Here is a 57,671-nt window from a genome sequence, read left to right on the forward strand (position 1 = left end):
ACAGAAGTTAAGCTCTTCAGCGCCGATGGTAGTCGGGGTTTCACCCCCGCAAGAGTAGGACGCCGCCATGCTTTGTTTATATTATTTATCGTCGCGGGGTGGAGCAGTCTGGTAGCTCGTCGGGCTCATAACCCGAAGGTCGCAGGTTCAAATCCTGTCCCCGCAACCAATTTATATTTGTTGCTTTTTTGATTAATCAAAAATTGGTCCGGTAGTTCAGTTGGTTAGAATGCCTGCCTGTCACGCAGGAGGTCGCGGGTTCGAGTCCCGTCCGGACCGCCATTTTATTTTTGATTACATATGATTGTTTATCCAAGCCTTAGGAAAACCTCCTAAGGCTTTTCTAATGCACTTTTTTAACGTAACTAAAGTGCTACCGCCTCGTAATCTCTTACGGTAATTACGTTTTTTTCTTTTTGCCTTTGTTTTTGCTATGATGGTGGTTAGATACAATTCGATTCGCTAGACTGGAATAGGAAGAAGGTGTTTCGTATGAGTGAAAGCTATACGATCGATACACACTCAGCTGAAGAAACAAAAAAGGTTGCTGAACGCCTGGGTGCCCTTTTGGAACCAAATGACCTTCTCACGCTTGAAGGAGACCTTGGTGCCGGAAAGACCACTTTCACAAAAGGACTTGGTACTGGTCTTGGGGTGACTCGTACGATTAGTAGTCCAACCTTTACGATTGTTAAAGAATACGAAGGCCGGATGCCTCTTTATCACTTAGATGTATACAGACTAGAGGATAGTGATGAAGACATCGGTTTTGATGAATATTTCGATGGAGGAGGCGTTTGTGTTGTAGAGTGGGCTCAGTTTATTGAAGACTATCTACCTGACAATAGGTTAGATATAGAACTCTTTTATAACAATGAAGACGAACGCTCTATCCATTTAAAGCCTCGTGGAGAACGATATGAACGAATATGTAAGGAGTTAGTCAAATGAATGTGTTAGCTATCGATACATCGAATCAACCCATGACGATCGCCGTCATGCAAGATGAACAGCTTATAGCCGAGTACACAACAGATATAAAGAAAAATCATTCAGTGCAGCTCATGCCAGCTATCAACCAAATGTTAGTGGACTGTAAGATGACCCCGCAAGATCTGAATCTGATTGCCGTGGGGCATGGGCCAGGATCCTTCACGGGAGTTCGTATTGGACTTACAACAGCTAAAACGTTAGCCTGGTCGTTATCTATTCCGATTGTAGCTGTCTCTAGCCTAGAGGTCTTAGCTTACAATGGAATCTTATTTAATGGTCTTGTGTGTCCTTTCTTTGATGCTAGAAGGGGACAAGTTTATACGGGGCTGTATCAAGCTGAGGGGTTCGAGGAAATGGCTCCTGTGAAAGATGAAGTCAACATTCTTCTCACAGATTGGCTGGAAGAGCTTCGTGCGTCAGGGGAACCTATTTTATTTATTAGTTCACAGCTTTCGATCCATCAAGAGAAGATTCGAGAAGTATTAGGAGAACAGGCTGTTTTCTCTTCCTTGCCTGTTCATTTACCAAGTGCAGGAATGTTGGCTCATATCGCTCTGAAGAAGGAGACGACGCCTATTCATGCCTTAACCCCAAATTATCTTCGTTTAGCAGAAGCTGAGTCCAAATGGCTTGAGAGCCAAAAGGGGCATCAGCCAAGTGACTAAAGTGATTGTTCGTCAAATGACTGAAGAAGATATCGATACGGTTCTTGAATTAGAGAAAGCGTGCTTTGCCACTCCTTGGACTCGTGATGCGTTTGAGCATGAGCTTCAGGATAATCCATACGCTACGTATTTCGTGCTAGAATTCGATGGCGAACTCGTTGGCTATTGTGGCTTGTGGGTTATTATAGATGAAGCTCATATTACGAATATTGCGATCTTGCCTGAATACAGAGGGAAAAAGTTAGGGGAATCCTTGTTTCAGGTTGTCATGGAAAAGGCGCGTTTAGTTGGAGCCATGCAGCTTTCTCTCGAGGTAAGAGTTTCGAATATCGTGGCTCAACGATTGTACCGTAAGTTTGGTCTTGTCCCTGGAGGGATTCGGAAAAATTATTATACAGATAATCAAGAGGATGCTGTAGTTATGTGGGTGAAATTATAATGGATCAATACATTTTAGGAATTGAGACAAGCTGTGATGAGACAGCTGTGGCGATTGTGAAGAATGGGACTGAGCTGATTGCTAATGTCGTTGCTTCCCAAATTGAGAGTCATAAGCGCTTTGGTGGTGTTGTGCCTGAAATTGCATCTCGTCACCACGTAGAACAAGTGACCCTTGTATTAGAAGAGGCTCTGGAGAAAGCCGATATGCGTATGGAAGACATCGACGCGATTGCCGTTACAGAAGGACCTGGCTTAGTCGGTGCTTTATTAGTGGGTGTAAACGCAGCTAAGGCGTTAGCCTTTGCGTATCAAAAGCCTCTTGTTGGGGTTCAGCATATCGCAGGTCATATCTATGCGAATCGTCTTATGAAAGAGTTTCAGTTTCCGCTCCTTTCTTTAGTTGTTTCAGGCGGACATACTGAACTTATTCTAATGAAAGAACATGGGTCGTTTGAAGTCATTGGAGAAACACGGGATGATGCTGCAGGGGAGGCCTATGATAAAGTAGCCCGAACGCTAAAGCTACCTTATCCAGGAGGACCTCATATTGACCGACTCGCACACGAGGGAGAAGTGACGATCGACTTCCCACGTGCTTGGCTTGAGAACGATTCTTTTGACTTTAGCTTCAGTGGACTCAAGTCATCGGTTATTAACACGTTGCACAATGCGAAACAAAAGGGAATAGAACTAAAGCAAGAAGATATTGCTGCAAGCTTTCAGGAAAGCGTCGTTGATGTGTTATCCACAAAAGCCTATAAAGCAGCTAAGCAATATGGTGTGAAGCAAGTTATTGTGGCTGGCGGAGTTGCTGCCAATAAAGGACTGCGTGCTCGCCTTGAAGAGAAGTTTGGCGAGGAGGAAGAACTGGAATTGTTAATTCCGCCTCTTCACTTATGTACCGATAATGCAGCTATGATCGCCGCTGCCGGAACGGTTGCTTTTAATCAAGGTCACCGCGCCGGATGGGATTTAAACGGCAATCCATCTTTATCGTTAGAGCGATATGCGAAACGTTCTATTACAAAGTAATACACAAGGTAAAAGCGAAACCAAGTATCGGTTTCGCTTTTGTTGTGGAGAAAAGGTCTGAAAGTTTAAATAAATGTGCATAAGTAAACGTTTTCCACAGGTTAAAAACAAGCTGTGCATAAAATTTGTAGAACGCTGTCATAGTAAATATTGGTATGTGCATAACAACTGTGGATAACTCGTTGTAATTCTGTGGATTATGTGTATAAATCTGTGAAAAACTGTATTTGTAAGGAAAAAGGCTGTGGATATAAATGGGGATAGTCGCGTGATTCGACAAATGGTATGAAAGCGCTCCAAAAAGAGAGGATATCCTGTGGATATCCTCTCTTAGTTATTCTTCATCATGGAGTTGTTCCCATTCTTCCATTAACGATTCAATCTTTGATTTTGAGTTCGAATTGGATTCAGTTAGTTCGAGTGATTTCTCATGATCCTGATAGATCTCTGGTTCGCAGAGTAAGGCATCATTTTGTTCAATCACTTCTTCTAATTCTACGATTTCTTGTTCAATTTCCTCAATTCGGCGTTTGCGCTTTCTGGCTTCTCGCTGTTCAGCCTTATTCTGTTGGAATTGATTCTTAGAGTCTTTAGCTTCTTTCTCTTGTGTAGGGTTTTGCTGTGCTTCATATTCAGCGATGTCCCTGGCTTCTTGCTTTTTATCTAAATAGTAATCGTAGTCTCCAAGGTAAAGCTTTGTATCTGTTCCGTTTAGCTCTAACACTTGTGTAGCGATACGGTTAATAAAGTAACGGTCGTGGGAGACAAATAGAATCGTTCCTGGGTAATCCATTAGAGCCGCTTCAAGCACTTCTTTACTATCTAAATCTAAGTGGTTCGTTGGCTCATCCAATACAAGGAAGTTTGATTTCTCAAGCATCAACTTCGCCAGTGCGATTCTCGCTTTTTCTCCGCCACTTAATGAGTTAACGGTCTTTAAAACGTCGTCTCCTGTGAAGAGGAAGTTTCCAAGCACGGTACGGATATCCTTCTCATCCATTAACGGGTATTCATCCCATAGTTCATGAAGGACAGTCTTGGTAGAATTGAGCTGCGCCTGTTCCTGGTCATAATAGCCAATCTGCAAGTTCGTTCCGTATTGAATCGTACCACCTGTAGGGGAGAACTTCTCAATAATGTTCTTTAGAAGCGTTGTTTTACCAACACCGTTTGGTCCGACAAGGGCAAGACGCTCTGTCCGGTTTACGTCAAAGGATACATGTTCAAAGACAGGCTTTTGACTTTCCTCGTATTGGAAAGAAAGGTCACGGACTTTCAATACATCATTACCGCTTCTTCTGTTGATGTCGAAGGAGAACTTAGCTGACTTTTGATCGCCTTTAGGCTTATCCACCTTTTCCATCTTCTCGAGTTGTTTCTGTTTGCTTTGGGCTCGTTTGCTTGTGGAAGCTCGGGCCATATTTTTTTGGATGAAATCTTCCATCCGTTTCATTTCCGTTTGTTGTTTCTCAAACTGTTTCAGATCGCGTTCATAATTGGCAGCTTTCGCATCAAGGTACTTGCTGTAGTTGCCGTGGAATTTCTCAGAAGATTGATAGGAGATCTCATACACGACATTGACCACTTTATCAAGGAAGTAGCGGTCGTGGGAGACGATGACAACGGCACCTGGATAGCCCTGCAAATACTGCTCTAACCAATTCAACGTATCGATGTCTAAGTGGTTCGTTGGCTCGTCCAGCACGAGGATATCAGGTTTTGATAGTAAGAGTTTACCTAACGCAAGCCTTGTCTTCTGACCACCACTAAGCGTTGCGATTGGTGTGGATAAATCGAAATCTCCAAAGTTCAGCCCATTCAGGACAGCTTTTACGTCAGCCTCATATCGGTAGCCTCCGTCCGTTTTAAATCGGAGCTGGAGTTCGTCATAGTCTTTTAAAAGCTTCTGGTATTGTTCATGATCATTGATCAAATCTGGATTCGCCATTTGTTCTTCCATTTGGCGGAGCTGTTTCTCCATGGCTTTCAGATGATCGAACACGGCGATCATTTCATCCCATATGCTTTTGTCGGATTCGAGTCCGGTGTGCTGCTCTAAATACCCCAGTGTTGCTTCTTTCGGTTTATGGAGCTCACCTTCTTCATATGAAAGCTCTCCTGCCATAATTTTGAGCAAGGTCGATTTTCCTGCTCCATTACGGCCAACAATGGCAATTCTGTCATTGGTGTGTACTTCTAATTTAATATTCGATAGAATAAGATCAGCGCCGAAGCGTTTTGTAATATTATTCATTTGCATAAGAATCATGATCGTTCACCTCAATGAGTTAAGTGTATCTTACGGAACGCGTGTGAAGCAAGGTTCGTACGTTGAGGGGATAAGGGTTATTGGTTGTGGTCGGGATGTTTGTGAAATTAGAAACATTTCTTTACAATTAATAAGGACAATCCATCAGAGAAACAAGAAATAAAATACGCGAGATTTTTATAACAAGGATGATTCCACATGATCCTGCAGTAGTGGTTATAGAAAATGGAAGCGTTAACGGTGTGGCCTATATGGAATAGCTACACTTGTTACGGTATGAAATGAGGGGGATAAGAGATGGAGCTAGACCAGGCAAAAATACCACAAGCGACAGCTAAGCGACTGCCCTTATATTATCGCTTTATTAATAACCTTCACAGTCAAGGTAAACAAAGAGTATCATCTAAAGAGTTGAGTGAAGCCGTTAAGGTTGATTCGGCTACTATTCGCCGTGACTTTTCGTACTTCGGGGCATTAGGGAAGAAAGGATACGGCTATAATGTGAACTACTTACTTACATTCTTCCGTAAGACCCTGGACCAAGACGAGGTGACACGAGTCGCCTTAATTGGTGTTGGGAATTTAGGGACCGCCTTTTTACATTATAATTTCACTAAGAACAACAATACAAAGATTGAGATGGCTTTTGATGCGCAGGAAGAGAAAGTCGGGAACGATATAGGTGGTGTACCGGTCTACCATATTGATCAACTAGAAGAGCACCTCTCAGATGGGATCTCTGTTGCGATCTTAACTGTTCCGGCCAACGAAGCCCAAAGAATTGCTGATCGCCTTGTTGAGGCGGGGATCATTGGTGTCTTAAACTTCACACCAGCGCGTATATCCGTTCCAGAGGGAATACGTGTCCACCACATAGATCTGGCTGTAGAGTTGCAGGCACTAGCATACTTTCTAAAACATTATCCTCTCGATCATGAAGAGGCATCAGAAGAGGAACCAAAAGGGGCTGAATAAGCCTCTTTTTTTGTGCTTGTTTTCCTATTTAATTGTAGTCTGCTTTCAATAAGGTCGAATTGGTTTTGAGGATCGGGATATGTGATATAGTAGAAAATAGTTCGAACATCGAAAGAATCTGAAATGAAAGAAGGGACGCAGCATGAGCAAATTATCAAGTAAATGGCTCGTCGTTGTATCCGTCTTATTTGGAACATTTACAGTCATTTTAAACAACAGCATGCTGAATCCGACGCTTCCGCGCTTTATGGAGATATTCGATGCTGATGCTGTAAGTGTAGGGTGGATGCTCACGATCTTTATGGTAGCCATGGGGATGACGATGCCGTTAACCGGTTTTCTTGGGGACCGTTTCGGAAAGAAGAAAGTGTATGTAACAGGTCTTGTGATCTTCTTAATCGGTTCTGTATCGGGGTCTTTATCGCCTACCCTGAGCCTCGTTATTCTATCACGGGCTGTACAAGGGGTTGCCGGTGGTTTAATGATGCCTATTGCCATGGCGCTGATCTTTAATGCCTTTCCAAAGCACGAGCGAGGACTGGCTGTTGGTGTATATGGGGTTGCTGCGATGGTTGCACCTGCCATAGGTCCAACGGTAGGTGGCGTCATTATTCAGTTTTTTGATTGGCCTTTTTTATTCTTATTTAATATTCCTTTTGGACTGATTGGTATTATTTTATCTTCTAAATATTTAGTCGAAACGGAAAAAAATCCTTCTCTTAAATTCGACACCATTGGCTTTATTTTGGTGACGATTGGTGTCGGAGGAATTCTCTTTGCACTTGGAAGAGGGAAGGAATTAGAGACGTTACTAACGGCTAGTAACATAAGCCTGATCGTTGTTGGGATTCTTTCTGTTGTGGCGTTTGTTCTGGTGGAGAACCGAAAGAAACAACCGCTGCTCAACTTATCTGTCTTTAAAGTTCCGACCTATGCCGTGTCTGTTGTCGTGACAGGAGCGGCTTCGATTGGGCTATTCTCAGGAATCTTCTTATTGCCGCTTCTCATTCAGAACGTATACGGCTTAAGTGAGATTATGACCGGACTTCTCTTTCTCCCGGCTGCAGCGCTAAGCGGTGTATCCATGTCCATTGGTGGACGGATCCTTGATAAGAGAGGACCGAAATCGGTTATTCCGATTGGGTTATTCGTAATGGCTTCGGCTACAACAGCGCTCGGATTCCTGGAGCTGTCGACGCCTTACTGGCTCATTCTTCTATTAAACGCGGTTCGCGGAGCCGGTATGGGACTCAGCAATATGCCGGCCACAACGGCTGGTATGAATGCTATACCAGATGAGCTTGTCGCACAGGGGTCCGCGATGAACAACGTACTAAGACAGATGACGTCTTCTTTCGGTATCGTATTCTTCTCGATCTACTACGAAACAAGACGTGCGGTCATTGCAGCGGGTGAAGCTAATATGACAGAAGCCACGCTACAGACGCTGAATGAAGCCTTTCTAGTATCAGCTGTCGTGATTGCGTTAGCTATCCCATTCTCCTTTATTATGAAAGGAGCAGACAGTTCTTCTGAAGAGGAAGGCGAATCCTGATTGGATTAAGAAAGGGCCATCACTGGATGGCCCTTTCTTTTTGTGAGGCGATCGATTTTCTCCAATTGGCGATAAACAGATAAATGCCTGCTGCTGAAAGGAAACAAGCATGTAGGACAGGGGCTAGTTGTAAAAGAGCGACGCCTACTTTGTCTCCTGGTAGGTTTGTTGGTAAAAGGAGAAGATTTAACGGAATGGTTAGGATGAGTGAACCTGTTATCATTCCCCTTCCTGCGTTGCTGGGTAAGGTGGAGAGAGAAATGCATATAAGGGCTGTTGCGATTAAGAACAATACATGAGCGAAAAGAGCTTCAGAGACTGTAAAGGATATGGGGATGTCTGACATGATTAATGTCTTGTAAGCAAACGCAATGAACCCCATACAGAAGCCAGTTGCTAAAAGAAACATACTGAGGATGCCTTGTAATAAAGTATTGATGAAACCACCACCTATTAACAAAATATTCCTTTTACCTATAGTAGCAAATGATGGGTGAGATGAACATGGCTCCATTAAAATAAGCGGCTTCCCCGCATGGGGAGACCGCTTATTTTTTGTTGCTTTTATTCATCTTTAAATAGAGCATAAAAAGTCGAATTGCGACGGCGAAATTTACTGTCGCAACGAAAGAGCAAATGAGCGTAATTAAGTTCCAAATTGTCTCTTCTACACTAAGTATGGCGATATACGTAAACAAAATCCCCATAATAAAATAGAGGAATGCCATAAAGAATGGCGAAGTTTTCATAATAGGATTAACCTCCAAACAGGATTGTTTGCACGTTTTGCTCTAGTTGTTCCATGTCTACTGTCATCTGCGCAATAATGACGAGGGAGTTCATGGTAGCGTGCGTAATAATCGGCACGATAATACGCTGTGTCTTTTCATAAAGAAAGGCAAAGACCAGTCCCATGGCTGCATATTTCAGCAGGTGTTCTGGCTCACCGTGTACAATTCCGAAGATCCCGCCTGATACAAGAGCTGAAATAAGGAAGTTCGCATATTTACGTAATGTGCCAAATAGAATCTTTCGGAAGATGATTTCTTCAAGAATCGGAGCCACAATCGCAATAATGAGAATAAAGATCGGTGCTGCTTTGGCGATCGCCGATAGGTTTTGCGTGTTCTCTGAAATAGGATCTACACCAAACACAAGCGATTCAATCACAGTAGCCAGGTATTGACTAAAGAAAGCAAGCAGAATCCCGATGAGTCCCCATTTAATATAAGAACCAATTCCCATCTCATAATCCTGGCGTAAATCATTTTTAATATCTGGTTTTAGGATCAATGTAATGATGAGAAGCCCGATTACAAAGGAAAAGATCGTCCAACCGATCAGCCAGTTTTGAGGATTGGCCAGGTCGAGAGAAATGATGAAGTCCCCGACAGGTTTCCCGGATAACTGGACAAGGATATATGTTAAGATGACATACCAATAGCGCCTTGGCATTCGGCAACGACTCCTTTATGAATTTTATACCTTTATCTTACGTATTGTAACACATTTAAAGAAGTGGAAAGAAACGTTTAAATCGCAAAAGATGAGTCATAATGGGTTGGGGGAGTAGGAATGGGACACGAGGAAATTTTTATGAAGAAAATGAATGTTTTCGCTTGCAAAATAGTTAGAGATTCATTATTATAATAATTGTGTTAGCACTCATCTAATGAGAGTGCTAATAAAATCAAAACAAGCATAGGTTCAAACCATTTGAGGAGGGTGTCTGATTTGTTAAAGCCATTAGGTGATCGTATTGTAATTGAGGTAGTACAACAAGAAGAAAAGACCGCGAGCGGTATTGTTCTTCCTGACTCTGCGAAGGAGAAGCCTCAAGAAGGTAAAGTTGTTGCGGTAGGTTCTGGTCGTTTGGCGGATAATGGTGAAAAGGTTGCACTAGAGGTAGCCACTGGCGACCACATCATCTTCTCAAAATTTGCAGGTACTGAAGTGAGTTACGAAGGTACTGAATACTTAATTTTACGTGAAAATGACATTTTAGCAGTCATTAACTAATACAATCAATGTTGGACAATCATAAACGTTTACAAGAATCTTTTAGGAGGGTATTTAATCATGGCTAAAGATATTAAGTTTAGTGAAGACGCACGTCGTTCCATGCTTCGCGGTGTAGACCGCCTTGCTGATGCAGTTAAAGTAACACTTGGACCAAAAGGACGTAACGTGGTTCTTGAGAAGAAATTCGGTTCTCCATTAATTACTAATGACGGTGTAACAATCGCGAAAGAAATTGAATTAGAAGATCACTTCGAGAATATGGGCGCGCAACTCGTATCTGAAGTAGCTTCTAAGACAAACGAAATCGCTGGTGACGGTACAACAACGGCAACGGTTCTAGCACAAGCGATGATCCGTGAAGGTCTTAAAAACGTAGCTTCTGGTGCGAACCCAGTTGGCGTTCGTCGTGGTATCGAGAAAGCAACAGAAGTAGCTGTTAACGAACTTAAATCAATTTCTAAACCAATTGAAGGCAAAGATTCAATCGCACAGGTTGCAGCGATCTCTTCTGCTGATGAAGAAGTAGGGCAGCTAATCGCTGAAGCGATGGAGCGCGTGGGTAACGATGGCGTTATCACAATTGAAGAATCAAAAGGATTCAACACAGAGATGGAAGTTGTTGAAGGTATGCAGTTCGACCGCGGATATGCATCTCCTTACATGGTCTCTGACCAAGATAAGATGGAAGCGGTTCTTGAGAATCCTTACATCCTAATCACAGATAAGAAGATCTCAAACATTCAGGAAGTTCTTCCTGTCCTTGAGCAAGTGGTACAGCAAAGCCGTCCACTTCTTATGATCTCTGAAGACGTTGAAGGCGAAGCACTTGCAACACTTGTTGTGAACAAACTTCGTGGTACATTCAACGCTGTATCTGTTAAAGCACCTGGATTCGGTGATCGTCGTAAAGCCATGCTTGAAGACATCGCGACAATTACAGGCGGACAGGTTATTACTGAAGACTTAGGTCTAGATCTTAAGAACACAACAATGGATCAATTAGGTCGTGCGAATAAAGTTGTTGTTACGAAAGAGAACACAACAATCGTTGAAGGTGCTGGCAACCCTGAACAAATCTCAGGACGTGTAAGCCAAATCCGTTCTCAGTTAGAAGAAACAACTTCTGAATTCGATAAAGAGAAACTTCAAGAGCGCCTTGCGAAACTAGCTGGCGGTGTAGCGGTCATCAAAGTTGGTGCAGCTACAGAAACAGAACTAAAAGAACGTAAACTACGCATCGAAGACGCCTTAAACTCAACGCGCGCAGCGGTAGAAGAAGGCATCGTAGCCGGTGGTGGTACAGCACTTGTGAACATCTACAACAAAGTAGCTGCACTTGACCTTACTGGTGATGAAGAAACAGGTGCGAAGATCTTACTTCGTGCACTAGAAGAACCAGTTCGCCAAATCGCTCACAACGCAGGTCTTGAAGGCTCCGTTATCATCGAGCGTCTTAAAGGCGAAAAAGTTGGCGTTGGCTTCAACGCAGCAACTGGCGAGTGGGTAAACATGGTCGACACAGGTATCGTGGACCCAACAAAAGTGACACGCTCCGCACTACAAAACGCAGCATCTGTAGCGGCAATGTTCCTAACTACAGAAGCGGTTGTAGCTGACCATCCTGAAGAAGATAACGCTGGCGGCGGTATGCCAGATATGGGTGGCATGGGTGGTATGGGCGGTATGATGTAAGGTTTTCCTTACACATTACCCTAGCTCATTGTGAGACTTTTTCATAAATAACTCTCATAATAATTTGAGTAATAGGAGAGGCTTCTTAGTAGTTAAATACGCTACTGAGAAGCCTCTTTTTTTTACTCGGATATATTTCTAGTTGTCTCCTTATAAATTCGTACAGAGTAAATATTGCTAATTACTTATTAACCCATAAATATCTATATAATGAGGGCGGGGAGTCTGTATATAAGAGAGGCTATTAAGGGGAACGCCATGAATATTTCTACAAAAACACATAAAGATGGTTACTGTTGTTCGATAGTGCCCACCTTTCATAATCGTTTGGATTCGATTTATAACAAGATGAGGAGGAGGTGATGTACTGAATCTTAAAAATTTCGCTATTATGATGGCTGGTTAGTGTGAATTTAAGACTTTAGGGGAGGGCAGAAAGGGGTCCGTGGTATAAAATGAGGTGAGATTGAAGAGACTCCAGGGCGTTAGAAGAATGTTAAATCACCTATTAACTACTAGAGATATGGCAATTGAAAAGGCAAAGACTATCAATATTTTATCAAATACGACTATAATAAAATGGTAATGATAGAATTTTGAAATTAAATAGTATAGATTAAACAAAGGTAGTTTTAGTTTAGGAAAAAGGTGGATAACATATAATGGAAGAATGTATAATTTATCTAACCAAATTTTTTTAGGGAGGGATTGGTTATGGTAAATATTCTACATATATCTGATATTCATTTTCCTAGTGAACATATGGTTGTAACTGAAAGAGAGCTAAAACAAGGAATAGTGAATTTTTTAGACAATACTGATGATGAAAACATTTATTTGCTTATTAGCGGTGATATTACATTTCAGGGTAAACCTCAAGGGTATAAGGAAGCAACACTATTTTTTAAGGAAGTAATTGAAAAATCTAAAGGTAAAATAGATCCTAAGAATATCCTTTTATGTCCTGGAAACCACGATATTGTAGAGGGAAGTAATTTTGAACTTTTTGATAAATTTTCATATACTCTTAGGGGTGACAGTAACTTTTCATACAACAATGGGCCTTCATATGTTATTAAAAGGATGGAGAACGCTCTTTTTCTAGGCATTAATTCTGTATACCATCTAGATCATCAATTTGGATTTGTAAATATAGAAGAACTAGGAGAGAAACTCAAAAGTATGAGCATTAATGAAGGTGTAAGGAGAATAGCATTTACTCACCATCATCTAGTTAACCAGTTTCAAAGAGATACTTCATCAATAAGAAATGCCAGTCAATTAATTTCGCTATTAGATCACTATGGCTTTGAAACTATATTTCATGGTCATCAGCATACTAATTCAAATCTTATTCTCGGGAAATCACAGATGTTTACGATTGGAGTAAGTACACCAGGATTTGAAATGCAGGGTTATACAAATGGGATAAATTATTATAAGATCAATCAAGAAGGGTTAGAGTCGAATAGGTACGTTTATTCCAGAGATAATGAATCGGGCGGCCTTTTGGGAAGTTTTAAAGTACTAGACTCAAAATATTATACAAGGTGAGTTGAATAATGAAAAGTTTATTTATTGTATTTGAAGGTATTGATGGATCAGGAACTTCTACACAAGCAAATTTACTCAAGAATTACTTTTTAAATAATTCAATAAAATCTATAGTCACTTCAGAGCCATCAGAAGGACCTATTGGCAATATAATTAGGCAAGGGATGAAGCAAAGAATATTTTTCACTAATAACAAAAGACATTTTGATCAACAAATGGCGTATTTATTTGCTGCAGATAGGCATGACCATTTGTATAACCAAATAGATGGGGTATTTAAAAAAGTAGAAGAAGGTTTCCAGGTAATTAGTACAAGGTATTTTTTCTCTTCATTTGCTTATCATTGTGATGATGAAGAAGATTTAGAATTAGTTACTAATTTAAACAATAAATTCCCAAATCCGGACATAGTAATTTATATAGATAACCCAATTGAAGTATCTTTAGAAAGAATCAGTCAACGTTCGGTCCAAGATGTTTATGAAAACAAAGAAAAGCTTGTGAAAGTGAAAAATAATTATGAAGAGATATTCTCAAAATATAGTGGGAACTTAATTAAAGTCAAAGGAAATAATGATCCGATGGTTATACATAACCAAATTATAAATTATATTGAGGAGGTTTATAATGGATGAACATGAATTTATACAGGTAGAAAATTTCGAAGACGTAATTTCATTTGCAAAAGAAACAGTAAACCAGAATCATTCAGATGGTTACTACCTCAATTTTAGTCTTAAAGTACAATTCGATATTAATCTAATTAACAAGCCACAACTATTGGATGTAGCTACAGAAGCTGAAGATTGGCAAAATCCTAAACAGCCAGAGCACTTGCATATTAATCATGGAGAATATATCACAGAAAAGGGTGTTAGATACATAATAGAGGAATTAAAACGCAAGAGCCATTCTAATAGGGCGCTTATGTCATTGATAAATCAGGGTGATATAATAGAAAGTGGTGATAACCCAATTCCTTCATTTATGGTATTGCAATTTAGTCTAGAAGGTACAGAGTTATATATTACTACGTATTTTAGGGCGCTGGAAGTATCAAGATTCCTTCGAATAAATATAGAAGAAATTAGGTTAATTGCCAAAGAAATTTATGATGAAATCACGAACCTATCTAAAGTTAAATTAAATATTTTTGCGTTTCGTGCTTATGTAAAAGAAAATCAAAGTACATTAAAAAGGCAAGAGATAGACTTATTACAAGAGCGTCATATCTTAACGTTTATGCAAAACGAACCAAACAAACTTATTGCATTGCTTAAAGAAAAGAAAGAAGAAAGTACTGTAATTGAAAATAATTCATTGCACCATATATATGAAATAATGAATGATTCATACGTAAATGAATCTATACACTATTGTTTTAAAGGGAAATTAGTTAACCATTTATTAGAAAAATGTCTAGCATCAAGTCAGGAGCTTATAAATTTACGTGAAAAAACTTCCCACAGTGATCGAATTGAAGAAATTAATTTAACTTATTTAAGATTACTTGAAAATTTTATAGGGGAAATCGAAAAATGTTTTTATCAATAAATGAAAAATGGATGAATTAATTAACAACTGGCAGACATGTAATAAAAATTTCTAGCAAAACCAACATATATTAAGGAACTTATTTCATATAAAATGGAAAATAAATACATATTTGCGAGGTGTAAGCTTAATGAATGTATTTAAAGGTGATAATTTCTCTGTTATTTATTATGAAATGTTGAAGTATGGTTTTCATAGTTTAAATTCTTATAAGGAATCAAGAGTTGGAGAAGTGAAAGATCTTGGTCCGGTTTATTTTGAGATAAAAAGTGATAAATTTAGATTTCCATATCTAAATAAAAGAGCAATAAATCCTTTTTTCGCTTTAGCTGAATTCTCCTGGTTAATTACGGGTTCTAATCAAGTAAAACCCTTGCAATTTTTTATAAAAGGTTATGATAAATATTCTGATGATGGTGAAACGTTAAACGGTGCTTATGGACATAGATTGCGATATAAGTTTGATGTAGATCAATTAGAAAAAGCAATTGAAGGATTAAGAAATAAACCTGAATCTCGAAGAATCGTACTAACGATGTGGTCAGTCGAGGACTTGCTTGCTGATTCAAATGATTTACCATGTAACATTTCTATTATGTTAAAAGTCAGAAATGAAAAGCTGGATATAACTATTATAAATAGGTCAAATGATTTGTTTCTTGGTGTACCTTATAATGTTTATGTATTCTATCTACTACAGATTTATATATCAGAGAAAATAGGATGCGGTTTAGGGGTGCAACGCCACTTTACTGATTCGTTACATATTTATAGAAGGGATATGGATAGAATAGGCGAGATAATTCAATCAAATAGCAAGAGATCAATTATCGCTACTTCTGAACAATTTCCTTTATTTGATAGCGCTTCATACGTTGAAGTTGACCATAAAAAAATAATTGATCAAGATTATGATGGGATATCTAATGAAGATATCATTAATTTTTTCAAATCCTATATTGAATATAAAAAAACTTCAGACTTTGATAGAGCAATTGAATTGTTGCCAAAAAATCAGCTTGGTTATGTCGCATATCTTTGGTATCGTGAGAAAAGAGATTATGATGTATCTAATAGTTTTTTTGATGAAGTAAGACAGGGGATCGGTTACATGAAGAATGACTTTGAGAAAATATATACAATTAAATATGAATCAGAAGATAGTATTAAAGAATTTATTTTAAACATCTCAAAGGAACACCATCATTTATATGAATGTTTCTTGGAAATAATTAATACTAAATCAGATTTCTATTCAATAAAAGAAGAAAATATTGATAAAGGTAGGTTAGTACAGGCAGTCTTTCTATCGATTGTAATGTCTAGTGTGGCATCAACTATAGCTCCTGACATTAATCGACTATTTTCTGTAAGAATAGAAAATGTGGCTAAAAGCTTGGGACTAGAAGTTAAAGATATAATACATTTCACGCAGTTTGAGACGAAATTTACAACACTAATTAATTCATAAAAAGGGTAACGCAATACAATAAAATTCGGTTAAACGCAGTTTAAGATGTTACGTATAGGATTAAAGCCCCCTCGTTGTACGGCGCTTTTCGCTTACCACATGTAAGATATTACACACTATCACCAAAGGGGCATTATGATGTAACATCGTCTTAGGAACACTATAATGTCCAAGGTTTTAGATTAAATGTTAGAAAAACGCTAACATTCTGATAGGAAAAGAGGCTTTTCACTAATTTACACAACTAGTGAGTAGCCTCTTTTTTGTACTTATGGATCCGGGTTATCCCCTAAGCTAAAAGTGTTTCGTTTAGAGTATTTCTTGCAGAAGAAGCGATGGTCCTTATGTGAAAAGGAGGCGCTAGAGCTAGACCCGCCCTTTAAGTACCACGGGGACGGGCCCCTTGACACATGATTAGAAGTGCCAGTGAACCCGCCCCCGCGCTTCTACAATAGCCCAGGGGTAGACTTCCAGTATGAATGAAGGTTAAAATCATAGTTCAACAACCAGAAGAAGAAGGTGTTCATCATTTTACATAATCCAACAGGGAAAGAAAGAATAGGGTTAGCGTTTTTACTAGGAATGCTTGGAATACTAGGACCACTCAACATCGATATGTATCTCCCCAGCTTTCCGGGGATTGCATCCGATTTAGAAACGAGTGCGTCACTCGTGCAGCTCAGCTTAACGACCTGTCTGATCGGACTAGCTGTCGGTCAGATTGTCGTTGGACCCATCAGTGATTCGCAAGGGAGAAAGAAACCGTTAATCATCTTCCTATCCCTCTTCGCGGTGGCGTCCTTTGCTTGTGCGCTTGCGCCGAATATCTATGTACTCGTCATCGCTCGATTTATCCAAGGGTTTACGGCTTCTGCTGGTGTCGTCCTTTCCAAGGCGGTCGTGCGAGACGTATTTATAGGAAGGGAATTGACGAAGTTCTTCGCCTTACTGATGGTGATCAATGCGACGGCTCCGATGATTGCGCCGATCACAGGTGGGGCGATTTTGCTGTTACCGTTCGCCACATGGGAGACGATCTTCCTCTTCCTAAGTATCGTAGGGTTCGCCATCGTGTTCACCGTAGCAGGCAAATTACCTGAGACGCTTCCGGTAGAAAACAGGATCCCGAGCTCCGTGAAGGAATCGGTTCGGACCATTGGCCGTCTGTTGAAGGACCGATCTTTCATCGGATACGCCTTAACGATCGGGTTTGTCCACGGCGGGAGTTTCGCTTACGTTTCTGGAACGCCATTTGTTTATCAGGGAATCTATGACGTATCTCCTCAGGCGTTCAGTTTCTTGTTCGGAGTGAACGGCCTTGCGATCATTACGGGTAGTTTTCTAGTCGGCCGTCTTGGCGGCATTTTTCACGAGAGAAGCTTGCTGAGAAGTGCTGTACTGATTGCGGTTAGTGCGACGGGGGTTCTATTAGTGATGACGCTTCTCGAAGGACCACTGTATTCCATCGTCGTGCCGATCTTCATCTATATGACAGCGATGGGGATGGTGTTGACCAGTACGTTCACTTTAGCGATGGAGCATCAAGGCCACAGAGCAGGGAGTGCCAGTGCTGTGCTCGGCATGCTGCCCCTATTGTTTGGCGCGGTTGTTTCGCCACTGGTCGGTCTTGATGAGACGACGGCTGTCCCAATGGGAGCTATTCTATTTACGACGGCATCGATCGGTGCTACGTTCTTCTTCACGTTGACGAAGAAAGACGCAAGAAAAACATATGCGGGATAACATGAAAGCTCTTTTCGTCCTGGGAAGCATAGTTACGGTTCCTGTGCTTCCTTTAAAATTCTAACAATATGAGTCATAAAAGAGAGTTCTCAATAGTTGGACAAACTATTAAGAACTCTCTTTTTCTTTACTAGTAGACTTATGTTGATTTTTTAGTTATAAGGTAGAGTCGCTTTTGTAAATAGAAAGCACTAGAACCGTCCCTGCTCTTTCTCAATGCCTTACAATATAATAAGGACGCATCATTTCATAATCTTCATGCTCAAGAATATGGCAGTGCCATACAAAAAGGCCGGAGTAGGGACCAAATGTCATAATGATCCTTGTGATCTCATGTGGGTTGGCGCGTACGGTGTCTTTCCATCCTCGCTCGTTTAAATCAGGGAGGGTGCGTGGGCCGGTAGTGACTATTCTTCCTTCTTTATTATAGATGTCAGCATCGAATGGCTGGCGATCGACGATTTGAAATTGTACGAGATGCAAATGGATGGGGTGGGTGGCGTTGGAAACATTGATGAGTGTCCATAATTCTGTGCTGCCTAAAGAAGGTATCTCTGAAATCGGATCTGCCCACACCCGATTATCTAACAAGTGGATCTCACGTCCATAAGGGTCAGGTCTCATATTGAGAAGTAAGTTCCGATTTCTCTGGTAGGTTAGTAGCTTCGGGATAACGGATAATTGAGCTGGGATTGAACTTGTGTCCGGGCATGTAAGAGGTTTGATTACTCGGAATTCCATCACGGGCCCTTCTGGATTAGGGTCTACAGGAGGGAAAGGAGGCTTGGGATTATTCTCGATCACGATAGATTGTTGAAAACTCCCGGAAAAATCAATGATCACATCTGCCCGCTCAGCGGGGGCGAGAAGGAGTTCAGGAACGAGAATGGGCTGCTCTAACAATCCTTGATCCGTACCTATTTGAATAAAGGGTAGTTCGTTTGAGAGGGACAATCGATAGATTCGAGCATTCGATCCATTTAGAATGCGGAACCGGTACCGTCTAGGTTCGACATTCATAAAAGGCCACACTTTCCCGTTCACCAAAATGGTATCCCCTAAAAACTCTGGTACGACGGAAGGATCCACATCAGGAACAGGTGGCTTAGGTTGAGGTGGGTAGTAAAGGCTGCCATCAGAGTTAAAAGAACGGTCTTGAATGAGTAAGGGTAGATCATAAGGGGCTTTTGGCAGATTTAGACAAGCTTCTGCTGGATCATGAATGATGTACATTCCCGCTAGACCGGCGTATATATTGAGGCGGGTAATCCCGACGGCATGATCGTGATACCACAAAGAGGTGCCTTGTTGACGATTGGGATACGTGTACAATTGGTTTGTGAAAAAGGGGCCGACTTCTTGAAAGCCATTCGTAAACCAGGCTTCAGGATAACCGTCACTTGTGTCCGGTGTGATCCCTCCGTGAAGATGGACGACTGTGCGGACCTCGGGTACATCTTTTCCTGCTCCGTGAACAGTGGTATCAATAGGGAGAAAATGTTTCTCGGGCAGTTCATTTTTCCATAATACATGAACCGTTTGATTTCTTTCTACATGGAAGGTAGGGCCTGGATATTGGCCGTTATATCCCCAAACCTTTGTTGGAGGAAGGTCGCGGTGTAGCTTTTGATAGGTTTCCTTCATCGTTACTTCATAATAGGGGGCTTGGTTATAAGAACAAATAGGGTGAATCGCGTTCATTATTGGGAGTTCATCTACAAACTTTTCAAGCATTCGTATCTCTCCTAACGTACATGACGTTCTTCTTCTAACGTATTAAGGGGAGAGGTGAATTAAAACAAGTTTTGATATAAAAGTATCCCCCCAGAACTTGTGTCTGAGGGGGGACTTTTAATGGGAATGATCGTGATGATCATTCTTATTATCATTACAGAGAATTGAATTGTCATGAGGATGGTCACTTGATTCTAGTTGTATAGTGATGTGACCGATTCCCTTTTCACGAAGATCATCTTCTATTCGTTTTAATAAACTTTGACACTCTTCAATTGTAAGGTTTTGGATAACGACAGCGTGGCAGGAAAGTGCATTTTGATCACTGGTAATGCTCCAAACATGCAAGTCATGAATATCTTTGATTTCACCCGTGCTTTGAATGGTTTCTGCAATCTCCTCAAAATCTATATCTTTAGGTGTTCCTTCCATAAGGACATGGACAGACTCTTTGGCTACCCGCCAGCCACTAATGAGAACTAATACCGCCACAATCACGCTGGCTAATGGATCCGCCCATCCCCAATTAAAGAACATGATAAGAAGGGAAGCAACAATAGCTCCAATTGATCCTAACAGGTCACCGAGCACATGCAGAAATGCAGCTCTCAAATTTAAATTATGTTCGGTATCTCCTCGCATTAACATCCACGCAACAACGATATTTACGATCAAACCAATGATACCTATGATTAACATCCCAATAGATGCTACCTCAGGAGGTTCAATAAAACGTTTATACGCTTCATAGAAAATGTAAAGAGAAATCAACACCAGGGTAACCCCATTAAATAAAGCAGCAAGAATTTCAAATCGTTTGTACCCATAGGTTTTACTGTAATTGGCTGCTTTTTCTCCCATAATAAAGGCTAATACTCCGACACCGAGGGATACAGAATCACTCAACATATGTCCTGCGTCAGATAGCAAGGCTAAACTATTGGTTAAGAAACCTCCTATTGCCTCGATGATCATATAAACGGTTGTAATGATAAAACTGATCAATAAAGCTTTTTTGTTTGCTCCATGTGAATGGTCGTGTCCATGGTCATGTCCCATGTTTTATGCCTCCTTTGGGAACTATTTTTTCATTTCAATATATGCACACTTAATCATATGTACATGTTACAAGCATGAAGGAGCAACGTCAAACATAAGTCAGTAATATGGGGAATGGGTATAGAAGTTAAACTAGTAATGGAGAGATGATAATGGGATCTTCTTGGATGTTAGGGGCTATCGCTTCTGGAATCGGCATAGGGATAGGAGGCGCTATTGCTTGGATTTTAAAAGGGCTGAGAATTAACTTTATTTATGCACTATCCGCAGGAATCATACTGGGTCTGCTGTTGTTTGAAATGATTCCTGAAAGCATTGGGTTAGGTGGATGGTGGGTATTTCTGTTAGGCGCCACAATTGGCATAGCTATTTTTCAATACATTCACCGGTCCTTAGACAGGATTACAATTATTACTAGTAGCCCTCAGAAAGATATTCTAGTTCATACAGGAATCCTTTTAACCGTTAGCATATCTATTCATAACTTTCCGATGGGATTTGTACTGGGGTCAAATATTAAGCCAGAGTTAGCCGGAGCTATGTTGTTGACTCTGCTACTACACAATATTCCTGAAGGCATAATAATTTTTACTCCCTTATTTCTATCTGGGTTTGGAATATTAACTTGGATGATAGGTACAGTTATGGTTACGCTCCCTATATTAGTAGGTTCTCTTCTTGGGAAGTTAATCGGCATTGGCTATCCATATTTATTATCTTTTATTATAAGCGCCACGATTTCGGTTATTTTTATGGTAGCAACCCAGGAACTATTTAAAGAGTCTGTGCGCCATTCTTCTCTGCGCTTCAGTTTAATAGTAGGTACAGCAGGTTTGGTTAGTGTTTACTTGTTCATATTGGCGGTAAGCTGAATCTGTGCCTCTGCAAAACTGTGTCATAAACAAAACTCAACAATTTGAATAACAGTAGGGGCTTCTCAGTAGTTAATAAATTATTGAGGAGCTTCTTTTTTGTGTTGGGTTTTAATTATAGATACCAAATTTTTATGTGTACCCCTTCTCCTGCATATTCACTATGCAGAGGTGGTTCTCTGATAAATAGAGCGTGATAGAATTGTTCGCGCACTTCAAGCGGTTGAATATACAACTATTGAATCTATTCTAGGAGAAGGATGTCATTTATAATAGAATCACATAACAGAATTTGTGCTGAACGACCAGTACTCGAAGAAGAATGAAGGGGGATTGGGTAATTTGGATTCGAAACTATTAGATTTATTAGCTCAACGATATGATAGTGAGGAAGAAATCGTAACGGCGATTACGAACCGGGAAGCGATTTTACACCTGCCAAAGGGTACCGAGCATTTTGTTAGTGACTTGCACGGGGAATACCACGCCTTTCAGCATGTGCTGCGGAATGGTGCTGGAAAGGTAAAAGAAAAGATCATGGATATGTTCGGGGATGAATTATCGGATCAAGAACTGAATGAATTTGCCTCATTGGTGTATTATCCGGAAGATAAAGTGAAGTTAATCAAGGTTCGGATGAACAATGCACAAGAGTTGAATCAATGGTACACCGAAATCATTGACTATATGATTCGACTGCTCCCTTACGTTTCCTCGAAGTACACTCGTACGAAATTACATAATGCATTGCCGAAACAATTTGCCTTTATTATTGAAGAGCTATTGTATAAAACGGGGGATCATTTCAATAAGGAACAATACTATACGAAGATGGTTCAACAGATTATTTCTCTTGGACAAGCGGAGAAGTTGATCGTCGGCCTTGCGTATACGGTCCAAAGACTCGTTGTGGACCACCTGCATGTCGTAGGGGATATTTATGATCGTGGTCCTGAGCCGGATAAAATTATGGATACCCTTATCGATAATCATTCCGTTGATATTCAGTGGGGGAACCACGATGTACTGTGGATTGGTGCTTTCGCCGGGTCAAAGGTTTGCCTTGCCAATATTATTCGTATTTGTGCACGTTATGCTAACCTGGATATTATTGAGGATGCGTACGGCATCAATCTTAGACCCCTTGTGAATCTGGCAGAGAAATATTACGAGGATAATCCGGCGTTTAGACCTAAACTACAACAAGACGAAGAAATGTCTGATTTTGAACAAATCCAAATTGCAAAGATTCATCAAGCCATTGCGATCATTCAATTTAAACTAGAAAGCCCGATTATTAAGAGACGACCTGATTTTCATATGGAAGACAGGCTTTTGCTTGAGAAGGTTGATTATGATGCTGATGAAATTACGCTCCGTGGGGAGACGTATCCTCTCGAGAATACGTGTTTTGCAACGGTCGATCCAAAACAGCCTACAGCCTTATTAGAGGAAGAGATCGAAGTGATTGATAAGCTTCTATTCTCTGTCCAGCATTCAGAGAAGTTAGCTAGGCATATGAATTTCCTCATGAAGAAAGGCAGTCTGTATTTGAAGTATAATGGGAATTTACTCATACATGGCTGCATTCCGTTAGATGAGGAAGGCAATATGGCCGAAATGACAATAGGGGATCAAACCTATGCGGGCCGAGAGTTATTAGATGTCTTTGAGTGGTATGTCAGGTATGCGTTCGCCCATGTTGAAGAAACAGACGATCTGGCAACCGATATTATCTGGTATCTGTGGGCCGGGAAGTATTCATCCCTCTTCGGGAAGAAAGAAATGACCACCTTTGAAAGGTATTTTATTAAGGATAAACAAACGCATAAGGAGATTAAGAATCCTTACTATTATTTACGTGAGAAGCAAGAGGTTTGCCGTGACATCTTAACAGACTTCGGTTTAGACCCTGATCAGGGACACATCATTAATGGTCATACTCCTGTTAAGGAAATCGAAGGGGAGAACCCTGTGAAGGCAGATGGGAAAATGATTGTCATTGATGGTGGGTTCTCCAAGGCTTATCAGTCCACGACAGGAATCGCCGGGTACACGTTACTCTTTAATTCATACGGTATGCAGATTGTGGCTCATAAACAATTTACCTCCAAAGAAGCTGTCTTGGAAAATGGGACAGATGTATTGTCTGTAAGACGGTTAGTCGATAAAGAACTAGAACGAAAAAAGGTACTCGAAACAAATGTTGGGGAAGAGTTACAGCAGGAAATTTCGATTTTAAAAAGTCTTTTGGAGTATCGTTATATGAATTGATGTTCTCAAGATATGCTAGGGTCATGGTGACGAGCACATCCCATTAGCTCTTTGGATTGTTATTAGAAAGGAGGATACCTGTATTTGTGCTTTATCTTTAAAGAAAAATTTAATAATTGGATTAGTTGGGCTAGCTATCTTAATTGCGCTATCTTTATTCGCAACTCAATCATATTTCAATAAAAAAGAAATAACTGCTGCAAATGAAAAGTGTCATGAGGTTAATGGCAGTCCTGTAGTACATACATCGAAATTTAATTTGAGCTATTCTTTCGAGTGTGAAAATCCGGGTAAGTAACTTAATGAACGTTAAATTAAAGACGCTCCTCATCTAGACCTGCTGTTTGTTCAAGGTTAAGAGAGGGGAAATAGGTAGTAGACGATCATAATCTATTCTCAAAACTTAAAGCAGAGGTGATGGGGATGTCTGTAGTATTGAGAAGGATCTATGAAGAGGACAAAATCTTAGGTGGCCATCGGGTACTCATCGATCGAGTATGGCCGAGAGGAATATCTAAAGAAGATGCGCATTTGGATGAATGGATCAAAGAGATCGCGCCTAGTTCTTCTTTACGCAAATGGTTTGATCATGATCCTGATAAGTTTGAATCCTTTAAAGAATCCTATCAAAGAGAACTTAATGAGAATTCCGAGGCGAGCCATAAGCTGAATGAGCTAAAGGAAATAGCCTCTGATAATAGGGTCGTTTTACTCTTCGGTGCTAAAGATAAAGAGCACAATCACGCAGTAGTTTTGAAAGAAATGATCGAGAAGTAAAGAAATCGGAGCTTGTTCTTCTACTAAACGTTTAACAATAGGAGTCCTAAAAGAGGGGTCTCAATAGGTGAACAACCTGTTGAGGGTCCTCTTTTTGTTTTTTTTTGACCCAGGTGATTAAAAACGTGTACGCATGCGAGCGTTTCCTGCATCACGTTACGAATAGGAAGCGCTAGAACCGTCCCCGCGCTTCGGCTTTTTCCATCATTTTAGTGGGACTGATTGACTCTTGGAGAATGATAGTATCGAGGTTTATAATTTAGGGACAACTTAAATAGAAAGGTGCCTATGCGATGTTCAAATACACAGTTTGCTTTGTGAAGAGGAAAGATAGAATCCTGATGCTTAATCGAGAAAAAGCGCCTATTATGGGCGTATGGAATGGAGTAGGCGGTAAGGTGGAGGAAAATGAATCACCTGATCAAGGTGCTTTGCGTGAGGTTTTTGAGGAAACAGGCATTAAAGTAGAAACGTTTTTCTCTAAAGGTACGGTAACCTGGGAAGATCACAACGGTGAACTGGATGGGATCTATGTTTACTTGTATGAGGTGGATGAACATTTTACATACGAAACCCCCTTAAAAACTCGTGAAGGTATTCTGGAATGGAAGTCTATTGATTGGATCCTACATCCCAAAAATCTTGGAATCGCAGAAATGGTTGCTCAATACTTATCGGTTCTATTGACGGAAAAAGGTATCCATTCATTTACCTATAAAGGTGGTCATATCATTATTTCTTAGATCACTCACTTCATTTTTCGAATATAACTGCAATCGTATTCATTCAAGGAGCATGGGGGCGGGCACTTTTGCATGAAGATTGGCGGGTTCAGTGAACCTGATTCTGTGATTGTCGAATTGTGTTGCCTCCGTTTACCCCCTATGCTAGAATGAAGGCAAATTAAATCAGCATTCCTTATATATATGTGGAAAGATGGCCCACACGTTTCTACCCAGCTGCCGAATAAAGCTGGACTATAAGGAGAGAATCGCGCGGTGCGACCTCTTTCCTTTTTTATTTATGGGAAAGAGGTCTTTTTTTATCGTGCATACAACGAGAGGTGGAGTTAGATGATGAAGAATGTATATTTAAACCATGATGGTGGAGTCGACGATCTTGTGTCGCTTTTCCTTTTATTACAGATGGATGATGTGAACCTGACAGGGGTGGGCGTTATTCCTGCCGATTGTTATTTGGAGCCTGCTGCTTATGCGAGCCGTAAGATCATCGACCGGTTCGGACATGGGAAGTCGGTTGAAGTTGCGGCATCGAACTCGCGCGGGGTTAACGCGTTTCCGAAGGACTGGCGCATGCATGCGTTTTATGTGGACGCGCTGCCGCTGTTGAATGAAAAAGGAAGCATCGATGCACCCCTTGCCTCCGTTCCGTCTCACGAGCATTTGATCAAGACGCTCCGTAAAACGGAGGACAAGACGACGCTCGTGTTCATCGGACCGCTTACGGATCTTGCCCGTGCACTGGATAAAGCGCCGGATATTGAAGATAAGATCGAGAAGCTGATCTGGATGGGCGGAACATTCCTTGAGGTTGGAAACGTTGAAGAACCGGAGCACGACGGAACAGCGGAATGGAATGCATTTTGGGATCCAGAAGCGGCGAAGCGTGTCTGGGACAGCTCTATTGTCATCGACCTGGTCGCTCTTGAGAGCACGAACATGGTTCCGTTAACGCTCGACGTTCGCCAGAAATGGGCATCAGAGCGCGAAGATCTGGGAATTGATTTTCTTGGTCAGTGTTATGCGATGGTTCCACCGCTTGTCCATAATCAGACGAACTCGACTTACTTTTTGTGGGACGTGTTGACGACGACTACGGTCGGAAATGAAGGGCTTGTGAAGAAAAGAACAGTGAAGAGCATCGTCCATGACTCTGGGGTCAGCCAGGGAAGAACGGAGTTGTCTGAGAACGGCCGCGAGGTGAATCTTGTGTATGAAGTGGAACGTGATGCGTTCTTTGAATATGTGACAGAGTTATCAAGACAAGGATAATGGAAGAAGACTACTCCCTTAAGAAAAGGGTCCTCAATAGGTGAACACACTGTTGAGGACCCTATTTTCATGGCTTTTTCCTCAGGTTATCTCGTGTATAATAAATACATAAAGTAGGAAGAGGGAACCAGTACTTTACTCCAAGGGGGACAAAGAATGAGAAGGATCATCTTATCAACTGAAAGCGGTGCTGACTTACCAAGGGATTTAGCGGAGAAGTATGATGTTCAAGTAGTGCCTATGCACATCATCATGGATGGTGAAGATTATTTAGACGGTGAGCTTCCGGTCCGGGATATTTATGACTACTATGAACGCACGAAGAAGATCCCCTCTACGACCTCCACCAATGCTCACGAGTACGAAGAGTTCTTTACCAATATAAGAGAGAAATTCCCGGATTGCATCATTGTACATATTGGATATACATCAAAAGCGTCTTCTTCTTTTCAAAATGCTGTGATTGCAGCGGAGGAATTTGAAGACATCTACCTCATTGATGCTCTGAACGTTACGGGAGGATTAGCTGCGATTGTATTGTACGCCGCTAATGTATTAGAAGAAGAACCTGACATTAAACCGGAACAGTTAGTTGAAAAAATAAAGGCCATCGTTCCTAACTCAAGGCTTTCTTTCATACCAGGCAGCCTTGAGTTTCTTAAAGCGGGAGGACGAGTCAGCAATATGGCTTCTTTGATTGGAACGTTGTTGAAAATAAAGCCATGCATAGAATTGAAGGATGGAAAGCTAATGTCTACAAAGAAGTACCGTGGGAAAATGAGTGGAGCTACGGAAAAACTCTTTCATGATTACGTAAAGGAATTCAATATTGATCGGAAGCAACTGTATTTTATCTACTCAATAGGTCTTGATGAACAGATCAAGCAGCGGATGGAGGAGGTTGCTAAAGAAGAAGGATTCGACAATATAAGATGGATCCAAGCGGGCGGTATGATCTCGACCCATTCTGGACCCGGGGGATTTGGTGTAGCGGGGTTAGAGCAATAGCTCGGTGAAAGCTATTGATCGTAAGTCGTATAAAAAGGAGGGGAGCTATCCTCCTTTATATTGGAGGGTTATGATGAAGCTAATCGTAGGTAGTCTCCTTATTGTTATGAGTATTGTCCACGTCATTTATGGTGAAAAAATGCAAGTGGATGAAATAAAGAAACTTCATGCTAGCAACATATTAATGGGATCGTTTAGAGTAATGTCTTTACAGGGCGGGATGCTTCTATTTGCAGTGGGGATCGTAGAGATCTTAACGTTTTACAATTTAATTGTATTATCAGGGGTTGCAGCATATATCCCATTAGGCATTCTTTGTTTGAATGTAGTATCCCTTCTCACCGTTTCTCTCATTAAACACCCAGAATTGATCAAAGCTACAATCCCTCAGCTTCTAATCTTTCTAATCATCATAATTCTTGAATTACTGAGTGTTCGTTAGCTTTCAAAGTGGCGCATGTTAGAGGTAGGGGGGAGATTTCTGGCGCCTATATGTTTTGCTTCATAAAGATTCTTTTACACGCGTTAATATTTCTGCTTTAAAAAGCCTTCCGAAGTGAGGAAGGCTTTTAGTATACATCTTTATTTCGAGTGAATGTTTTCATCTAGGAACTGCTCTTCCTCCGTAGACCCCTTCAAAGCCACGGTCGAAGACGTCCCGCCAGAGATCACTTGTGCCACTTCATCAAAGTACCCTGTTCCAACCTCACGCTGGTGGCGCGTTGCGGAATAGCCGTCTTGCTCACTCGCAAATTCAGCCTGCTGTAATTCGGAATAAGCTTCCATGCCTCTTTCTTTGTACTGTCTCGATAGCTCGAACATGCTGTGATTGAGGGCGTGGAACCCAGCTAGTGTGACGAATTGGAACTTGTAGCCCATCTTGCTAAGCTCTTGTTGGAACTGAGCGATCGTTTCATCGCTCAATTTCTTCTTCCAGTTGAAAGAAGGGGAGCAGTTGTAGGCGAGTAATTTGCCTGGGTACTTCTCATGAATGGCTTCTGCGAACTGTTTCGCTTCATCAAGATTTGGCTCAGAGGTTTCGCACCAGACCAAATCAGCATAAGGGGCATAAGAAAGCCCGCGCGCAATGGCCTGATCGAGGCCTGCCCGTGTTTTGTAAAACCCTTCAGCTGTTCGTTCACCGGTAAGGAAAGGAGCATCTTCTGGATCGATGTCGCTTGTGATTAAGTCAGCCGCATTGGCATCTGTACGGGCGATAATGATCGTCGGAACGCCCATGACATCAGCTGCGAAGCGTGCTGAAATTAAATTCCTGACAGCGGTTTGAGTAGGGAGCAATACTTTCCCGCCAAGATGGCCGCATTTCTTCTCTGATGAGAGCTGATCTTCGAAGTGGACAGCTGAAGCACCGGCTTCAATCATGCTTTTCATCAGTTCAAACACGTTGAGCTGCCCACCGAAACCTGCTTCTGCATCCGCCACAATCGGAGCAAACCAATCGATTTCGTTATGTCCTTCCATATGATGAATCTGATCGGCCCGCTGAAGCGCCTGGTTAATACGTTTCACCACTTGAGGGACGCTGTTGGCTGGGTACAGGCTTTGATCCGGGTACATATGACCTGATAGATTTGCATCAGCGGCTACTTGCCAACCGCTTAAATAGATAGCTTTCAGCCCAGCTTTTACTTGCTGCATTGCCTGGTTACCCGTTAGCGCGCCAAGGGCATGCACATATGTTTCTTCATGAAGGAGGCGCCAAAGTTTTCTCGCCCCTTGATCAGCAAGCGTGTACTCGATATCAATCGAGCCTCTTAACTTAATCACATCCTCTGCATCATAAGGACGCGTCACATGTCCATATCGGCTCTCATCGTTCCATGCTTTCAATAGTTTCTCTATACGTTCTTTCGTCATCTTCTACCATCCCCCTTAAGATAAATGCTTATAGGCTTCGAGCGTTAAAAACTCAGCGAAATCGTCATCTTGAACCAACGTATCGAATAAAGCTTCAGCCTCTTCAAAAGATCCCTCCTGAAAGGCCTCAAGGCCAACTTCTTGTTCGATCGCGATCATTTCTTCCTTCTTCCATTGCGTCACTAATTCAAGAGTGACCTTCCTGCCATCATCCAAGATTCCCTTAGGATGACGAATCCACTGCCAGATTTGAGCACGGGAAATCTCAGCCGTTGCAGCGTCTTCCATCAGGTTATGGATCGGGGCTGCGCCTCTGCCGTCGAGCCAGGAGGCCAAGTATTGAATTCCAACATTGATATTCATCCTGACGCCACTTTCAGTTATAGATCCTTCTGGTATCTCAAGTAAATTCGCTTCTGTAATCTTGAAATCCGTTCGTAATCGACTGATCTGGTTCGGTGTACACATGTGCTCGTTAAAGACGTCCATTGCCGTTTCGACCATGGCAGGGTGAGCGACCCATGTACCGTCATGGCCGTCCGTTACTTCTCTTTGTTTATCGGATTGGACTTTTAGAAATGCGTCTTTGTTTCGCTGTTCATCGTTCTTTACAGGAATCTGAGCGGCCATTCCTCCAATCGCTGGCGCTCCTCTCCGATGGCAAGTTTGAATCGTGAGAAGAGAATAGGCTCTCATAAAAGGACTAGTCATCGTTACTTCAGAGCGGTCAGGGAGAATGACATGTGGATCATGACGGAATTTCTTCAGATAGCTGAAGATGTAATCCCAACGCCCGCAATTTAAACCAGCCGAATGGTCTTTCAGTTCATACAGGATTTCATCCATTTCAAATGCGGCCAGGATCGTCTCTAGTAAAACCGTCGCCTTAATGGTTCCGGCCGGAATGTTTAAGGTTTTTTGAGAAAATAGGAAGACATCATTCCACAGCCTTGCCTCTAAATGGTTCTCAAGCTTCGGCAGGTAAAAGTAAGGCCCTGAGCCTTTCTCGATGAGCTGCTGCGCGTTATGAAAGAAATAAAGTCCAAAATCAACTAAGCTCGCAGAAGCGGTCTCGCCGTTTAAGTTCATATGCTTCTCCTCAAGGTGCCAGCCTCTCGGGCGAACCATTAGAGTAGCGGTGTCTTTCTTTAATGTATACACTTTGCCCTTGTCATTCTGGAAAGAAATCGTTCCCCTGATAGCATCTCTAAGATTGATCTGCCCTTGAATCGTATTGCCCCAGGTAGGGGAATTGGCATCTTCGAAATCCGCCATAAACACCTTAGCCCCTGAGTTCAGTCCATTGATGACCATTTTTCGATCAACAGGCCCTGTTATTTCAACCCGCCGATCCTGCAAATCACGGGGGAGAGGAGCAACGCGCCACTCCGTCTCTCGAACAGAGGCAGAGTCTTTCGGGAAGGAAGGTTTCACTCCCGTGTTTAATTGGCTCTGGATTTCTCTCCGCTTTGCTAATAGCTCTAATCTTCTAGAGTTAAAACGATGATGAAGTTGTTCTAAGAAAGCTAAAGCCTCCGGTGTCAATATCTCAGCAAAGGAAGGAGAAAGCTCTCCCTCCACCACCCAGTTGTTTGTTATCTTTTCCACACAAACGCCACCTTTTTAAAGGATTCAAAACCTTTTGTTGTTGCTATAAAACAGAAGCTACTCATCTTTCTTAGAAAGACAACGATCGCATTCCATCATGTACGTATAAACCTGCGCCTTCGCCTCTGTACCACACTGAGGACAAGAAACCGTCCCTTTTTGATCTGAATGTTTCATAATTATTCGCTCCTTTTATATAACAAAATTTTAATTTTGCTAACTGTGATGGTACAGATTACGCAAGAGGGCTTGGATGTGTAACTGTTATTTTCATTATTTCGGAAACTCTTAGTTTAGAGAATGTTTCCGTTAGCTTTTATGGGATGTAAGGCGTGCCTGGAAACTACTCGCTTTCCTGTGGGGAGCTAGTGAGCCTCCTCAGACGCCCCCAGCTCATACAAACGTAACGGCCCTATACTCCAAAGATTCGATTGTTCACAAATTTGTGAAATGTTTCACAAACCGTAAGCACTCTCTGGTGATATGATATAACCAACCAAAGAAAACAAGGAGTGATAACCATGATCCTCTGCAAATGGCAAGACTTCACCACGGACACTGAAACCTACACACTTGAATTGTTTGAACAAAGTTTAGGCGATGAGTTTAAAGCAATGATGTTAGAGGATGGAGAAGAAATCCCATCATATATCTGGACGACCAATCATGTTGTGATGATTAAACAGAACGCACGGATGTATAAAGATATTTCCTTTGTTAAAATTCCGCGTAACCCAGTTTGTGCTTAAGGGATAAGAAGTGCTTTTTATAAATAATCATGTGAAATAATTCACAATATTATGGGGGGTTTAAAAATGGCTGTTGAGGAAAAGCAGTTAAAACTCGAAAAGGCTTCAAAAATGGTGGACGTACTGGTGGCAAATGGGAAAAAGGCTTTAGTGGGAATGAAGGAACTGAGCCAGGAGCAAATTGATTTCATAGTGAAGGAAATGGCTCTTGCTGGATTGGATCAACACATGCCCCTTGCGAAATTAGCAGTAGAAGAAACAAAACGCGGGGTTTATGAAGATAAAATTATTAAAAACTTGTTTTCAACGGAATACATTTATCACAACATTAAATACGATAAAACTGTCGGCGTCATCAACGATGTAAGGGAAGAGGGCATGGTAGAAATCGCAGAGCCGGTTGGTGTGATTGCTGGTGTGACACCTGTTACGAATCCAACTTCAACGACTATGTTTAAAGCGATTACGTCGATTAAAACAGGAAATCCGATTATCTTTGCTTTCCATCCTTCTGCTCAGAGATGTAGTACAGAAGCAGCCAGAGTGTTAAGAGATGCAGCCGTTCGTGCTGGGGCACCGGAACACTGTATCCAATGGATCGAGGCTCCTTCTTTAGAAGCGACGCAGCAACTGATGAATCATGATGGGATCTCTTTAATTCTGGCTACAGGTGGTGCTGGAATGGTGAAGTCAGCCTATAGCTCAGGGAAACCAGCCCTTGGAGTGGGGCCTGGTAACGTTCCTTGTTATATTGAGAAGACCGCGAATCTAAAACGATCCGTGAATGACCTGATCCTTTCCAAAACGTTTGATAATGGAATGATTTGTGCATCTGAGCAAGCAGTCATTATTGATCAAGAAATCTATGAGGACGTTAAACAGGAAATGATCGATAACAAATGCTATTTCTTAAATCCTTCCGAACGAGCCAAAGTCGAGAAGCTGGTTATAAATGAGCATTCCTGTGCCGTTAATGCAGATATTGTAGGGAAGCCAGCCTTTGAGATTGCCCAAATGGCAGGGATCACGGTTCCTGAAGATACAAAGATGTTAGTAGCAGAATTAAAAGGAGTAGGCCCTAAACACCCACTATCCCGCGAAAAGCTTAGCCCGGTTCTAGCCTGTTACCGAGTTCATTCAACAGAGGAAGGGTTCAAAAGAGCTGAAGAAATGCTAGAGTTTGGTGGGTTAGGTCACTCCGCTGTCATTCACTCAGAAGATCAAGGGGTCATCGATGCTTTCGGATTAAGGATGAAAGCGGGCCGGCTTATTGTAAATGCTCCATCCTCACAAGGGGCTATTGGCGATATTTATAATGCTTACATGCCTTCATTGACACTCGGATGCGGAACCTACGGAGGGAACTCTGTTTCAACGAATGTTGGTGCTGTTCACTTAATTAATGTCAAGAAAATGGCGAAACGAACCAATAACATGCAATGGTTTAAGATTCCTCCTAAAATTTACTTCGAGAAGAACTCTATTCAATATTTAGCGAAGATGCCGAAGATCTCAAGAGCCTTTATCGTGACAGACGAAGGTATGGTGAAACTGGGATATGTAGATAAAATCTTGCACTACTTACGGAAACGTCCAGATTATGTGCACTGTGAAATCTTCTCTGATGTTGAAACGGATCCATCTAGTGACACAGTGATGCGTGGGGCGGAAATGATGAAGCAATTCCAGCCAGACGTGATTATCGCATTAGGTGGAGGATCCGCGATGGATGCCGCCAAGGGAATGTGGCTCTTCTACGAACAACCAGACACAGATTTCAACGGGTTAAAGCAGAAATTCTTAGACATTCGAAAACGTGTATTCAAATACCCTGAACTTGGATTACAAGCCCAATTTGTAGCGATTCCTACCACATCAGGAACAGGTTCAGAGGTCACATCCTTCTCGGTTATTACCGATAAAGAAGAGAATGTGAAATACCCGTTAGCTGATTATGAGCTCACACCCGACGTTGCCATTATTGATCCGCAGTTTGTGATGACCGTACCAAAAGTCGTCACTGCCGATACAGGCATGGACGTCCTGACTCATGCGATTGAAGCGTACGTATCGAATATGGCAAACGATTATACAGACGGACTTGCGATGAAAGCAATCCAGCTTGTGTTTGAGTATCTGCCAAGAGCGTACCGGAATGGAGATAAGGATGAAGAAGCTCGTGAGAAGATGCATAATGCATCAACGATCGCTGGAATGGCTTTTGCCAATGCATTCTTAGGGATTAACCATAGTTTGGCTCATAAACTAGGCGCTGAGTTCCATATTGCACACGGGCGGTCAAACGCCATTTTGATGCCACACGTCATCCGTTTCAATGCACTGAAACCGACGAAGTTTACGGCCTTCCCTAAATATGAACACTTTAAAGCTGATGTCCGCTATGCTGAAATCGCTCGTATGCTCGGTTTACCAGCTCGTACGACCGAGGAAGGCGTTGAGAGTTTAGTGCAAGCCATTGTGAACTTGGCTAAGGAATTGAATATCCCAATGAGCATAGCTGAGAATGGGGTAGATGCAAAAGAGTTTGAAGCCAAGGTAGATCGATTAGCCGACCGTGCGTTTGAAGACCAATGCACAACGGCAAATCCTAAATTGCCGCTCGTAACAGAGCTAGCAGAAGTTTATCGTCAAGCGTATAAAGGGGTCTAACAAAGGACCGTTTTTAAGCCTTCTACACGTGTAGAAGGCTTTTTTTCATGGGGAGAAAACGGGTGCTGGTGTCTCTCTTCACCTTACAAAATGTAAACTATATGCAACATTTTGTAAGGTGCTGAATATGAATATAGAGGAGGTGGATGCATTGAGAAACAAACAGATGAAGATCGCCCGGGTGGAGTCTGAATTATCTCAAGAGCAATTAGCCGAGATTGTCGGAGTCACGAGGCAAACCATTCATTTAATCGAAGCCGGAAACTATAATCCTAGTCTTAAATTGTGTTGTGCCATATGCAAAGCCTTAAATAGAACGTTAAATGATTTATTCTGGGAGGAATGATGAATATGGAAAAGGTAGTAAAAGAAACAAAGTGGGCGATCCTTATTTTGATCCTTGTTAGCATAGCCCTTCTTGGAACCTGGGGTGTTGTAAACGTTTATGATTATAACTTAGTTAATCAGAGTGCTCTTCTGGCGTTATCGCTTATTCCTTTGAGTGCAGCCCTCGCTTCTTACATGAAACTGACGAAAATAAAGAAGAATCCTAGTTTGATGGTATCCGAGACGGATGAGAGGCTTGTCTCACAGAAAAACGAAGCCGCTGCCCAAACATTAAAGGTGCTTCAAGCTGTGTTGTTCTTCCTCTATTTGGGATACACGTTTATGATCCCGGAAGACGTCTTTACGTCCATTGTTTGGTGGCTTGCGTTAGGTCTTTTCTTCTTTTCGATATTTGCTCCCGTTATGTTTCGCCATATTGGAAAGAAGGACTAATAAAGCTTGAGTAAGGATCTTTTTTCAAATAAAAGACTATGCAAAAGCACCCTAAGATATCTTATCTAAGGGTGCTTGCTTTCATTATTCGCTATTCTCTTTTAGAAAAAAGATACAGTTACCAAAATATCCCGATAATAGCCGTAATCGCAACGGCTGCGCCGGCGATAATGCTAGCCACTTCGGTCGTTGTATTGCGATTGGGTTTTTTTAGGTCTTCGACTTCTCTTTTTAATTTCTCGAATTCTTCTCGTGTAGGATGATCCAATTGAATGGCCTCCGATCTAGATTATAGGATGTCTTGCTTTTGGAATCTGTAGAAACCAATGACGGCTAATACGAGAGAGTATACAAAGATGATCGTCAGCGAAAACAGTAAACCTTCTCCAGCCCCCATCACCATTTCCCCAGGGTTATTGATAAGCGTATTATCGCTATATACCTGGAGCGTAAGGTTTGGGTAAATAAAGTAACTTGTGTTCCAGTTTAGTAATTCGAGAATGCCTGTCACCATGCTACCTGCTGTATCGATGACAAAGAATAAGACAACCGCCACGACAGTGCTCTTAAACAAGGTTCCAACCAGAACAGAAAGGCAAAGGTAAAACACGTAGACAGGAATTTGATAGAGACAACTTAATACAGCTGTCATGAAAAGATTCTCAGATGCTTGTGATGCATCAAACATTAACACTGAGACAAGGAAGATCACAATGTTAAAGACGACCATTAGAAGTAATGTAGCCAGGAACCCACTTATAAGTTTGGACCCTAGAAGTGAAAGGCGTGAAATGGGTCGAATAGCCAGTTGCTTGATCGTCCCTTTATGAAATTCACTTGTAATGGAAGAGGTGGTTATAATGACGCCATAAAACAGCAGAAACAATCCGTTAATGAAAGACTGGGAAAGCGTAAGGAATGTCCCGGCTGTCGGTAATGCATTTTCATCCAAGAAGATGCGAAGAGAAATGGATAGAATGAGGTACAAGCCAATTACAATGATCAGGAACCATTTCACTCGGTTTCGATACCAGGTCTTTAACAGCTCATTATAAATTAAAGAACTCATGCGTCTTCACCTCCTGTTAGTTCTAGGAATTGATCTTCAAGGGTATCTTTCAGGATGACTTCATATAACAAGATCCCACGGTCTGTAGCTGCTTTAATAATGGTTGGAATCTGATCTTGCTCAATTCCTGAGAGCGTTATGTACTTTTTATCTTCTTCGACTCTCCCGTATTCCTCGAGTATAGGGATAAGGTCCGCGTTAGAAGTAGCACGGAATAAAGCTTTCACTTTCTGCTGTTCCGACTTAGAGGAATCAGTCATGGAGAACTGTTTTACAAATTTTCCATCCTGGATAATCAATACTTCATCGCACATCATCTCTGCTTCTGATAAGAGGTGAGTGGACACCAGTACTGTAACTCCTTCTTCGTCTGCTAAGGTTCTGAGGTAGCTACGCAATTCCCGAATTCCTTTTGGATCGAGCCCATTGGTCGGCTCATCAAGGATAAGGATAGACGGTTTGTGAAGAAGTGCCTGTGCAATGCCGAGCCTTTGCTTCATACCTAAAGAATACGTCTTTACTTTATCCGTAATGGCCTTTTCCAACTCTACGAAACTTACAAGCTCGTTGATTCGTTCTCGTGAAATCTTAGGCGTGTGCATACGGCTGAAGTGCTGCATGTTCTCGAGTCCTGACATGAGATTGTACATTTCAGGATTTTCAACGACAGCCCCGATGTTTGAAAGAGCTTTGTTTCGCTCTGTCTTCATGTTCGCTCCGTTTACGATAATTTCTCCTTTGTCAGCGTGGAGAAGACTGACAAGCATACGAATCGTTGTTGTCTTCCCGGCTCCATTTGGCCCAAGGAATCCATAGATTTTCCCTTTATCGAGTTCGAAGGAAAGGTCATCAATAATCGTTTTTTTCTTAAACGACTTTGATAGATTTTTAACTATAAGTGGTTTAGATGACAAACAATCAGCCCCTTTTTATTTTCCTGTCTTCCTTTACGGTTGTGGTAAATAAAAGGTTTCAAACCAATTTAAGGAACACAACTCCAACCGTACCATAAACTTACATTTTGTGGAATGAAAATTGGTAGATCAAGAGGAAACAGTGGCTCGGAATGGAGGTTATATCCAAGGGGACTGGAGTTCTCACTCGTTTTACTGTTTGCTCCCTGTAGTATATAATGGAGTGTCAAAGAAGAAGAAAAGTTGGGAAGTGCCTATGAATAAACGAAAGAATAACGGATACAAGAAGTCTGGGAATAAACCTAGAAACAAACCCAATAGATCTGAGAAGCCGTACGGTAAACATTCACAAGGAAGTCGTGGAGACAGCAAGTCAAAAGGAAAGCGCAATGCGCCTGATAAGCGTAAGCGTGGCGGCGGGAAAGCTGTAACAGCTGAAGTCACCTGTTCTGGCCTGACTGCTGAGGGGAAAGGGATTGCTCAGTGGGAAGGGAAAGAGCTTGAAGTCCCGCATCTCTTACCTGGAGAGAAGGCTGAAGTCCTTGTTTCGAAACAGGGCCCCTATGTAAATGCGGAAGTGAAGCGGGTCGTTACCCCGGCAAAAGAACGGGTGGAGCCACCTTGTCCGTATTACTATCAGTGCGGAGGCTGTCAGCTTCAGCATATGACCAATAACGCACAAGACCGTTTCAAGCAGAGAACGATTGATAAGCTAATGAAGCCATTTGGCAAGCCCCAACCGATTCTGACGATGGACCACCCGTATGATTATCGAAACAAGAGCCATACAACATTTGGTCTGAATCAAAATCGTCAGGTCATTGGCGGACTGTATGCCCAGAACAGCCATGAGATCATTCCGATGGACCGTTGTCTCATTCATGATCCGAAAGCTGATGAGATTGTGAACACGATTAAAGACTATCTCAAGAATTCAAAAATGCAGCCTTACAATGAAGACACTGGACAAGGGTTTCTGCGTCACGTGCTCATTAAGGTCGGTAAGGTCAGCGGAGAGATTATGGTCGTACTCGTTACTGCGTCGTCTGAGTTTAAAGGGAAGAACAATTTCGTGAAAGCTTTACGTAAAGCTCACCCTGAAATCACAACCCTTCTGATGAACGTGAACAATAAGAAAACGTCTATGGTTCTTGGTGATCAGGAGAAGGTTCTGTTTGGTAAAGGGACGATTACAGATACGCTTGGTGGAATGGAGTTTGAGATCTCGGCGAAGTCGTTCTATCAAATTAATCCGGTTCAGACGGAGAAATTGTATGGAAAAGCCATTGAAATGGCTGAACTTAAAGGGAATGAAACCGTGATTGATGCCTATTGCGGAATTGGTACAATCGGTCTTATTGCCAGTCAGAAAGCTGGAAACGTTATTGGCGTTGAACTGAACAAAGACGCTGTCCGTGACGCGATTCGTAACTCGAAGCGTAATGGTGTGAAGAATGCCAGGTTCTATCAGGGCGACGCTGGTGAATTTATGGTAAACATGGCTTCAAAAGGTGAGAAAGCCGATGTTGTCATCATGGACCCGCCACGAAGCGGTAGTGACGAAGCGTTCTTATCAAGTGTCGTGAAGCTAAAGCCCAAACGCGTCGTGTATGTATCGTGTAACCCAGAAACACAAGCTCGTGATCTGAAATACTTGGTGAAGAACGGGTATCAGGTGGATGGCATTCAGCCAGTCGACATGTTCCCACAAACGTACCACGTAGAATCAGTTGTGAAATTAGTACGGAAAGATTAAACAGGAAACCGATTAGGGTTTCCTGTTTTTTTATGCCTACAATTCCTCTATAGCCGTTTTGTCTTTTAAGCATGTTCTATGATGCTCTTCATACACTAAATTATGAATCTGTGTATAAAGGGGGAGAGGTATGAGTTATACCGTTCCAGGAGGGCAGCCGCAGGGGAAGTCAGGCTTTGTGACGAGCAAGATCAGAGAAGCGATGGTTGCAGAATTAACGGCCATCAATGAGTATGCTTCTCATATTGCGAACTCAAAAATGGAAAAGGTGAATAGGGTCTGGAGAATGATCATGTTAGATGAGAAAAAGCACTACGGCATGTTTCTAACGCTTTTGCGGAAATATGACCCGATGCAATATGAAGCGTATCTCTATTATCAGAATCACCCCATGAAAGGCGATGGACCAATTCAGCCTTATACACCCGATTATAATGATCAGATGATCTTGAATCTTGTTAGAAATGATATTAAAGGTGAGCTCGAAGCAGCCATTCTTTATGATGACTATGCTTCTAAGATTCCTTATGCTGATGTGAAGCAAGTCTTTCAGGTTATTAGCCGGGATGAGAAATATCATGTCGAGCATTTAACCCAACTGTTACTTCATTATGATCCCGATCCTTATAATGGATTGAAGGAATAATTTTTTGATGGAAAGTTCAGAATATTATTTACAAAAGTAGATACATGCGTTAAAGTGATAAAGTATAACTGAATAGACGATTTCAATTCTTATCAAGAGTGACCGAGGGATAGGCCCGTTGACGTCACAGCAACCTTCCTAATGGAGTGGTGCTAAATCCGGCAGAATGAAGAACATTCTGGGAGATAAGAGTTTTGCAGGTCTTACATTAGCGAAACTCTCTTCCAAATGGAAAAGAGTTTTTTTATTTTTACAAGACTTATCTAGGGCAATGAATAAACAACAGTTAAGAAATGGGGGGAGATCGATGATTTCAATACAGCAGTTGAGTAAAACGTATGAATCGAAAGAAGGTACCGTTGTAGGGGTAGACAATGTATCGCTACATATCAATCAAGGAGAAGTGTTTGGGATTGTTGGATATAGCGGAGCTGGAAAAAGTACGCTCTTGCGTTGCCTGAATATCCTAGAGCGTCCAACAAGTGGCACGGTGACGATAGATGGAATCGATCTCATGTCTCTATCATCTAAAGAACTAAGGAAAGCACGTCAATCAATTGGAATGATCTTTCAGGGATTTCACCTTGCAATGGCCAAAACCGTAGCAGAAAATGTAGGGTTTGCCTTAAAGGCGGCTGGGGTGGGGCGTGTTGAGCGTCAGCAACGAGCGGAGGAGCTGCTCGAGCTTGTTGGTTTATCTGATAAAGCCAACCAATATCCAGCACAGCTGAGCGGAGGTCAAAAGCAGCGGGTGAGTATTGCTAGAGCTCTTGCGAATAATCCGAAAGTGCTACTGTGTGATGAAGCGACTTCAGCTCTTGATCCAAATACAACCCAGTCCATTCTTCAGCTTCTGAAGAAGATTAATCGGGAACTAGGACTCACCATTGTATTGATTACGCACGAAATGGAAGTTGTGAAAGAAATCTGCGACCGATGTGCCGTTATGGAAGAGGGCAGGGTCGTTGAAGAAGGAAACACCTACGATATCTTTGCTCATCCAAAGAATGAGCTGACCGAGCGGTTTATCAAGACCGTCATCGACTTTACGATTCCTGAGGCCCTTCTTAAGAAGAGTCAGGGGACGATTGTGTTATTGAAATTCACGGGAGAGCTAGCTGGTGAAGCGATCGTATCTGATCTGCTGCAGGAACATAGGATTCGAGGGAATATCCTTCACGGAAAGATTGACTATATTCAGGAGAAACCGCTTGGCACCTTCGTCATGGAATTAAAAGGAGACGACCAGGAAGTGAGCCTGGCCCTCGCAAGTTTACGAGAAACATTAGGTGAAGTGGAGGTGATAGAGAATGATCGATCAACTGATTACACTATGGCCAGAGCTGAGTAAGTCTTTCGTTGATACATTAATCATGGTAGGCATTGGATTAGTCGTCTCATTTATCGTTGGATTACCACTCGGGTTACTCTTATTTGTAACGGATCGAGATTTGTTCCTTCAGAATAAATGGGTGAAGAGTATAACTGGTGTCATCGTTAACCTTGTTCGTTCGGTTCCGTTTATTATTCTATTAGTCTTTTTGTTTCCGTTTACCGATCTCTTATTAGGAACAACGACAGGGCCAGTCGCAGCTTCTGTTTCATTATCAGTAGCCGCAATTCCGTTCTATGCACGAATCGTGGAGTCGTCCGCTAGAGATATAGACCGAGGTGTGATTGAAGCCGCCATCTCTTGTGGAGCGTCCCCGTGGTTAATTATTAAAGACATCATCTTCCCTGAGATTAAATCAGGGCTGATCAGCGGGTTAACGATTACCGCAATCAGTCTCGTTGGCTATTCAGCCATGGCCGGAACGATTGGAGGCGGTGGTATCGGGGATTTAGCGATCCGATATGGATATTATCGTTATGACAACTTCGTTATGTTTACGACGGTTATTCTCTTAATTGTCATGGTTCAGGTTATTCAATACGTGGGAGATTTCACAGCAAAATCAGTCAAAAAGAGCTAATAAAGGAGAAGATTCTAATGAAAAAATTATTCGCACTAGGTATAGCCCTATTAACCCTTACCGTGTTAGCAGCTTGCGGAGAAGACGAAGGTGCAGACGCTTCTGGGAAAGAGACGATTCAATTCGGAGCAACCTCAGGTCCATACAGTGATATGGTCACAAAAGCGATCGCTCCCCTTCTAGAGGAAAAAGGATATGAAGTGAAAAACAAGGAATTTACAGACTATGTACAGCCTAATAAAGCATTAGCAAGCGGCGATCTTGATGCAAACCTCTTTCAACACGGGATTTATTTAGAATCCTTTGCAAAAGAACATGATCTAGATTTATCTGAAGTGATCATTGTTCCTACAGCCCCGATGGGGATTTACTCCAATAAATATGAAGACATCGAGAGTATTGAAAAGGGAAGCTCCATGGCCCTTCCCAATGATCCGACCAATTTAGCCCGTGCCTTAATCATTTTAGAAGATGAAGGGTTAGTGAAGATCAAGGAAGACGTAGACCCTCTTCGCGCTTCGTTAAGGGATATTAAAGAGAATCCGAAAGAGCTAGAATTTGTTGAAGTAGAAGCGGCTCAGCTTCCGCGACTTGTGGATAGTGAAGACTTATCCCTTGTTCCAGGGAACTACGCTCTTGCAGCGGACATGGATCTATTAAATGCGTTAGCGCTTGAGGACATGCCGGATCAGTATCGTAACCGGGTAGCGGTGAAAACAGAAGACTTAGATTCTCAGTTTGTGAAAGATATTAAAGAAGTGATTGAGTCGGATGAGTTTGAGGAGATTATTGATGAGGAGTTTCAAGGGTTTGGTAAGCCGCAATGGATGAAAGAACAGTAAGGGGTGGAAGACTACTTTCCGGATGGAGAGTAGTCTTTTTTGTGCAATCTATTAATGTTAATTCGGCCGTTACGTTTAATGAGTGGTTGGGGTGGCTGGGGAACGACTCGCTTTCCGCGGGCGAGCTGTCGAGCCTCCTCGCTCACTTCGTTCCCTCCGGGGTCTCGTCGACCTCTTTCTCCCGCAGGAGTCTCCCCGTTCCCCAGCCACCCCTGGCTATTATTTTTGTGAACGGCCTAGTAGCTTAAAGCTTACGGAAGTTATCTTAATAATTCTTTGAACAGCTAAGAGACGTGGGAGGATTTATTCTACTTAACATTTATTAAAATTTTGCAAATATTCAATATTATTAATATAATATACAGTATCTTCCTTATATGTACCGCGTTGTAAGAGGGAGGATGAATATTTATATGGAGGGATGTTTTGGCATGAGTTCACCAGAGAGGGGTTTGGAGAGTCAAACGGAGAGAAATGGGAAGTGGGAGATGCCGGATACGTATGTGATTTTATTTGCGGTATTAATTGTAGCGTCGATTGCGACTTATCTGGTTCCATCTGGTTCTTTTGAAAGGGAAACGATTGAGGGGGTAGAGCGGGTTATACCTGGTACATATAGTGAGGTGGATGGGAATCCGGCTGGTTTTATGGATATCTTTCTTGCCTTACAAGAAGGGATGGTTCAGTCTGGAGGGTTAATCTTTCTTGTTCTGTTTGCAGGAGGGGCGTTTGAAGTGATTGAGCGTTCTGGTGCGATTAAAGGTGGAATTATCAGGGCTGTGAACAAGACGAGAGGGAAAGAGTTCTGGCTCATTGCGATTGTATCTACCTTGTTCGCTCTTGGTGGAGCTGTTGGGGCTGTTGCGAATTCGGTTATTCCTTTTGTGGCAATCGGGGTGATCATTGCCAGAGCCTTGAAGCTGGATGCGATTGTAGCGGTGTCTATTACATTTGGAGCAACGTTTGCCGGGTTTAATGTTGGCTTCTTAAATCCATATACCGTAGGAATTGCCCAATCTATAGCGGATATTCCGCTTTTCTCGGGGATGCTTTTACGAATTATCGCTTTTGTCTTTATTGTAGGAGCCACGATTCTTTATACATGGGGTTATACGAAGAAACTGCTCCATGATCCTTCAAAGAGTCTGGTCGGGATACTAGATGAGGAGGAGGCGGAAGAAGATTTAAAGGCGCCCTTTACCGGGCGACATAAGTGGATCCTTGGGTTCGTTGGGGCTGCGCTATTGTTCTTTATATTTGCGACGATTCAGTTTAAATGGACGATCAATCATATGGCTGCTTTCTTTATTATCATCGGGCTTGTAGCCGGAATCATAGCAGGGATGAATTACAATAAGGTGGCACTCACCTTTCTAGAAGGATGTCAAAAGCTTGTTTATGGTGCGTTGATTATCGGGGTGGCTCGGGCCATTTTAATCGTTATGGAGGATGCGAGCATACTCGATACAGCTGTAAATGCTTTATCTGTTCCACTGGAGGGACTAACGCCTGTTCTTTCTGCGCTCGGGATGTTTGTGGCCAATGGGGTCTTGAATTTCCTCGTTCCATCTGGGAGTGGACAAGCTATGATCTCTATGCCGATCTTGTCTCCATTAGCGGATATGGTCGGTATTACGAGGCAAGTAGCTGTACAGGCCTATCAATTCGGTGATGGCTTCACGAATAGCATCTTCCCGACGTCAGGCCCACTGATGGCCAGTCTAGCCGTAGCGGGAGTTCCATGGATTAAATGGGCGAAATGGATGCTTCCGTTATTGCTGATATGGGTTGTTATTGCGGTGATTATGCTAACAGTAGGGGTCTTGATCAATTGGGGGCCGGTTTAATGGAGAATCCTGCTGCTTAACATGTAGAGGAAGATCACTTAATCGTTAGAGAAGACCACCTGAGTAGGTGGTCTTCTTTATGTTGGTTTGGAAATTGGAGAACTTCCTGATATCAATGGTAAAATTATGAAACCACGAGAGGGATACGGACGTATATAAGGAAAGAGAAGTATTCATTGATGCAAGGGGCAATAATTATGTTTTTCTCACGCTGGACGCTTTTGCAAGTTATTCTCGTCGTATTGTTAGGGATACTGGCATTCATAGCAGAACAATTCAACCAGGCGATTGCTGTGCCTATGACTTCTTCAAAAATTCATAGTCTGGGCCCCACAGTTCTGATGATTCTATTTCTCGCTTTAACCGTCGGGGTTTTCAGTCTGATCATTCGTCTACAATTAAAAAAGAGTCCGACCATTTTTACATCTCATTTTTGGAGCAGTGCACCATTGACTTTGGCTCTTTTCTTAGGTGCATCTCTCCTCTTATTTATTACTGGATTCATGACGGACTCATTTAGGGAAGTAATTCAACAGCATCGCCTGAGTCTTTATCTCATCTTTTACTACTTTCTCTTTCTAGTATACCTTCTTGTGTTAGCCATTGTTCAAAAGGTTAAAGGAAATACGTTGAGTGCTGAGAAGAAAGTTGGTGTGTCGTTCTTTGGCACGCTAGCTTTCCTGGTGTTGACGATCTTTATGATATAAGGGGGCGGAGAAATGCTTGACGTAATGGGCTTTGTAGGGATGTTTATCCTTTTCGGTGTCATTTTAACAGGGATGGCATGGGGTTTTTGGCGGATCTACAGAAAGTGAAGTTTCTGTTTCAGAATCGGTCGGTTTGATTGATAAACACGGTAGAAAGGAGAAGTCTCTGGTGTGGTGGATTTTCTTACTATATGGGGGGCGCTGTTAGCTGTGGGACTCGTTTTATTTTTGGGTTTTATCGGGCCAGGTTGGAGGGACCGGAATAACAGGGTGTTATGTGGCGAGGAAATCGAGAAGGACAAGCAAAAGGTATACAAGGTATTGTTTCATGCAGCTATGGAAGGAGAAACAACGTGTAAGCGATGCGGAATGAAGTAATAATTGCATGTCAAAAAGCGCCATTATTCATGACGCTTTTTTTATGTCGTTCATAACAATAAGGCGGTTGTAAGCGGGTTTATTCATGTTGATTTCTTTGGGGTGAATTCTGAGTTAGTAGGGAGCGTGTGTCGAATGGAACGTGTAGGTTCAACAATTTCCGGGGAAATATTACCGGGTTAGACGTTGTGGTGCAACTCTTGGTCCTTGGTGTCCCCTTTTAAAATGATTTGTGGAATTCTGTAACAGTCTTGAATTAGTAATGATCAGGATACATAGATTTATTTTCCGTGTGGTTGGTTCGAAAGATTCGGTGAACGTCATCTTGCATATTTCCGATTGCTTCTACAAGCACAATTATCTTCCCATTCTCTACCTCGTCTTCGTACTTTTGAGCCTCTTCCGCGGGTACGCCGGAATCTTGAAGGGAACGAGAGACTCCATCTTTACGTCCCTCTGAGTTGAAGGCGATGGGGCCAGCTGAGGTTAAGTTTCCGCCACCGGGTACAGATATGAGACCAATGTTTGTGAGTAAGCCGCCAATCCCGCCTAAGCTTCTTCCGGCAATGGCTCCTAATCCAGTGGCGCTGCCAGCACCATCTGCAATTTCGTCTTCATTTGAAGATATGGACTTCTCCTTTTCATCCTCTAATCGATTTACCTTCTCTTCTTCCTTCGCAAAAATAGAAATATCTTTAGAATCGTATCCGAGGTGTTGCAATTCTGATATTGCGCTTTCTGCATGATTAACCTTTGAGAAAACGCCTCCTATAATCTTTGCATCCATTGTTTCATCCTCCTTCATCGTCTTATAGGTTGTATACCCGAATAATTGGGAGATGACCCTTTTTATAAGCAGAAATAAAGCAGTCAGGGTTGAGGGGAAGAGAGCGGAAAGAACATTCATTCGTTTCTTTTTTTGTATTTTGGGTTATAGATAAGGGTGCACCCATTATGGTTAGAAATGTTTAGGATAAGAATAAAGAAGAATGTATAGAAAGGATGAATCAGAATGAAAGTACTTGTAGTAGGAGCAAATGGTCAAGTTGGGAAACATCTTGTGAAGAAGATCCAGGATACAGAAGGTCTTCAAGCGAAGGCAATGATACGTAAAGAAGAACAAGCATCTTACTTTAAAGACTTAGGTGCGGAGCCTGTTGTTGTCGATTTAGAAGGAAACACAGACGAGATTACGAAAGCCACTGAAGGTGTGGACGCTGTTGTATTCACTGCAGGTTCAGGACCTAACACAGGACCTGACAAAACAATGCTAATTGACTTAGACGGTGCCGTGAAAACCATTGAAGCCGCTAAATCTGCAGGAGTGAAGCGCTACGTCATGATTAGTTCATTTGATACGACACGTGAGGCGATCCAGGAAGCTCCATCTTCCTTCTCCCCTTATGTAGCTGCGAAGCACTATGCGGATGATTGGTTACGCCGAACAGACCTGGATTATACCATTATCCATCCAGGTATGCTGACAAATGATGAAGGAACAGGCCAGATTCAAGCAGCTGAAAAGGTAGAAAGAGGCGAGATTCCACGTGAAGATGTAGCAAGTGTGATCTTAGCGAGTCTGCAAGATAATTCTACAGTCGGCAAAGAGTTCCAAATTGTTGGCGGATCCACATCCGTTACAGGTGCCGTGAAATCAGTCTAAAACGACAATAAGAACTTTCCTAGTAAACCTCTCAAGGTTAAATCCTTGAGAGGTTTATTTTATGTCTTCTCATTCGTCCTCCTCTTCACTACAAGCACTTCAACGCCTCTTAGGAATCTTGATCAAACGTTTGATCAAGACACCAAACCGCATGGGAGAAACGGTCTAATCGTTTTATTCTTACCTAGATTCTCCTCGTGAGACCCTTCCGTAATTCATTTACAAATGAAGAACGAACTTTATTCCTTTCATCAAATTTTCACATTCGTTTTATAGTGTGATGGTAAACAGAAGAAAAGGAGGGGGATTCAAAAGGTGGTATTAGGTCCTCTTGTTTTACCGGTTCACCTCGTGGTCTTAACCATTTCCCTTGGAAGTGGTGTGTTCTTCTTTATGTTGACAAGTCCGTTTTCTAAAACGAGGACACGTCATGTACTTAGTGAAATGATTGGACTGTTTGTTTGGCTGGTCGTTTTTGTTTGGATAGGGAAGGTCTTATTGAAATGGAGGTTATTCTTTGAGGATCCTGTGTCGATACTTATTTATCCTAGTAATCATCAAGCGCTCTATATAGGTATTGTTTTCACCGTTTTATATAGCTTATGGGCGTACCGGGATCGAGAGAAACTTCAGGGGATAGGCTTATCCGCGCTTGTCATGCTGAACTATGCTTCCTTTGTTTATTTCTTTATTTCGGTAATTTGGGCATCAGGCAGAGCGGTTTACTTAGGAGAAATGGCCCTCGGGGTCGTCCTTGTGATCTGGCAAGTTGTAGTAATCAACAGAGATTCAGCGACAAGTGGATGGGCGGGAATAGCGGGGGCGCTTAGTGTTGGAAAGCTTATACTGGCTTTACAATTTGGTGAAACGTTTTTCTTTCATTACAAAGTCGATCTATGGTTTTGGATTTTCATTGGAATGTTGTTCATTCCGTTATTCTATAAAAAGAAGGTGAGAATATGACAGCTTCTGCAGCAGAGCTTACAATCTGGCTGGCATTTGGGGCAGGGGTGCTCTCATTTATATCCCCATGTACGCTACCTTTATTTCCTGCTTATTTGTCCTATATCACAGGAGTTAGCGTGAAAGAATTGAAGGACTCTTCTTCGTTTGCGATTCGGAAAACATTACTCCTCCACTCCATATTCTTTTTACTAGGTGTGTCCCTGATTTTTATGGGACTTGGAATTGGAGTTTCGTTGCTTGGTCAATGGATTCAAGGATTGTTAACCGGGAATTCAGGAGTCTTGCTTCAGCGTTTAGCTGGTATTTTTATTGTTTTAATGGGCTTTTTAATAACGGGGTGGTTAAGAATTCCGCTCTTTATGAATGAAAAGAGAATGAGGTTGGCCAAAAAGCCTGCGGGCTACCTGGGGACGGTGTTTGTAGGTGTTGGATTCGCCGCTGGATGGACACCGTGTATAGGACCGATCTTTGCTTCCATACTCGTCGTAGCAGGGACAAATCCAACAGAGGGAACCTTGTATACCCTTATGTATATCATCGGGTTCTCTGTTCCGTTTCTTGTACTTTCTTTCTTCCTTGGTTCCACCAGGTGGATTGTGAAATACAGTGAACGTTTCATGAAAATTGGAGGAAGTATCATGATTGGAATGGGTGTGTTGCTGTTTACTGGACAGATGGCTAGTCTCTCAAACTACCTGTTGCAACTTCTCGATGGAACTTGGTTTTCAAATTTAGGATAGGAGGAGAACGATGAATATAAAGCGTATCATCATTGTGGCGATCTTCGTAGGGATGTTTGGATGGGCGATTTACGATTTTACTAGTGAGGAGCAAAATACGTCAGACGTTTTGGAACAGAATTCTAATGGGCAAGGGGAATCTGGAGCTAATATAGAAGAAGGGTTAGAGGTCGGACAGAAAGCACCTGACTTTGAAGTAAAAACGTTACAAGGAGAGAAAGCCTCCTTATCGAACTATAAAGGAGAAAGGATTATGCTGAACTTCTGGGCTACATGGTGCCCTCCCTGTCGAGCGGAAATGCCAGATATGGAGAAGTTCTATCAGAATAAAGACGTTACGATCCTTGCTGTTAATTTAACGGGAACAGAAGCAAAGGTGGACGATGTCCATGCGTTTAAAAAGGAGTATGGGTTAAGCTTTCCCGTTCTTTTAGATCAAGGGAATGAAGTCGCGACTATGTATCAGATCAGGCCCATTCCAACTACATATATGATTGATTCAGAAGGGATCATTCAACACAAATCATTGGGGGCTATGAATTACGAACGAATGGTGCAGCAATTTGAGAACATGAAGTAAGAAAGATACTATAAAGTGGTGATGCCTATGAAACAAACAATTTTAATCGTAGAAGACGACAAAATGATACGACAACTCGTTGCGATCTATTTAAATAAAGAGGGGTATGAAACGATCGAGGCTGCGGATGGAGAAGAAGCCAAAAGAGCTTTCCTGACCTATCATCCTTGCTTGGTGATATTGGATTTAATGCTTCCGAAGGTGAGTGGAGAAGAGGTTTGCAGATGGATTAGGGAACAGGAGAGAAATGAAGTATCGATTATTATGCTTACGGCTAAAGCAAAAACGAGTGATAAAATCACGGGGCTTCGTATGGGGGCGGATGATTACTTAACGAAACCGTTTGAGCCAGATGAATTAGTCGCTCATGTTGAAGCGGTTCTCCGTCGAACAGGGCAGTTTTGCCAAAAAATCGTGCATGACGGATTGTGTATTAAACCCCGTAAAGGCGAGGTCCTCCTGTATGAAACAGCGGTGAACCTGACGAAATATGAATTTAATATGCTCTATTATTTTATGACCAACCCAAATCGAGTCTTAACCCGGGAACAACTCTTGCAAAATCTCTACCCATTAGCGGAACAAACCGTGTTAGATCGAACAATCGATGCTCATATCAAGAAACTTCGGGAAAAGGTTGAAAAAGACCCATCACACCCTAAGAGAATACAAACGGTTAGAGGAATGGGGTATAAATTTGTCACTGAATAAATGGATCTCCTCTCATTGGCACAAGGGATTCCTGTTTCGGATGACCATATTAAATGTGTTCATTATTACGATCTTTGTTGGCATTAGTGGGTGGTCTATTTATAATACGGCGTGCTTCCTGGTGGCGAATATGGATACGGGTACTGTTCGTCAGTCGCATTTTCGTGAAACCCTTTTTCAATATCTGTGGATCTTTAGTTTGTGCGCCATCATTTTGGGGAGTATGGTCAATTATCTATTTACCAAGAAACTGTTAAGGCCTGTGAGAGATTTAATTGAGACAACCAAAACATTAAAAGAAGGAAAGTATCCTAAGCCGATCTCGATGAGTAATGGTAGCGAAATGGATGAGTTTATAGGGCATTACAATGAATTGGTCAGACAATTAGAAGCAAATGAACATCAACGAAAGAAAATCGTTACTGATCTCTCCCATGAACTTAGAACCCCATTATCGAATATTAGCGGCTATTTAAATGCCCTCAAGTCGGGTGTGATAGACGGGAGCCAAGAATTATATGGCAGTCTATATGAAGAGTCCAAGCGTCTCACTCATATGATCCAACAGCTTGATCAATTAAAAGAATGGGACAATGGATCTCACCAACGCCTGGCTAAAAGGGGGAGGGTGAATATACAGGAGGTGGTCCAAACTTCTGTCTTAACCTTTAAGAGAACCTTAGAGCAACGAGGAATTGAATGGGAGGTTCAAGTAGAGTCTCAGGAATTGCTTGTGGACCAGGAGGGGGTTCAACAGGTGCTGAATAATCTTCTAGATAACGCCATTCAATATTATATAGATGGAGCACCCCTAGTAATTGAAGGAAAGATAGATCAGGATGCGTATGAATTATCTATTCGAGGCCCTGGAAGGGTGATAGAAGAAGAGGATCAAGAGAAAATCTTTGAGCGCTTTTATCGCTCTGACCCTTCAAGAAGCAGGGAAACCGGTGGTACGGGTCTTGGACTGGCTATTGCAAAAGAGATCGTAGAACGCCATGAAGGGGAGATTGGCCTGCGATCAGATGGGAACGACCATACCTTTTGGTTTCGGCTACCTAAAGAAGGAGCACTGGATTAATCCAGTGCTCCTTCTTTACGTTGGACAAACCCTTGATCAAACGTTTGATCAAGGGTGGAAAGAAAGCTTAAACCGTCATTTTCTCTTTCAAATGCGATCCTGCAATACCTGGGTAAGTCATTTCATACGTATCTAATATGACTTCAAGGTCTTCGGGATTTAAAATATTGTACTCCTTACATAATTCACGAATGCTTTTGTTCGTTTTGATTCCTTCTTGTGCGATCTTGGCTGATTGCTCATATCCAATGTGAGGGCTTAGTGCTGTGATAACGCCTAAACTTTTCTCGACATGATCTTTTAAAGCGGCTTCGTTTGCTTGTATGTCTTTCAAGCATAAATCGGTGAAGACTTGAAACCCGTTCTTCATCACAGTCATCGATTCAAGCAGGTTGAAGATCAGGACAGGTTCCATTACATTTAAATCTAATTGACCGGCTTCACTAGCCATACTGATGGTTTGATCATTGCCAATCACTTGAAAAGCGATTTGATTGATTACTTCTGGCATCACGGGGTTTACTTTGCCAGGCATAATAGATGACCCTGGCTGTCGTGCAGGTAATAGAATTTCACAAAGGCCATTCTTCGGTCCTGAGGCCATGAGCCGTAGATCATTAGCGATTTTAGAGAGATTGGTCATCGTATTCTTTAAGGCTGATGATAGCTCTGTATAAGCATCTGTGTTCTGAGTGGCATCGACCAGATTCTCAGCGGATTCTAAAGGTAATCCGCTAATGGAAGATAAGTGCTCAACCACAAGTTTTGTGTACGTAGGATCAGCGTTCAACCCTGTCCCGACAGCAGTAGCCCCCATATTCACTTCATAGAAGTTCTCTCTCGTACGCTCAATTCGCTTAAGATCTCTTTTCACCATACGATGATAGCTTTCAAATTCTTGGCCTAATCGAATCGGGACTGCATCCTGTAGATGGGTACGTCCTACTTTAACAATGTGATCAAATTCATCTGCTTTGTCCTTGAAAGTCGCTGCCATCTCCTTCATAACATCTTCGAGCTGGCTCATTACCTGAGATATGGCCAGGTGCATGGTCGTTGGGAAGACATCGTTCGTTGATTGAGACATATTGACGTGGTTATTCGGATTAACCGATTCGTAATCCCCTTTTTTCTTTCCCATAATTTCTAACGCTCTGTTGGCGATCACTTCATTGGCGTTCATATTCAGGGAAGTACCGGCTCCACCCTGAATAGGGTCCACGAGGAATTGATCATGATGGTCGCCATTAAGGATTTCATCAGTAGATTGAACGATTGCTCTACTAATATCGGCAGGGAGCTGGTGAATGTCCCTGTTGGCTAGTGCTGCAGCCTTCTTGACTGCAGCGATGCTGTAAATTAACGCTTCATTTAATTTATAACCAGTGATCGGAAAGTTTTCTTGTGCTCGCAATGTCTGGATGCCGTAATAGGCGTTTAGTGGTACTTCTTTCTTCCCTAGAGAATCTGATTCTGTTCGAAAATGATGCGTCATATATACCGTTCCTTTCCGTGTGTAATAGTCTTATGTGGGTCAACCATAATGGACAGCTGCATATTCTTCTTCTTGGTTTTCGGGCTCTGTTTGGTTTCTTTCTTTTGAACTGACAACAACGGCTGCAGAAGCATCCCCTAATACATTGACTGATGTTCGGATCATATCTAGTATGCGGTCGATTCCTGCAAGTAAGGCGATTCCCTCTAAAGGAAGTCCGATAGAAGTCATGACCATGGAAAGCATGATTAGCCCTGCGCTTGGGACACCGGCTGTGCCGATGGAAGCGAGTGTTGCTGTTAATACGACCGTTAGCTGGTCTACAAAGGTTAGGTTCATTCCAAAGTATTGTGCGACAAACAGCACACAGACCCCTTGATAGAGTGCGGTTCCATTCATGTTAATGGTGGCTCCGAGAGGGAGAACGAAGCTGCTGATCTTTCTCGGAACTTTTAGTTGTTCTTCGGTATATTTTATAGTCATCGGTAATGTTCCGGAGCTACTCGATGTACTGAAAGCAACCATGGCTACAGGCATAATGTTTTTAAAGAATACAATCGGGCTCATCTTCCCTAGATATTTAACTGATAAAGAATAAACGATAAGTACGTGAACAAGTGAACCAATCAGTAAAGCGAGGATTACTTTTAATAACGGCCATAAAACCGCTAATCCATACTCCCCAACCGTTGGAGCAATCAGACCAAAGATGCCAATCGGAGCAAATCTCATAACAACGCCTGTGATCTTATACATGACTTCAGCTAGTTGTTCGAATAACTGGTAGAGAGGGCGGGCTTTCTCGCCGACCATCGTAATCCCAATCCCTAGAAAGATCGCGAAGAAGATAATTTGAAGCATATTGCCATCTGTTAAGGCGGCAATCGGATTGGTTGGAACGATGTTGAGTAAGGTATCTTTAATCCCCGGTGTTTCTTGAGCTTCAACAGACGGATTGGAAGATACATCGATGTCTACCCCTGTCCCAGGTGAGAAAAGGGTTCCGAAGAAGAGCCCAATTGAAATGGCGATGGCTGTTGTGACCATATAATACGATACGGTTTTAAAACTTAATTGACCTAATTCCTTAAGGTTTCCCGTGCTCGCCACTCCGACCACAAGGGATGAGAGGACAAGCGGAACAATGATAAATTGGATTAAGCGTAAAAAAAGATCGCCTAAAGGCTGTACGATTTCAAGATCAGGACCTACAATAGCACCTAAGACAATCGCTAAAACGAAAGCGAACAGTATCTGAATAACAAGATTGTTTTTCATTCTAACCCTCCCTGAATGATGTAATGAATAATGTAAGCGCATACCTACAAGTACATACGAAAAACTACTGAAATCTACGAGAAAAAGTCAGAAAATTTATTTGACTTGGGCAGGAGGTAAGGGAATGAATAAAAAGAAGGTTGGTTTCCTGCTGTTGGTGATGGTGATGGTTCCATTGGCGGGAGAACTAAAGTTTTATCCAGTGGAAGGAAACTTTCGTGTTAGTTTTGGGACTCCTTTATTTTTCTTTTTTCTTCTATGGAGAAGAAGTTTGCATCAGTATACGCTTATATTATCGGTAGCTTTGTGTGTGGTGTTGTTTAGAGTAGGGCTTGGAGTAGCTAGTGGTGAGGTGGGCGTAAGCGAGGCGTTCATGCTTCACTTCCCTGTTTTCTTCTACTACCTGACATACGGTGGATTGTTCCAGCTTCTGAACGTACCTCGTTATTACACAAAACCGTTAGTCGTTGGGGGATGCGGGGTTTTATTAGAAGTAATGGCGAGCATGGCTGAGATGGTGATCAGAAGTGGAGTGGCTGATCAAGCTGTAGGGTTTGACCTTTGGTTACTGTTAGAAGTCGCCGTCGTCCGCAGTTTCTTTGTATTAGGTTTCTTCAATATCTTACTGTATCGACAGGCTAAGATTGAAGAGGAGCAACATAAGCAGCAATCTGAACATATGATGATGGTGGTCTCAGGCTTGTATGCGGAAGCGGTGCAATTATCGAAATCTATGAAAGATGCGGAAATGGTTACGAAAGAAAGTTATGATTTGTATCGAAACATACAAGAGTTACCCGTTACAGAACGTTCTTCAGCGGTTCTTGGTATCGCTAGTCGGGTACACGAAATTAAGAAAGGCAACCAGCGGATTTACGCTGGGTTATCTCAAGTCATCTCAAGGGAAGGTGAGGCCACTTATTTACATGTGGAGAGGATCGGGAAGATTGTCAAACAAGCAAATGAACAATATGCAGCGTACCTCGGAAAACAGATTGATATCCGTCTAGTGTATGAGGGGAATCATCCTCCGTATCCTACATATGCGCTGCTTTCTGTCCTGAATAACCTGATCTCGAATGCAGTTGAAGCAATCGAAGATAAAGGGAGAATAGATCTTGAGGTTAGGGAGCGGAATGGACAAGTTGAATGTAAGGTAACAGATAATGGGCGAGGGGTCCCTGAGAAAATGAGAGAAATGATTTTCAAGCACGGGTATACATCTAAATTTGATTCTTCAGGAGAGGCTTCGACAGGGATCGGACTCAGTTATGTGCAAGAGGTTGTAGAGGGGATGAGTGGGAGCATCAACTTAGTGGATGAAGAGGAAAAGAAGACGACTTTCTTCGTTCGAATTCCTCAAGCAAAATTGGTGGAAATGGGGCAATAGCATGAATTACTTTCTAGTAGATGATGATGTAACAATTCGAGCCATGTTAACGGAAATGATTGAAGATGAGGACCTCGGAGAAGTGGTTGGAGAACGAGAGGATGGGTCGGCTCTTGATGCTCATGTTCTGAAAACCAACAAAGTCGACATTCGTATTATCGATTTATTAATGACAAAGAGAGACGGATTGGAAACGCTGCGTCAGATTCAGCATGACTTTACAGGGAAGGTCGTTATGATTTCTCAGGTCGAGTCAAAGGATTTAATAGGGGAAGCCTATTCCTTAGGGGTAGAATACTATATTACAAAGCCGTTAAACCGTATCGAAGTAACAAGTATTCTTTCTAAAGTAAATGAGAGAATTGTGTTGGATCAATCCATTCACACAATCCAGCAATCTTTAAATGTTATTTCGGGTCAAAATACTGCCACTGCCACAGCCAGAACATCTGTAGCCAATAAAAGTTTGAAAGAGGAAGGTCATTCGATCTTAGTTGAACTGGGAGTCATTGGGGAGATCGGGTCGAGAGATTTACTCGAGATGATCGAATACATGGATCAGGATAAGGGGTTAGAAGGGAAAGAGACAATGTCCCTTAAAGGCATCTATCATCAAATCGCAGTCAGTCGCGCTGGGGACGAAGCGAAACATTCTGTATTGCAACGTGAGGTGAAAGCGTCTGAACAACGTGTCCGACGAGTGGTCCACCAAGGGCTTTCCTATATTGCATCCTTGGGGCTGAATGATTTCGCCCATCCTGTCTTTGACAAATATGCGTCGACTTTCTTTGATTATGAACAAGCCCGAAAGAAGATGTTGAAGTTGGATCAGGGGAAGGATAAGAATGTGAATCGAGTCCGGATTGATACGAAGAAATTTATTTACATGCTGTATTTTGAAGCCAAAAGAAAAAGGATGGAATAAGGGCGAGTAGAGAGTATTTTCACCCTTGATCAAACGTTTGATCAAGGATTACGAGTGCTGTGAAACCTATACAAAAAAGCTTCCCCCTTCAAGTGGATTGAAGAGAGAAGCTTTTTTTAATGACTTGTTCAGTGCGAATCTGTAGCTTATGAACGAACAGCGCGTTTCATGCTTTTGATCCAACCGATGTGTTCACTTTCATGCGTTGCTGAGAATAAAAGCATCGCTCCAACCGATTCAATATTGAAAGGTCCTGGTTGGAAGGATTCCTCTAAGGCATTGTCCATTTTCCCTTCGAAGGTACTTAACAGACGTTTCTTTTGATCTTTCAGCAGTTCTTTTAATTCACTTAGTTCTGGAGGTGTCGCTTCCCACTGATTTGGGTGTGTGCCACCACCAAAGAAACTTCCGTAGTTTTCTGGGATATTAGTAGATTCACCAGCTTTTTTAAACACGAGAAATTCAGTAGATAAATAGACATGACCGAGTTGCCAGCGGATGGAGTTCGGAAAGCCGTCTTGAATTTGATCTGCCTCTTTTTCTTCAATATCTTCAACTTCTTTAAGGAGTGAAGATCGTGTGATATCGAGCTGTTGAAGGGTGTGTTTTTCGTTCATGATTCGCCTCCTTTGAATTTCGTTCATGACGTGCCTATTCTATTGTATCAAAATCCATCGTTGTAGACGTCTTTGGGGTTTCAGACTTCTTAATGGTACAAAAAGGCCTGACAAATGAGTCAGGCCTTTTTTGGTTTATTTCTTATTTACAGATGCATCGTAGATCTTCTCGATCGCTTGATCAAGTGATTTGTTGAACTCTTCGTCTGTTTGATTAGCGCTTAAGTCAGAAACTAACGCGCGAGAGAAACTTGCGATCACGCCTTCGTTTTCTTTAAGCTTCTCATTTGCTTCATCGCGAGAGTAACCGCCAGATAAAGCAACGACACGAACAACGTGTGGATGTTCGACTAGTTCTTTAAATGCATTTGCTTTAGTTGGAATAGATAGCTTCAACATGACATGTTCATCTTCAGCTAGGCTGTTTAGGTTCTGAAGAATTTCTTCTTTCAGAATTTCTTCAGACTTCTCTTTGTCCTCACTGTGGATGTTTACCTCTGGCTCGATAATCGGAACAAGACCGGCTTCCATGATCTTTTTAGCCGCTTCGAATTGTTGATCTACAACAGCTTTAATTCCTGTTGGGTTTGGTTCATGGACCACAGAGCGCATCTTCGTACCGAAAATATTACGTTCTGTTGCACGGCTTAGGGTTTCATCTAAGTCGTGGATCGGTTTCATGAGCTGAACGCCATTTTCTTTATCT

55 protein-coding genes, 2 tRNA genes and 2 riboswitches (1 of these 59 running past the window's edge) are annotated in these 57,671 nt (G+C 42.1%); of the genes, 41 read left to right on the plus strand and 16 right to left on the minus strand.

The annotated features are described in order from the left end of the window. Window positions 1-92 precede the first annotated feature (92 nt). From LQ226_RS19605 to tsaD, 6 genes are all read left to right on the plus strand, one after another. Window positions 93-169, plus strand: a tRNA-Met gene (locus tag LQ226_RS19605). A gap of 36 nt (window positions 170-205) precedes the next feature. Then, window positions 206-282: transfer RNA gene (locus tag LQ226_RS19610), tRNA-Asp, on the plus strand. A 210-nt stretch (window positions 283-492) separates the two neighbouring features. Next, the gene (tsaE, locus tag LQ226_RS19615; RefSeq protein ID WP_231419735.1) at window positions 493-951 is read left to right on the plus strand and encodes a tRNA (adenosine(37)-N6)-threonylcarbamoyltransferase complex ATPase subunit type 1 TsaE; all 459 of its coding nucleotides are present in this window, start codon (window positions 493-495) and stop codon (window positions 949-951) included. Continuing rightward, a complete protein-coding gene (gene tsaB, locus LQ226_RS19620) occupies window positions 948-1,658 on the plus strand; it encodes a tRNA (adenosine(37)-N6)-threonylcarbamoyltransferase complex dimerization subunit type 1 TsaB (protein ID WP_231419736.1) in 711 nt (236 codons plus the stop codon). Before tsaE ends, tsaB begins: the two co-directional genes overlap by 4 nt. Next, window positions 1,651-2,097 carry a ribosomal protein S18-alanine N-acetyltransferase gene (rimI, locus tag LQ226_RS19625; protein WP_284526725.1) on the plus strand — a complete coding sequence of 149 codons (447 nt, stop codon included), beginning with the start codon at window positions 1,651-1,653 and terminating at the stop codon, window positions 2,095-2,097. Before tsaB ends, rimI begins: the two co-directional genes overlap by 8 nt. Beyond that, window positions 2,097-3,131: a tRNA (adenosine(37)-N6)-threonylcarbamoyltransferase complex transferase subunit TsaD gene (tsaD, locus tag LQ226_RS19630; protein ID WP_231419737.1), complete on the plus strand. Its 1,035-nt coding sequence runs from the start codon at window positions 2,097-2,099 to the stop codon at window positions 3,129-3,131. The genes rimI and tsaD overlap by 1 nt, the downstream gene beginning before the upstream one ends. 334 nt (window positions 3,132-3,465) lie before the next feature. On the opposite strand, the gene LQ226_RS19635 is transcribed toward tsaD, so the two are convergent. After that, window positions 3,466-5,400 (minus strand): ABC-F family ATP-binding cassette domain-containing protein, encoded by a 1,935-nt coding sequence (locus tag LQ226_RS19635; protein WP_231419738.1) that lies wholly within the window; start codon window positions 5,398-5,400, stop codon window positions 3,466-3,468. A gap of 297 nt (window positions 5,401-5,697) precedes the next feature. Between LQ226_RS19635 and LQ226_RS19640 the strand changes: the two genes are divergently transcribed. Both LQ226_RS19640 and LQ226_RS19645 read left to right on the plus strand, forming a co-directional pair. Then, window positions 5,698-6,375 (plus strand): redox-sensing transcriptional repressor Rex, encoded by a 678-nt coding sequence (locus LQ226_RS19640; RefSeq protein WP_231419739.1) that lies wholly within the window; start codon window positions 5,698-5,700, stop codon window positions 6,373-6,375. 142 nt (window positions 6,376-6,517) lie between these two features. Next, window positions 6,518-7,930, plus strand: a complete 1,413-nt coding sequence (locus tag LQ226_RS19645; protein WP_231419740.1) for an MDR family MFS transporter — start codon at window positions 6,518-6,520, stop codon at window positions 7,928-7,930. A 19-nt stretch (window positions 7,931-7,949) separates the two neighbouring features. On the opposite strand, the gene LQ226_RS19650 is transcribed toward LQ226_RS19645, so the two are convergent. The 3 genes from LQ226_RS19650 to LQ226_RS19660 are packed head-to-tail and all read right to left on the minus strand — an operon-like array spanning window position 7,950 to window position 9,385. Beyond that, the gene (locus LQ226_RS19650; RefSeq protein WP_231419741.1) at window positions 7,950-8,444 is read right to left on the minus strand and encodes a hypothetical protein; all 495 of its coding nucleotides are present in this window, start codon (window positions 8,442-8,444) and stop codon (window positions 7,950-7,952) included. A gap of 34 nt (window positions 8,445-8,478) precedes the next feature. Beyond that, window positions 8,479-8,679, minus strand: coding sequence for a YdiK family protein (locus LQ226_RS19655; RefSeq protein WP_231419742.1), 201 nt, complete (start codon window positions 8,677-8,679; stop codon window positions 8,479-8,481). A 7-nt stretch (window positions 8,680-8,686) separates the two neighbouring features. Beyond that, window positions 8,687-9,385, minus strand: coding sequence for a CPBP family intramembrane glutamic endopeptidase (locus LQ226_RS19660; protein ID WP_231419743.1), 699 nt, complete (start codon window positions 9,383-9,385; stop codon window positions 8,687-8,689). Window positions 9,386-9,664: 279 nt separating this feature from the next. Here LQ226_RS19660 and groES point away from each other — a divergent pair, with 279 nt between their 5' ends. The 7 genes from groES to LQ226_RS19695 all read left to right on the plus strand — a co-directional run bounded on the left by groES (window position 9,665) and on the right by LQ226_RS19695 (window position 17,966). Further along, window positions 9,665-9,949: a co-chaperone GroES gene (gene groES, locus LQ226_RS19665; RefSeq protein ID WP_231419744.1), complete on the plus strand. Its 285-nt coding sequence runs from the start codon at window positions 9,665-9,667 to the stop codon at window positions 9,947-9,949. Window positions 9,950-10,009: 60 nt separating this feature from the next. Then, window positions 10,010-11,644, plus strand: a complete 1,635-nt coding sequence (gene groL / locus LQ226_RS19670; protein ID WP_231419745.1) for a chaperonin GroEL — start codon at window positions 10,010-10,012, stop codon at window positions 11,642-11,644. Between the two features lie 714 nt (window positions 11,645-12,358). Beyond that, window positions 12,359-13,198 carry a metallophosphoesterase family protein gene (locus tag LQ226_RS19675; protein ID WP_231419746.1) on the plus strand — a complete coding sequence of 280 codons (840 nt, stop codon included), beginning with the start codon at window positions 12,359-12,361 and terminating at the stop codon, window positions 13,196-13,198. 8 nt (window positions 13,199-13,206) lie between these two features. Next, entirely contained in the window at window positions 13,207-13,833 is a 627-nt protein-coding gene (gene tmk, locus LQ226_RS19680) for a dTMP kinase (RefSeq protein ID WP_231419747.1), read from the plus strand. Then, complete coding sequence (locus LQ226_RS19685; RefSeq protein WP_231419748.1) at window positions 13,826-14,752, plus strand: thymidylate synthase family protein; 927 nt, start codon at window positions 13,826-13,828, stop codon at window positions 14,750-14,752. Before tmk ends, LQ226_RS19685 begins: the two co-directional genes overlap by 8 nt. A 130-nt stretch (window positions 14,753-14,882) precedes the next feature. After that, on the plus strand, window positions 14,883-16,223 hold the full coding sequence (locus LQ226_RS19690) for a thymidylate synthase (protein ID WP_231419749.1): 1,341 nt from the start codon (window positions 14,883-14,885) through the stop codon (window positions 16,221-16,223). Window positions 16,224-16,751: 528 nt separating this feature from the next. Next, window positions 16,752-17,966: a Bcr/CflA family efflux MFS transporter gene (locus LQ226_RS19695; RefSeq protein ID WP_231419794.1), complete on the plus strand. Its 1,215-nt coding sequence runs from the start codon at window positions 16,752-16,754 to the stop codon at window positions 17,964-17,966. A 213-nt stretch (window positions 17,967-18,179) separates the two neighbouring features. Here the strand turns inward: LQ226_RS19695 and LQ226_RS19700 are convergent, their stop codons facing one another. Next, window positions 18,180-19,700: a multicopper oxidase family protein gene (locus tag LQ226_RS19700; RefSeq protein ID WP_231419750.1), complete on the minus strand. Its 1,521-nt coding sequence runs from the start codon at window positions 19,698-19,700 to the stop codon at window positions 18,180-18,182. A 117-nt stretch (window positions 19,701-19,817) separates the two neighbouring features. Next, a complete protein-coding gene (locus tag LQ226_RS19705; RefSeq protein WP_231419751.1) occupies window positions 19,818-20,759 on the minus strand; it encodes a cation diffusion facilitator family transporter in 942 nt (313 codons plus the stop codon). Between the two features lie 152 nt (window positions 20,760-20,911). Here LQ226_RS19705 and LQ226_RS19710 point away from each other — a divergent pair, with 152 nt between their 5' ends. The 7 genes from LQ226_RS19710 to LQ226_RS19740 all read left to right on the plus strand — a co-directional run bounded on the left by LQ226_RS19710 (window position 20,912) and on the right by LQ226_RS19740 (window position 28,144). Next, window positions 20,912-21,631: a ZIP family metal transporter gene (locus LQ226_RS19710; protein ID WP_231419752.1), complete on the plus strand. Its 720-nt coding sequence runs from the start codon at window positions 20,912-20,914 to the stop codon at window positions 21,629-21,631. Between the two features lie 342 nt (window positions 21,632-21,973). Continuing rightward, entirely contained in the window at window positions 21,974-23,905 is a 1,932-nt protein-coding gene (locus tag LQ226_RS19715) for a fructose-1,6-bisphosphatase (RefSeq protein ID WP_231419753.1), read from the plus strand. A gap of 423 nt (window positions 23,906-24,328) precedes the next feature. Beyond that, a complete protein-coding gene (locus LQ226_RS19720; protein ID WP_231419754.1) occupies window positions 24,329-24,682 on the plus strand; it encodes a DUF488 domain-containing protein in 354 nt (117 codons plus the stop codon). A gap of 293 nt (window positions 24,683-24,975) precedes the next feature. Further along, window positions 24,976-25,425 carry an NUDIX hydrolase gene (locus tag LQ226_RS19725; protein ID WP_255688875.1) on the plus strand — a complete coding sequence of 150 codons (450 nt, stop codon included), beginning with the start codon at window positions 24,976-24,978 and terminating at the stop codon, window positions 25,423-25,425. Window positions 25,426-25,580: 155 nt separating this feature from the next. Next, window positions 25,581-25,682: riboswitch (purine riboswitch) on the plus strand. Between the two features lie 73 nt (window positions 25,683-25,755). Then, window positions 25,756-26,694 carry a nucleoside hydrolase gene (locus tag LQ226_RS19730; protein WP_231419756.1) on the plus strand — a complete coding sequence of 313 codons (939 nt, stop codon included), beginning with the start codon at window positions 25,756-25,758 and terminating at the stop codon, window positions 26,692-26,694. 156 nt (window positions 26,695-26,850) lie between these two features. Beyond that, window positions 26,851-27,702, plus strand: a complete 852-nt coding sequence (locus LQ226_RS19735) for a DegV family protein (protein ID WP_231419757.1) — start codon at window positions 26,851-26,853, stop codon at window positions 27,700-27,702. A 70-nt stretch (window positions 27,703-27,772) separates the two neighbouring features. Next, entirely contained in the window at window positions 27,773-28,144 is a 372-nt protein-coding gene (locus LQ226_RS19740) for a hypothetical protein (protein ID WP_231419758.1), read from the plus strand. A 140-nt stretch (window positions 28,145-28,284) separates the two neighbouring features. On the opposite strand, the gene aceA is transcribed toward LQ226_RS19740, so the two are convergent. Both aceA and aceB read right to left on the minus strand, forming a co-directional pair. After that, a complete protein-coding gene (aceA, locus tag LQ226_RS19745; protein WP_231419759.1) occupies window positions 28,285-29,580 on the minus strand; it encodes an isocitrate lyase in 1,296 nt (431 codons plus the stop codon). A gap of 15 nt (window positions 29,581-29,595) precedes the next feature. Next, complete coding sequence (aceB, locus tag LQ226_RS19750) at window positions 29,596-31,188, minus strand: malate synthase A (protein ID WP_231419760.1); 1,593 nt, start codon at window positions 31,186-31,188, stop codon at window positions 29,596-29,598. Window positions 31,189-31,709: 521 nt separating this feature from the next. Here aceB and LQ226_RS19755 point away from each other — a divergent pair. The 4 genes from LQ226_RS19755 to LQ226_RS19770 all read left to right on the plus strand — a co-directional run bounded on the left by LQ226_RS19755 (window position 31,710) and on the right by LQ226_RS19770 (window position 35,387). Next, on the plus strand, window positions 31,710-31,937 hold the full coding sequence (locus LQ226_RS19755) for a hypothetical protein (protein ID WP_231419761.1): 228 nt from the start codon (window positions 31,710-31,712) through the stop codon (window positions 31,935-31,937). A gap of 66 nt (window positions 31,938-32,003) precedes the next feature. After that, window positions 32,004-34,607 carry a bifunctional acetaldehyde-CoA/alcohol dehydrogenase gene (gene adhE, locus LQ226_RS19760; protein ID WP_231419762.1) on the plus strand — a complete coding sequence of 868 codons (2,604 nt, stop codon included), beginning with the start codon at window positions 32,004-32,006 and terminating at the stop codon, window positions 34,605-34,607. 151 nt (window positions 34,608-34,758) lie between these two features. Beyond that, entirely contained in the window at window positions 34,759-34,953 is a 195-nt protein-coding gene (locus tag LQ226_RS19765; RefSeq protein ID WP_231419763.1) for a helix-turn-helix transcriptional regulator, read from the plus strand. 5 nt (window positions 34,954-34,958) lie between these two features. Beyond that, window positions 34,959-35,387 (plus strand): hypothetical protein, encoded by a 429-nt coding sequence (locus LQ226_RS19770; RefSeq protein WP_231419764.1) that lies wholly within the window; start codon window positions 34,959-34,961, stop codon window positions 35,385-35,387. 118 nt (window positions 35,388-35,505) lie between these two features. On the opposite strand, the gene LQ226_RS19775 is transcribed toward LQ226_RS19770, so the two are convergent. The 3 genes from LQ226_RS19775 to LQ226_RS19785 are packed head-to-tail and all read right to left on the minus strand — an operon-like array spanning window position 35,506 to window position 37,370. Next, a complete protein-coding gene (locus LQ226_RS19775) occupies window positions 35,506-35,655 on the minus strand; it encodes a hypothetical protein (protein WP_231419765.1) in 150 nt (49 codons plus the stop codon). A gap of 21 nt (window positions 35,656-35,676) precedes the next feature. Then, window positions 35,677-36,456, minus strand: coding sequence for an ABC transporter permease (locus LQ226_RS19780; protein ID WP_231419766.1), 780 nt, complete (start codon window positions 36,454-36,456; stop codon window positions 35,677-35,679). After that, complete coding sequence (locus LQ226_RS19785) at window positions 36,453-37,370, minus strand: ABC transporter ATP-binding protein (protein ID WP_231419767.1); 918 nt, start codon at window positions 37,368-37,370, stop codon at window positions 36,453-36,455. Before LQ226_RS19785 ends, LQ226_RS19780 begins: the two co-directional genes overlap by 4 nt. A gap of 256 nt (window positions 37,371-37,626) precedes the next feature. On the opposite strand from LQ226_RS19785, the gene rlmD reads away from it, so the two are divergent. From rlmD to LQ226_RS19820, 7 genes are all read left to right on the plus strand, one after another. Next, window positions 37,627-39,126 carry a 23S rRNA (uracil(1939)-C(5))-methyltransferase RlmD gene (gene rlmD, locus LQ226_RS19790; protein WP_231419768.1) on the plus strand — a complete coding sequence of 500 codons (1,500 nt, stop codon included), beginning with the start codon at window positions 37,627-37,629 and terminating at the stop codon, window positions 39,124-39,126. 130 nt (window positions 39,127-39,256) lie between these two features. Beyond that, entirely contained in the window at window positions 39,257-39,772 is a 516-nt protein-coding gene (locus tag LQ226_RS19795; protein ID WP_231419769.1) for a ferritin family protein, read from the plus strand. A gap of 86 nt (window positions 39,773-39,858) precedes the next feature. After that, window positions 39,859-39,964: riboswitch (SAM riboswitch) on the plus strand. 115 nt (window positions 39,965-40,079) lie between these two features. Beyond that, entirely contained in the window at window positions 40,080-41,123 is a 1,044-nt protein-coding gene (locus tag LQ226_RS19800) for a methionine ABC transporter ATP-binding protein (protein WP_231419795.1), read from the plus strand. Further along, window positions 41,083-41,745 (plus strand): methionine ABC transporter permease, encoded by a 663-nt coding sequence (locus tag LQ226_RS19805; protein WP_231419770.1) that lies wholly within the window; start codon window positions 41,083-41,085, stop codon window positions 41,743-41,745. Before LQ226_RS19800 ends, LQ226_RS19805 begins: the two co-directional genes overlap by 41 nt. A gap of 17 nt (window positions 41,746-41,762) precedes the next feature. After that, a complete protein-coding gene (locus LQ226_RS19810; protein WP_231419771.1) occupies window positions 41,763-42,587 on the plus strand; it encodes a MetQ/NlpA family ABC transporter substrate-binding protein in 825 nt (274 codons plus the stop codon). Between the two features lie 431 nt (window positions 42,588-43,018). Then, on the plus strand, window positions 43,019-44,434 hold the full coding sequence (locus LQ226_RS19815; protein WP_231419772.1) for a YfcC family protein: 1,416 nt from the start codon (window positions 43,019-43,021) through the stop codon (window positions 44,432-44,434). Between the two features lie 179 nt (window positions 44,435-44,613). Then, the gene (locus tag LQ226_RS19820; protein ID WP_231419773.1) at window positions 44,614-45,141 is read left to right on the plus strand and encodes a hypothetical protein; all 528 of its coding nucleotides are present in this window, start codon (window positions 44,614-44,616) and stop codon (window positions 45,139-45,141) included. Window positions 45,142-45,775: 634 nt separating this feature from the next. Here the strand turns inward: LQ226_RS19820 and LQ226_RS19825 are convergent. Continuing rightward, window positions 45,776-46,306, minus strand: a complete 531-nt coding sequence (locus LQ226_RS19825; protein ID WP_231419774.1) for a general stress protein — start codon at window positions 46,304-46,306, stop codon at window positions 45,776-45,778. Between the two features lie 225 nt (window positions 46,307-46,531). Between LQ226_RS19825 and LQ226_RS19830 the strand changes: the two genes are divergently transcribed. The 6 genes from LQ226_RS19830 to LQ226_RS19855 all read left to right on the plus strand — a co-directional run bounded on the left by LQ226_RS19830 (window position 46,532) and on the right by LQ226_RS19855 (window position 51,260). Continuing rightward, complete coding sequence (locus LQ226_RS19830) at window positions 46,532-47,182, plus strand: SDR family oxidoreductase (protein WP_231419775.1); 651 nt, start codon at window positions 46,532-46,534, stop codon at window positions 47,180-47,182. A gap of 315 nt (window positions 47,183-47,497) precedes the next feature. Next, the gene (locus LQ226_RS19835; protein ID WP_231419776.1) at window positions 47,498-48,145 is read left to right on the plus strand and encodes a hypothetical protein; all 648 of its coding nucleotides are present in this window, start codon (window positions 47,498-47,500) and stop codon (window positions 48,143-48,145) included. Further along, the gene (locus tag LQ226_RS19840; protein ID WP_231419777.1) at window positions 48,142-48,888 is read left to right on the plus strand and encodes a cytochrome c biogenesis CcdA family protein; all 747 of its coding nucleotides are present in this window, start codon (window positions 48,142-48,144) and stop codon (window positions 48,886-48,888) included. Before LQ226_RS19835 ends, LQ226_RS19840 begins: the two co-directional genes overlap by 4 nt. Window positions 48,889-48,898: 10 nt before the next feature. Then, on the plus strand, window positions 48,899-49,468 hold the full coding sequence (locus LQ226_RS19845; RefSeq protein ID WP_255688878.1) for a redoxin domain-containing protein: 570 nt from the start codon (window positions 48,899-48,901) through the stop codon (window positions 49,466-49,468). A 27-nt stretch (window positions 49,469-49,495) separates the two neighbouring features. Continuing rightward, entirely contained in the window at window positions 49,496-50,179 is a 684-nt protein-coding gene (locus LQ226_RS19850) for a response regulator transcription factor (protein WP_231419778.1), read from the plus strand. 40 nt (window positions 50,180-50,219) lie between these two features. Next, on the plus strand, window positions 50,220-51,260 hold the full coding sequence (locus tag LQ226_RS19855; RefSeq protein ID WP_231419779.1) for a sensor histidine kinase: 1,041 nt from the start codon (window positions 50,220-50,222) through the stop codon (window positions 51,258-51,260). Between the two features lie 67 nt (window positions 51,261-51,327). On the opposite strand, the gene aspA is transcribed toward LQ226_RS19855, so the two are convergent. Both aspA and LQ226_RS19865 read right to left on the minus strand, forming a co-directional pair. Continuing rightward, window positions 51,328-52,755, minus strand: a complete 1,428-nt coding sequence (gene aspA / locus LQ226_RS19860) for an aspartate ammonia-lyase (RefSeq protein ID WP_231419780.1) — start codon at window positions 52,753-52,755, stop codon at window positions 51,328-51,330. A gap of 39 nt (window positions 52,756-52,794) precedes the next feature. Next, window positions 52,795-54,033, minus strand: coding sequence for a dicarboxylate/amino acid:cation symporter (locus LQ226_RS19865; protein ID WP_231419781.1), 1,239 nt, complete (start codon window positions 54,031-54,033; stop codon window positions 52,795-52,797). A 124-nt stretch (window positions 54,034-54,157) separates the two neighbouring features. On the opposite strand from LQ226_RS19865, the gene LQ226_RS19870 reads away from it, so the two are divergent. Both LQ226_RS19870 and LQ226_RS19875 read left to right on the plus strand, forming a co-directional pair. Further along, on the plus strand, window positions 54,158-55,423 hold the full coding sequence (locus tag LQ226_RS19870) for a sensor histidine kinase (RefSeq protein WP_231419782.1): 1,266 nt from the start codon (window positions 54,158-54,160) through the stop codon (window positions 55,421-55,423). Between the two features lies 1 nt (window position 55,424). Next, window positions 55,425-56,348: a response regulator gene (locus tag LQ226_RS19875; protein ID WP_231419783.1), complete on the plus strand. Its 924-nt coding sequence runs from the start codon at window positions 55,425-55,427 to the stop codon at window positions 56,346-56,348. A 146-nt stretch (window positions 56,349-56,494) separates the two neighbouring features. Here LQ226_RS19875 and LQ226_RS19880 read toward each other — a convergent pair whose 3' ends face one another. Both LQ226_RS19880 and LQ226_RS19885 read right to left on the minus strand, forming a co-directional pair. Next, the gene (locus LQ226_RS19880; protein WP_231419784.1) at window positions 56,495-56,965 is read right to left on the minus strand and encodes a DinB family protein; all 471 of its coding nucleotides are present in this window, start codon (window positions 56,963-56,965) and stop codon (window positions 56,495-56,497) included. Window positions 56,966-57,100: 135 nt separating this feature from the next. Next, window positions 57,101-57,671 carry the 3' portion of a fructose bisphosphate aldolase gene (locus LQ226_RS19885; protein ID WP_231419785.1) on the minus strand. Its footprint extends 317 nt past the window's final position, so 571 of the gene's 888 nt are visible here — the last part of the coding sequence; its start codon lies off the right edge, out of view — the gene reads right to left on this strand; the stop codon is at window positions 57,101-57,103.

The organism is Pontibacillus sp. HN14 (assembly GCF_021129245.1).
Taxonomy (GTDB): Bacteria; Bacillota; Bacilli; order Bacillales; family BH030062; genus Pontibacillus.

Bases quoted from the DNA above. Each gene is read 5' to 3' on its own strand.
- LQ226_RS19780 (WP_231419766.1), bottom strand. From the start codon at position 36,456: ATGAGTTCTTTAATTTATAATGAGCTGTTAAAGACCTGGTATCGAAAC.
- LQ226_RS19855 (WP_231419779.1), top strand. From the start codon at position 50,220: ATGACCATATTAAATGTGTTCATTATTACGATCTTTGTTGGCATTAGT.
- LQ226_RS19730 (WP_231419756.1), top strand. From the start codon at position 25,756: ATGATGAAGAATGTATATTTAAACCATGATGGTGGAGTCGACGATCTT.
- LQ226_RS19700 (WP_231419750.1), bottom strand. From the start codon at position 19,700: ATGCTTGAAAAGTTTGTAGATGAACTCCCAATAATGAACGCGATTCAC.
- adhE (WP_231419762.1), top strand. From the start codon at position 32,004: ATGGCTGTTGAGGAAAAGCAGTTAAAACTCGAAAAGGCTTCAAAAATG.
- LQ226_RS19850 (WP_231419778.1), top strand. From the start codon at position 49,496: ATGAAACAAACAATTTTAATCGTAGAAGACGACAAAATGATACGACAA.
- LQ226_RS19660 (WP_231419743.1), bottom strand. From the start codon at position 9,385: ATGCCAAGGCGCTATTGGTATGTCATCTTAACATATATCCTTGTCCAG.
- LQ226_RS19755 (WP_231419761.1), top strand. From the start codon at position 31,710: ATGATCCTCTGCAAATGGCAAGACTTCACCACGGACACTGAAACCTAC.
- aspA (WP_231419780.1), bottom strand. From the start codon at position 52,755: ATGACGCATCATTTTCGAACAGAATCAGATTCTCTAGGGAAGAAAGAA.
- LQ226_RS19640 (WP_231419739.1), top strand. From the start codon at position 5,698: ATGGAGCTAGACCAGGCAAAAATACCACAAGCGACAGCTAAGCGACTG.
- LQ226_RS19870 (WP_231419782.1), top strand. From the start codon at position 54,158: ATGAATAAAAAGAAGGTTGGTTTCCTGCTGTTGGTGATGGTGATGGTT.
- LQ226_RS19740 (WP_231419758.1), top strand. From the start codon at position 27,773: ATGATGAAGCTAATCGTAGGTAGTCTCCTTATTGTTATGAGTATTGTC.
- tsaE (WP_231419735.1), top strand. From the start codon at position 493: ATGAGTGAAAGCTATACGATCGATACACACTCAGCTGAAGAAACAAAA.
- LQ226_RS19875 (WP_231419783.1), top strand. From the start codon at position 55,425: ATGAATTACTTTCTAGTAGATGATGATGTAACAATTCGAGCCATGTTA.
- LQ226_RS19710 (WP_231419752.1), top strand. From the start codon at position 20,912: ATGGGATCTTCTTGGATGTTAGGGGCTATCGCTTCTGGAATCGGCATA.
- LQ226_RS19720 (WP_231419754.1), top strand. From the start codon at position 24,329: ATGTCTGTAGTATTGAGAAGGATCTATGAAGAGGACAAAATCTTAGGT.
- tsaB (WP_231419736.1), top strand. From the start codon at position 948: ATGAATGTGTTAGCTATCGATACATCGAATCAACCCATGACGATCGCC.
- LQ226_RS19645 (WP_231419740.1), top strand. From the start codon at position 6,518: ATGAGCAAATTATCAAGTAAATGGCTCGTCGTTGTATCCGTCTTATTT.
- LQ226_RS19705 (WP_231419751.1), bottom strand. From the start codon at position 20,759: ATGGGACATGACCATGGACACGACCATTCACATGGAGCAAACAAAAAA.
- tmk (WP_231419747.1), top strand. From the start codon at position 13,207: ATGAAAAGTTTATTTATTGTATTTGAAGGTATTGATGGATCAGGAACT.
- LQ226_RS19830 (WP_231419775.1), top strand. From the start codon at position 46,532: ATGAAAGTACTTGTAGTAGGAGCAAATGGTCAAGTTGGGAAACATCTT.
- LQ226_RS19725 (WP_255688875.1), top strand. From the start codon at position 24,976: ATGTTCAAATACACAGTTTGCTTTGTGAAGAGGAAAGATAGAATCCTG.
- LQ226_RS19795 (WP_231419769.1), top strand. From the start codon at position 39,257: ATGAGTTATACCGTTCCAGGAGGGCAGCCGCAGGGGAAGTCAGGCTTT.
- LQ226_RS19650 (WP_231419741.1), bottom strand. From the start codon at position 8,444: ATGGAGCCATGTTCATCTCACCCATCATTTGCTACTATAGGTAAAAGG.
- LQ226_RS19815 (WP_231419772.1), top strand. From the start codon at position 43,019: ATGAGTTCACCAGAGAGGGGTTTGGAGAGTCAAACGGAGAGAAATGGG.
- LQ226_RS19820 (WP_231419773.1), top strand. From the start codon at position 44,614: ATGCAAGGGGCAATAATTATGTTTTTCTCACGCTGGACGCTTTTGCAA.
- LQ226_RS19840 (WP_231419777.1), top strand. From the start codon at position 48,142: ATGACAGCTTCTGCAGCAGAGCTTACAATCTGGCTGGCATTTGGGGCA.
- LQ226_RS19800 (WP_231419795.1), top strand. From the start codon at position 40,080: ATGATTTCAATACAGCAGTTGAGTAAAACGTATGAATCGAAAGAAGGT.
- LQ226_RS19865 (WP_231419781.1), bottom strand. From the start codon at position 54,033: ATGAAAAACAATCTTGTTATTCAGATACTGTTCGCTTTCGTTTTAGCG.
- rlmD (WP_231419768.1), top strand. From the start codon at position 37,627: ATGAATAAACGAAAGAATAACGGATACAAGAAGTCTGGGAATAAACCT.
- LQ226_RS19810 (WP_231419771.1), top strand. From the start codon at position 41,763: ATGAAAAAATTATTCGCACTAGGTATAGCCCTATTAACCCTTACCGTG.
- LQ226_RS19805 (WP_231419770.1), top strand. From the start codon at position 41,083: ATGATCGATCAACTGATTACACTATGGCCAGAGCTGAGTAAGTCTTTC.
- aceA (WP_231419759.1), bottom strand. From the start codon at position 29,580: ATGACGAAAGAACGTATAGAGAAACTATTGAAAGCATGGAACGATGAG.
- LQ226_RS19675 (WP_231419746.1), top strand. From the start codon at position 12,359: ATGGTAAATATTCTACATATATCTGATATTCATTTTCCTAGTGAACAT.
- LQ226_RS19655 (WP_231419742.1), bottom strand. From the start codon at position 8,679: ATGAAAACTTCGCCATTCTTTATGGCATTCCTCTATTTTATTATGGGG.
- LQ226_RS19880 (WP_231419784.1), bottom strand. From the start codon at position 56,965: ATGAACGAAAAACACACCCTTCAACAGCTCGATATCACACGATCTTCA.
- tsaD (WP_231419737.1), top strand. From the start codon at position 2,097: ATGGATCAATACATTTTAGGAATTGAGACAAGCTGTGATGAGACAGCT.
- LQ226_RS19735 (WP_231419757.1), top strand. From the start codon at position 26,851: ATGAGAAGGATCATCTTATCAACTGAAAGCGGTGCTGACTTACCAAGG.
- LQ226_RS19690 (WP_231419749.1), top strand. From the start codon at position 14,883: ATGAATGTATTTAAAGGTGATAATTTCTCTGTTATTTATTATGAAATG.
- LQ226_RS19825 (WP_231419774.1), bottom strand. From the start codon at position 46,306: ATGGATGCAAAGATTATAGGAGGCGTTTTCTCAAAGGTTAATCATGCA.
- LQ226_RS19685 (WP_231419748.1), top strand. From the start codon at position 13,826: ATGGATGAACATGAATTTATACAGGTAGAAAATTTCGAAGACGTAATT.
- LQ226_RS19770 (WP_231419764.1), top strand. From the start codon at position 34,959: ATGGAAAAGGTAGTAAAAGAAACAAAGTGGGCGATCCTTATTTTGATC.
- LQ226_RS19845 (WP_255688878.1), top strand. From the start codon at position 48,899: ATGAATATAAAGCGTATCATCATTGTGGCGATCTTCGTAGGGATGTTT.
- groL (WP_231419745.1), top strand. From the start codon at position 10,010: ATGGCTAAAGATATTAAGTTTAGTGAAGACGCACGTCGTTCCATGCTT.
- LQ226_RS19635 (WP_231419738.1), bottom strand. From the start codon at position 5,400: ATGATTCTTATGCAAATGAATAATATTACAAAACGCTTCGGCGCTGAT.